The 47,612-nt window shown below is 65.8% G+C and carries 49 protein-coding genes and 1 tRNA gene (1 of these 50 only partly in view); 29 read left to right on the forward strand and 21 right to left on the reverse strand.

Annotation, left to right across the window (positions count from 1 at the left end; all coding sequences use genetic code 11):
- Together KA419_06990 and KA419_06995 are read right to left on the reverse strand one after the other, a co-directional pair.
- A protein-coding gene (locus KA419_06990; GenBank protein ID MBP7865680.1) for a histidinol-phosphatase crosses the window boundary here: on the reverse strand, positions 1 to 103 show its start. The gene continues 698 nt to the left of window position 1, outside the view; only the first 103 of its 801 coding nucleotides appear in the window; the start codon lies at positions 101 to 103; the stop codon falls past the left edge of the window.
- Positions 100 to 1,800 (reverse strand): bifunctional metallophosphatase/5'-nucleotidase, encoded by a 1,701-nt coding sequence (locus KA419_06995; protein ID MBP7865681.1) that lies wholly within the window; start codon positions 1,798 to 1,800, stop codon positions 100 to 102. The genes KA419_06990 and KA419_06995 overlap by 4 nt, the downstream gene beginning before the upstream one ends.
- Positions 1,801 to 1,946: 146 nt before the next feature.
- Between KA419_06995 and KA419_07000 the strand changes: the two genes are divergently transcribed.
- The gene (locus KA419_07000; protein MBP7865682.1) at positions 1,947 to 3,089 is read left to right on the forward strand and encodes a hypothetical protein; all 1,143 of its coding nucleotides are present in this window, start codon (positions 1,947 to 1,949) and stop codon (positions 3,087 to 3,089) included.
- A 226-nt stretch (positions 3,090 to 3,315) separates the two neighbouring features.
- On the forward strand, positions 3,316 to 4,419 hold the full coding sequence (locus tag KA419_07005) for a hypothetical protein (protein ID MBP7865683.1): 1,104 nt from the start codon (positions 3,316 to 3,318) through the stop codon (positions 4,417 to 4,419).
- Here the strand turns inward: KA419_07005 and rdgB are convergent.
- From rdgB to KA419_07050, 9 genes are all read right to left on the reverse strand, one after another.
- Positions 4,349 to 5,008, reverse strand: a complete 660-nt coding sequence (gene rdgB / locus KA419_07010; GenBank protein MBP7865684.1) for an RdgB/HAM1 family non-canonical purine NTP pyrophosphatase — start codon at positions 5,006 to 5,008, stop codon at positions 4,349 to 4,351. The two genes, KA419_07005 and rdgB, sit on opposite strands and share 71 nt — an antisense overlap.
- Positions 5,009 to 5,090: 82 nt before the next feature.
- Entirely contained in the window at positions 5,091 to 5,843 is a 753-nt protein-coding gene (gene rph, locus KA419_07015) for a ribonuclease PH (protein MBP7865685.1), read from the reverse strand.
- Positions 5,844 to 5,854: 11 nt separating this feature from the next.
- Positions 5,855 to 6,685 (reverse strand): glutamate racemase, encoded by an 831-nt coding sequence (locus KA419_07020; GenBank protein ID MBP7865686.1) that lies wholly within the window; start codon positions 6,683 to 6,685, stop codon positions 5,855 to 5,857.
- A 79-nt stretch (positions 6,686 to 6,764) separates the two neighbouring features.
- Complete coding sequence (locus KA419_07025) at positions 6,765 to 7,346, reverse strand: GerMN domain-containing protein (protein MBP7865687.1); 582 nt, start codon at positions 7,344 to 7,346, stop codon at positions 6,765 to 6,767.
- Between the two features lie 9 nt (positions 7,347 to 7,355).
- Positions 7,356 to 8,090, reverse strand: coding sequence for an N-acetylmuramoyl-L-alanine amidase (locus KA419_07030; GenBank protein MBP7865688.1), 735 nt, complete (start codon positions 8,088 to 8,090; stop codon positions 7,356 to 7,358).
- Between the two features lie 2 nt (positions 8,091 to 8,092).
- Entirely contained in the window at positions 8,093 to 8,575 is a 483-nt protein-coding gene (locus tag KA419_07035; GenBank protein MBP7865689.1) for a hypothetical protein, read from the reverse strand.
- A 1-nt stretch (position 8,576) separates the two neighbouring features.
- The gene (locus KA419_07040) at positions 8,577 to 10,070 is read right to left on the reverse strand and encodes a pyruvate carboxylase subunit B (GenBank protein MBP7865690.1); all 1,494 of its coding nucleotides are present in this window, start codon (positions 10,068 to 10,070) and stop codon (positions 8,577 to 8,579) included.
- Between the two features lie 11 nt (positions 10,071 to 10,081).
- The gene (locus KA419_07045; GenBank protein MBP7865691.1) at positions 10,082 to 10,414 is read right to left on the reverse strand and encodes a cupin domain-containing protein; all 333 of its coding nucleotides are present in this window, start codon (positions 10,412 to 10,414) and stop codon (positions 10,082 to 10,084) included.
- Positions 10,415 to 10,427: 13 nt separating this feature from the next.
- Complete coding sequence (locus KA419_07050; GenBank protein MBP7865692.1) at positions 10,428 to 11,978, reverse strand: acyl-CoA carboxylase subunit beta; 1,551 nt, start codon at positions 11,976 to 11,978, stop codon at positions 10,428 to 10,430.
- A gap of 317 nt (positions 11,979 to 12,295) precedes the next feature.
- Between KA419_07050 and KA419_07055 the strand changes: the two genes are divergently transcribed.
- Positions 12,296 to 12,535 (forward strand): DUF4160 domain-containing protein, encoded by a 240-nt coding sequence (locus tag KA419_07055; protein ID MBP7865693.1) that lies wholly within the window; start codon positions 12,296 to 12,298, stop codon positions 12,533 to 12,535.
- Positions 12,495 to 12,764 carry a DUF2442 domain-containing protein gene (locus KA419_07060; GenBank protein ID MBP7865694.1) on the forward strand — a complete coding sequence of 90 codons (270 nt, stop codon included), beginning with the start codon at positions 12,495 to 12,497 and terminating at the stop codon, positions 12,762 to 12,764. The genes KA419_07055 and KA419_07060 overlap by 41 nt, the downstream gene beginning before the upstream one ends.
- Positions 12,765 to 12,798: 34 nt before the next feature.
- Here the strand turns inward: KA419_07060 and KA419_07065 are convergent, their stop codons facing one another.
- Complete coding sequence (locus KA419_07065; protein ID MBP7865695.1) at positions 12,799 to 13,605, reverse strand: alpha/beta fold hydrolase; 807 nt, start codon at positions 13,603 to 13,605, stop codon at positions 12,799 to 12,801.
- Positions 13,606 to 13,835: 230 nt separating this feature from the next.
- Between KA419_07065 and KA419_07070 the strand changes: the two genes are divergently transcribed.
- Positions 13,836 to 14,963, forward strand: coding sequence for an ATP-binding protein (locus tag KA419_07070; GenBank protein MBP7865696.1), 1,128 nt, complete (start codon positions 13,836 to 13,838; stop codon positions 14,961 to 14,963).
- A 305-nt stretch (positions 14,964 to 15,268) separates the two neighbouring features.
- Here KA419_07070 and KA419_07075 read toward each other — a convergent pair whose 3' ends face one another.
- The 3 genes from KA419_07075 to KA419_07085 all read right to left on the reverse strand — a co-directional run bounded on the left by KA419_07075 (position 15,269) and on the right by KA419_07085 (position 17,780).
- Positions 15,269 to 15,709, reverse strand: a complete 441-nt coding sequence (locus KA419_07075) for a type II toxin-antitoxin system VapC family toxin (protein MBP7865697.1) — start codon at positions 15,707 to 15,709, stop codon at positions 15,269 to 15,271.
- 1 nt (position 15,710) lies between these two features.
- Positions 15,711 to 15,989 (reverse strand): type II toxin-antitoxin system prevent-host-death family antitoxin, encoded by a 279-nt coding sequence (locus tag KA419_07080; GenBank protein MBP7865698.1) that lies wholly within the window; start codon positions 15,987 to 15,989, stop codon positions 15,711 to 15,713.
- A 303-nt stretch (positions 15,990 to 16,292) separates the two neighbouring features.
- Complete coding sequence (locus tag KA419_07085) at positions 16,293 to 17,780, reverse strand: C10 family peptidase (protein MBP7865699.1); 1,488 nt, start codon at positions 17,778 to 17,780, stop codon at positions 16,293 to 16,295.
- A 313-nt stretch (positions 17,781 to 18,093) separates the two neighbouring features.
- Here KA419_07085 and KA419_07090 point away from each other — a divergent pair, with 313 nt between their 5' ends.
- The 4 genes from KA419_07090 to KA419_07105 all read left to right on the forward strand — a co-directional run bounded on the left by KA419_07090 (position 18,094) and on the right by KA419_07105 (position 21,284).
- Entirely contained in the window at positions 18,094 to 18,768 is a 675-nt protein-coding gene (locus tag KA419_07090; protein ID MBP7865700.1) for a hypothetical protein, read from the forward strand.
- A 37-nt stretch (positions 18,769 to 18,805) separates the two neighbouring features.
- Positions 18,806 to 19,483, forward strand: coding sequence for a matrixin family metalloprotease (locus KA419_07095; GenBank protein ID MBP7865701.1), 678 nt, complete (start codon positions 18,806 to 18,808; stop codon positions 19,481 to 19,483).
- 51 nt (positions 19,484 to 19,534) lie between these two features.
- Positions 19,535 to 20,488: a hypothetical protein gene (locus tag KA419_07100; GenBank protein MBP7865702.1), complete on the forward strand. Its 954-nt coding sequence runs from the start codon at positions 19,535 to 19,537 to the stop codon at positions 20,486 to 20,488.
- A gap of 232 nt (positions 20,489 to 20,720) precedes the next feature.
- Positions 20,721 to 21,284 (forward strand): NADH-quinone oxidoreductase subunit I, encoded by a 564-nt coding sequence (locus KA419_07105; protein MBP7865703.1) that lies wholly within the window; start codon positions 20,721 to 20,723, stop codon positions 21,282 to 21,284.
- Between the two features lie 127 nt (positions 21,285 to 21,411).
- Here the strand turns inward: KA419_07105 and KA419_07110 are convergent, their stop codons facing one another.
- Positions 21,412 to 23,592 (reverse strand): M3 family metallopeptidase, encoded by a 2,181-nt coding sequence (locus KA419_07110; protein ID MBP7865704.1) that lies wholly within the window; start codon positions 23,590 to 23,592, stop codon positions 21,412 to 21,414.
- Positions 23,593 to 24,637: 1,045 nt separating this feature from the next.
- Between KA419_07110 and KA419_07115 the strand changes: the two genes are divergently transcribed.
- The 15 genes from KA419_07115 to KA419_07185 all read left to right on the forward strand — a co-directional run bounded on the left by KA419_07115 (position 24,638) and on the right by KA419_07185 (position 35,615).
- Complete coding sequence (locus KA419_07115) at positions 24,638 to 25,735, forward strand: site-specific integrase (protein ID MBP7865705.1); 1,098 nt, start codon at positions 24,638 to 24,640, stop codon at positions 25,733 to 25,735.
- 57 nt (positions 25,736 to 25,792) lie between these two features.
- Complete coding sequence (locus KA419_07120; GenBank protein ID MBP7865706.1) at positions 25,793 to 26,530, forward strand: hypothetical protein; 738 nt, start codon at positions 25,793 to 25,795, stop codon at positions 26,528 to 26,530.
- Between the two features lie 71 nt (positions 26,531 to 26,601).
- The gene (locus KA419_07125; protein ID MBP7865707.1) at positions 26,602 to 26,820 is read left to right on the forward strand and encodes a hypothetical protein; all 219 of its coding nucleotides are present in this window, start codon (positions 26,602 to 26,604) and stop codon (positions 26,818 to 26,820) included.
- Positions 26,813 to 27,109 carry a hypothetical protein gene (locus KA419_07130; GenBank protein ID MBP7865708.1) on the forward strand — a complete coding sequence of 99 codons (297 nt, stop codon included), beginning with the start codon at positions 26,813 to 26,815 and terminating at the stop codon, positions 27,107 to 27,109. The genes KA419_07125 and KA419_07130 overlap by 8 nt, the downstream gene beginning before the upstream one ends.
- A 233-nt stretch (positions 27,110 to 27,342) precedes the next feature.
- Complete coding sequence (locus KA419_07135) at positions 27,343 to 28,350, forward strand: hypothetical protein (protein ID MBP7865709.1); 1,008 nt, start codon at positions 27,343 to 27,345, stop codon at positions 28,348 to 28,350.
- The gene (locus KA419_07140; protein ID MBP7865710.1) at positions 28,341 to 29,903 is read left to right on the forward strand and encodes a DUF3631 domain-containing protein; all 1,563 of its coding nucleotides are present in this window, start codon (positions 28,341 to 28,343) and stop codon (positions 29,901 to 29,903) included. Before KA419_07135 ends, KA419_07140 begins: the two co-directional genes overlap by 10 nt.
- On the forward strand, positions 29,900 to 30,271 hold the full coding sequence (locus KA419_07145; GenBank protein MBP7865711.1) for a hypothetical protein: 372 nt from the start codon (positions 29,900 to 29,902) through the stop codon (positions 30,269 to 30,271). Before KA419_07140 ends, KA419_07145 begins: the two co-directional genes overlap by 4 nt.
- A complete protein-coding gene (locus KA419_07150) occupies positions 30,268 to 31,659 on the forward strand; it encodes a ParB N-terminal domain-containing protein (GenBank protein MBP7865712.1) in 1,392 nt (463 codons plus the stop codon). Before KA419_07145 ends, KA419_07150 begins: the two co-directional genes overlap by 4 nt.
- Before the next feature lie 25 nt (positions 31,660 to 31,684).
- Positions 31,685 to 32,041 carry a hypothetical protein gene (locus KA419_07155; protein ID MBP7865713.1) on the forward strand — a complete coding sequence of 119 codons (357 nt, stop codon included), beginning with the start codon at positions 31,685 to 31,687 and terminating at the stop codon, positions 32,039 to 32,041.
- 9 nt (positions 32,042 to 32,050) lie between these two features.
- Positions 32,051 to 32,530: a hypothetical protein gene (locus tag KA419_07160; GenBank protein MBP7865714.1), complete on the forward strand. Its 480-nt coding sequence runs from the start codon at positions 32,051 to 32,053 to the stop codon at positions 32,528 to 32,530.
- Between the two features lie 40 nt (positions 32,531 to 32,570).
- Positions 32,571 to 33,311: a terminase family protein gene (locus KA419_07165; protein MBP7865715.1), complete on the forward strand. Its 741-nt coding sequence runs from the start codon at positions 32,571 to 32,573 to the stop codon at positions 33,309 to 33,311.
- Positions 33,312 to 33,321: 10 nt separating this feature from the next.
- On the forward strand, positions 33,322 to 33,945 hold the full coding sequence (locus tag KA419_07170; protein ID MBP7865716.1) for a hypothetical protein: 624 nt from the start codon (positions 33,322 to 33,324) through the stop codon (positions 33,943 to 33,945).
- 394 nt (positions 33,946 to 34,339) lie between these two features.
- Positions 34,340 to 34,603, forward strand: coding sequence for a helix-turn-helix domain-containing protein (locus tag KA419_07175; protein MBP7865717.1), 264 nt, complete (start codon positions 34,340 to 34,342; stop codon positions 34,601 to 34,603).
- A 20-nt stretch (positions 34,604 to 34,623) separates the two neighbouring features.
- The gene (locus KA419_07180; protein ID MBP7865718.1) at positions 34,624 to 34,854 is read left to right on the forward strand and encodes a hypothetical protein; all 231 of its coding nucleotides are present in this window, start codon (positions 34,624 to 34,626) and stop codon (positions 34,852 to 34,854) included.
- A gap of 101 nt (positions 34,855 to 34,955) precedes the next feature.
- Positions 34,956 to 35,615: a hypothetical protein gene (locus tag KA419_07185; protein MBP7865719.1), complete on the forward strand. Its 660-nt coding sequence runs from the start codon at positions 34,956 to 34,958 to the stop codon at positions 35,613 to 35,615.
- 542 nt (positions 35,616 to 36,157) lie between these two features.
- Here the strand turns inward: KA419_07185 and KA419_07190 are convergent.
- Positions 36,158 to 36,233 (reverse strand) — tRNA-Arg (locus KA419_07190).
- A gap of 506 nt (positions 36,234 to 36,739) precedes the next feature.
- On the opposite strand from KA419_07190, the gene KA419_07195 reads away from it, so the two are divergent.
- From KA419_07195 to guaA, 5 genes are all read left to right on the forward strand, one after another.
- Complete coding sequence (locus tag KA419_07195) at positions 36,740 to 38,482, forward strand: diguanylate cyclase (protein ID MBP7865720.1); 1,743 nt, start codon at positions 36,740 to 36,742, stop codon at positions 38,480 to 38,482.
- A gap of 10 nt (positions 38,483 to 38,492) precedes the next feature.
- Positions 38,493 to 39,485 (forward strand): hypothetical protein, encoded by a 993-nt coding sequence (locus tag KA419_07200; protein MBP7865721.1) that lies wholly within the window; start codon positions 38,493 to 38,495, stop codon positions 39,483 to 39,485.
- Between the two features lie 268 nt (positions 39,486 to 39,753).
- Positions 39,754 to 40,047, forward strand: coding sequence for a polyhydroxyalkanoic acid system family protein (locus KA419_07205; protein ID MBP7865722.1), 294 nt, complete (start codon positions 39,754 to 39,756; stop codon positions 40,045 to 40,047).
- Positions 40,048 to 40,323: 276 nt separating this feature from the next.
- Positions 40,324 to 41,796 (forward strand): sodium/proline symporter, encoded by a 1,473-nt coding sequence (locus KA419_07210; GenBank protein ID MBP7865723.1) that lies wholly within the window; start codon positions 40,324 to 40,326, stop codon positions 41,794 to 41,796.
- Positions 41,793 to 43,331 carry a glutamine-hydrolyzing GMP synthase gene (gene guaA, locus KA419_07215; protein ID MBP7865724.1) on the forward strand — a complete coding sequence of 513 codons (1,539 nt, stop codon included), beginning with the start codon at positions 41,793 to 41,795 and terminating at the stop codon, positions 43,329 to 43,331. The genes KA419_07210 and guaA overlap by 4 nt, the downstream gene beginning before the upstream one ends.
- A gap of 58 nt (positions 43,332 to 43,389) precedes the next feature.
- Here the strand turns inward: guaA and KA419_07220 are convergent, their stop codons facing one another.
- The 4 genes from KA419_07220 to KA419_07235 form a co-directional block, all read right to left on the reverse strand.
- Positions 43,390 to 44,391 carry a hypothetical protein gene (locus KA419_07220; protein MBP7865725.1) on the reverse strand — a complete coding sequence of 334 codons (1,002 nt, stop codon included), beginning with the start codon at positions 44,389 to 44,391 and terminating at the stop codon, positions 43,390 to 43,392.
- Positions 44,392 to 44,654: 263 nt separating this feature from the next.
- On the reverse strand, positions 44,655 to 45,083 hold the full coding sequence (ybeY, locus tag KA419_07225; GenBank protein MBP7865726.1) for an rRNA maturation RNase YbeY: 429 nt from the start codon (positions 45,081 to 45,083) through the stop codon (positions 44,655 to 44,657).
- On the reverse strand, positions 45,080 to 46,129 hold the full coding sequence (locus KA419_07230; GenBank protein ID MBP7865727.1) for a hypothetical protein: 1,050 nt from the start codon (positions 46,127 to 46,129) through the stop codon (positions 45,080 to 45,082). The genes ybeY and KA419_07230 overlap by 4 nt, the downstream gene beginning before the upstream one ends.
- Positions 46,126 to 47,352, reverse strand: coding sequence for an aminotransferase class I/II-fold pyridoxal phosphate-dependent enzyme (locus KA419_07235; GenBank protein MBP7865728.1), 1,227 nt, complete (start codon positions 47,350 to 47,352; stop codon positions 46,126 to 46,128). Before KA419_07235 ends, KA419_07230 begins: the two co-directional genes overlap by 4 nt.
- Positions 47,353 to 47,612: the final 260 nt, after the last annotated feature.

Here is a 47,612-nt window from a genome sequence, read left to right on the forward strand (position 1 = left end):
CCTTTTGCAGGGCCGCCTCGACGTACTCCTCCATGGCGCCCACGGCGTGGTTGCAGTAGGCCGTGTGGACGTGAAGGTCGCGCCGCCGGGGGTCCTCCGTCATCGGGGGCGATCCGGGATGACGAGCTTCGCGGGGACGCGGAGGAACCAGTTCCAGTCCGCCTCGGGACGGAGGGTCCCCTTCTTCTGGACGTACTCGATGAGCAGGTCGCGGACCTCCTGGGTGTCCCGGGAAACCAGCCGCCCGTTCTTGAACATGGCGTACCGCCCGCCCGCCCCGGCGGCCTGGTAGCTGTTGGTGGCCAGGGTGTACTCGGCCTCCGGGTCCACGGGCTTCCCGCCGATCTCCAGGTAGACCACGCGCTGCCCCGCCGGCCGCGTGGGGTCGATGGCGTAGCGCGCCCCCGCCAGGGTGTTGAAGCCGTAGCGGCGGAAATCCGGCTGCTGGCCGATGTTGAGGGTCTTGTTCGCGGCGTCCCACTCGAGGGTGTCGTAGATCTCGGCGGAGACTTCCAGGGCCTCCTTGACGTGCTTCCCCTTGAGGGCGATCACGGTGGTGGTGTTCTCGTAGGGGTACAGCGCGAAGAGGTGCGAGACGCGCACCGGCCCCCGGGCGATGCGGACGTAGTGGCCCGGCATGTAGGAGGCGAAGCTCAGCTGGGCGCCCGTGCGCTCCAGCACCATGGCGTGGATCAGGTCCAGGAGCGCGTTGTCGCCGGTGAAGACCCCCTCGGCGCTCAGGTCCGTCTCCGCCGTGGCGATGGGCTTGGCGATCCACTCCCGGACCTCCCGGTCATAGGGCGCGATCAGCGTCGCGATGGCGGGGTCCACGGGGATGGTGTCGTCGATGGCGGGGTTGAGCCCCGACTTCTCCGCCAGCCCCCACCGGCCCTTTTCCTTCCGGAAGACCAGGTCCACCCGGGTGACGTGCTGTCCCCAGCTGTGGCCCTGGGCGATGAGGACGTTCCCCACCAGCCGGGGCGGGACATTGTCGTGGGAGTGCCCGGTCAGCACCACGTCCACGCCGGGGACGGCGGTGGCCAGCTCCCAGGCGCGGTTCTCCGTTTCGGAACCGTTGGGCTTGCCGGTGGCGAGGTCGACCTCGAAGCCCTCGTGGGTGTTGACGACGACGGCGTCCACCTTTTCGACCTCCCGCAGGACCTTGACCCACTTCCGGGCGGCGTCGGGCGTCGGGTCGAAGACCAGGTCCCCCAGGTTTTCGGGCGTCTCCCAGTTGGGGATGTTGCTGGTGGTCAACCCCAGGACCCCGACGCGCACACCGTTGAATTCCTTCACGACGTAAGGTTTGAAAAAGGGTTCCTCGGAGCCCTTCCGGCGCGTGTTCGCGGAGAGAAAGGGGAAGGCCGCCTCGTCGCGGCACCTGAGCAGGGGTCCCAGGCCGAAGTTGAACTCGTGGTTCCCCACCGTGAACGCGTCGTACTTCAGGGTGTTCAGGACCAGGATCATCGGGTTCGGCTTCGAGGTGTTCCGGCGGAGGAAGTACCAGGCGAGGGGGCTGCCCTGGATGAGGTCGCCGTTGTCCAGCAGGAGGACGTGTCCGTTCTCGGCCCGCACCCGTCCGATGTAGCTCGCGACCCTCGCCAGGCCGACGTTTTGCTCCTTTTCCCGGAAGTAGTCCCAGGGCAGGACCCGACCGTGGATGTCGGTGGTCTGGACTACGGTCACCCGGACCTCCGCACCTTCCTTCCCGTCCGCGGGGACCCAGGCCAGGGCCGCGGCCAGGATCACGCAGAGCACGAACGGCAGCCTCCGGGGTGAGGCGATGAACGACCGAATCATGGGACCTCCTGGTGTGTTCCCCGGGAAGCCGGGGGGGTTCGAAATTTCCCTTATGGCACAAAACCCGCCCCCGATCAATCTTTCTTTGAACCTTCGCTCCCCGGGGGAGTTCAAATAGGCGTGAAACTGTTCTCCGGAGGCACGCCATGACCCGCACACCCGCTTTCCCGCGACCTCGCTGCGAAGCCCTCCCCTGCCCGCTCCCCCTGGCCCTGTTCACGGTTTCCGCGGTCTTCCTCCTGTTCGGGACGGTGCTCCGGGCGGCCCCGCCCCTGCTGAGCCAGGTGAAGGTCACGATCCTCCTGTCTCCCGAGGTGGCCCGGTCCGTCGGCGACGCGGACCCCGGCCGGTCCCTGCACCTCCAGACCCTGGCACTCCGGCTCGACAAGGGGTCCATCTGCTACCACGACAACGGAAGGGTCCGGGCGGTCGGCGAACGGGTCCCCGACGGCGGGGGGCGGTTCGAGCGTTACGTCATGCTGGACAGGGGGGACTACCTGCTGGAGTTCCTGGTGTACCTCCCGGGGTCGGACCGGTTCGCCTTCGAGGCGAGACACGTGTCGGTACCGAAGGCGCCCGCAAAGCCGGCCGACGTGGAGGTGAACATCACCGCCCTCGACCGCGAGGGCTTCCGGAAGCTCCGCCAGGACCTGGTCTTCGACGGGACCCAGGTGGAGAACGTCTTCTACGACCACATGCTCTGGTTCCGCGTGCGGAACCTCTCGTGCCGCCCCGAGGCGGAACGTGACGACCTGTTCGAGCGGGTCAAGCTGCTCACGGCCGACATCGAGTACTCGCCCTACGCCTACCGGCTCCTGGGGCGGGACCTCGACGACATCTACCGCGACCCCCCGGCCACCCCCGAGGACCTCAAGCGGGGGTACCGGAAGATCTTCACCTCCGTCATCGTGGACCGGATCTACGCCGTGGCCGTTCGGGCGGACAACGTCTGCCGCCTGGCGGCGCTGGCGGGGCAGGGCAAGCCCGACCGGGCGCGCTTCAAGGAACTGGAGCGCGAGGCCGGCCGCTTCCGGGACGTGGCCGACGACCTGCTGTCGCGGTGGAAGTGGGACAAGGCGTCCTTCCGGAAGGAGGTGGAGGCGATGAGCCTTCCCGAGCTGGCCCGCGAGGCGGCGGAGTGCGCCGAACAACTGGACCGCGCCGTGGTGAGGTTCTTCTTCCAGGCCTACGAGAAGTCGGCGGGGAAGACCGTCCCCACGGTGTCCCCCATCGTCTACGCGGAGCAGATCCAGCGGGTCTGCAAGCAGGCGGGAAACCTTTTGAAGTAGGCCGGCCCGCCCAGGGCTGGCCGCAGCGGTGCCGCGAACCGTGCGATCCGCTCGGCCGCGGGGTGGGGGGCGTTCGGGGCCCCGGCGCGCGGGCGCCTCCCCCCAGCCCCTGGTTTTAACCCTTGAAAACCGGGGGCGGGGGGGCTACAGTGGGGTTGCGAAGGCGAGTGCAACGGCCGGCGGCCCCCGGGCGCCCCGGGGATGCCGGCCGGCCTGGAGGCGATGGATGAGGACGGTTGCCGCAGAGGTCCCCACGGTGTCGTGGGTTTTCCGCCGGGTCGTCGTGACGGGCCTTTTCCTCGGGTGGGCGGTGGCGACCCTGACGGCCCAGGGGGGGGCTCCCGTTTCCGGGACGATCAAGGTCCCCGTCTGCGCGGCCACCCGGTCCGGCGATCCCGGCCTCGACCTGGCGGCGGGGGATTTCGACGTCCGCCTCGACGGCAAACCAATCGAGGTGGAGTCCTTCCTGGGGTCGGAGAGCCCCATGGCCATTCTCCTGGCCCTGGACGTCACGGGTGACCGCCTCGGCATCGAAACGGTCCGGGCGGAACTGGTTCGCTTCGTCGAGGTCCTGCCGCCCAACGTCCAGGTCCTCTTGATGACGCTCAACGACGGGGCCCGGATGATCCAGCCCAACACGGCGGACCGGGGGAAGCTCACCCAGGCGATCCGCAGCTGCGCCACCACCGGTCACCCGGGGTTTCTGGAGAGCGTGGAGGCCGTCGCCCGGTTCGCCGACAACCTCCTGAAGCGGAACCCCGTCCGGATCGCGACGCTGGTGGTCACGGACAGCAACGTGCGGCTGTACCGCCGCCAGTACACCACCGCCGACTTCTCGACGGCCGCGGAGGACCTTCGGGGGGCCCTCCGCGCCTTCGCCGCCCCGCTGTTCATCCTTCGGGTCCCGGTCCAGCCGGTGGAGACGCTGACGTCCGAACTCCCCGTCGGCACCCCGGGGTACAGCCAGGACCGCGGCTTTTCCAGCCGCCAGGAGGGCGTCATCCGGACGGAGCCGACGGTGGACGGGGCCCCCCAGCCGGCCATGACCAAGCGTTTCGCCAGCGAGGTCCCCAACCGGACGTACGAGGGGGTCCTCCACGACCTTGCCGAGCAGACCGGCGGGCGGGCCGAGTTCCCCCTCGACGAGAAGGGGATCTCGACGGCGCTGGCGTCCCTTCTCCGGAGGATCCACGCGGTCTACGTCCTCGAAGTCCGCCCGGGCTCCGCTCCGGGCGCCGAGGTGAAGCCGGACGTCCGGCTCAAACCCTCCGCCGGGAGGGGTGGGGACCTGCGGCTCTCGTTTCCTTCCCGCCTGAAGACGTCACCGTGAGGAGATAATCCCGGAGCCGGGCCAGGGCGCGGCCCCGGTGGCTGAGGGCGTTCTTGTCGGCGTCGGGGAGTTCGGCGTAGGTGAGCCCCGTGCCGTCCGCCTGGAAAACCGGGTCGTAGCCGAACCCGTTGCCCCCCCGGGGGGATTCCGTGATGACCCCCTCGCAGGTCCCCCGGGCGGCGAAAAGCTCCCGCCCGCCTTCCGCCAGCGAGACGGCACAGACGAAACGGGCCGTCCGGGCGGCTCCCGGGCGCGCCGCCAGCTCCGCGAGGAGCTTGGTGATCCGGTCGGCGTCCGAGGCCCCCGGGCCGGCGTAGCGCGCCGAGCGCACCCCGGGGGCGCCCCCTAAGGCGTCCACCTCCAGGCCGGAGTCGTCCCCCAGGGTCGGCAGGCCCGTGAGGTGCGAGTAGAACTCCGACTTCACCCGGGCGTTCGCGGCGAACGTGTCGCCGGGCTCCTCGCAGTCGGGCAACCCCGGGACGTCCGCGAGGCTGAGGAGGGACACGCCGGGCAGGGCGAGGATCTCCCGGATCTCCCGGACCTTGCCGGGGTTTTTCGAGGCGACGAGAAGCGATCCTCCAGGGTTCATGACCGTTCCTTTCGAAGCGAGGTAAACCGGGTCGGGGCCGGGTGCCGAAAGCCCTTCGGAGCGGCCGCGGCAGGGGACTTGCTCAGCGTGCCGGGGGAATCAGCGTGTCCAGGTCCAGCCGGCCGGAGAGGAAGGTGCGCTGGGCGTCCACGAGTCGGCGGATCCCCTGGCCGGCCGCGTCCAGCATCCGGCGGAGCTGCTGGTCGGTGAACGGGTTGTGCTCGGCGGTCCCCTGCACCTCGACGAACCGGCCGTCGCCCGTGGCCACCACGTTCATGTCCACCTCGGCGGCGGAGTCCTCTTCGTAGCAGAGGTCGAGAAGGACCTCCCCCGCCACCACGCCCACGCTCACCGCCGCCAGGAAGTCCCGCAGGGGGCTGCGGGGCAGGCGCCCTTCCCGGACCAGGCGGTCGATGGCCAGGGCGAGGGCCACGAAACCGCCGGTGACGGAGGCCGTCCGGGTGCCGCCGTCGGCCTGGAGGACGTCGCAGTCCACCACGACGGACCGTTCGCCGAGCAGGCCCAGGTCCGTGACCGCCCGGAGGGAGCGGCCGATCAGGCGCTGGATCTCGTGGGTGCGTCCCGAGGGGTGCCCGCGGGTGACCTCCCGGGCGCTCCGGGTGGACGTGGACCGGGGGAGCATGCCGTACTCCGCCGTCACCCACCCCGACCCGCTCCCCTTGAGGAACGGCGGGACCTTGTCCTCCAGCGACGCGGCGCACAGGACCCGGGTGTCGCCGGTCGAGATCAGGACGCACCCCTCGGGGTGCCGGACGAAATCCCCTTCCAGCCGGAGGGGGCGAAGCTCGAGGGGGCCCCGGTCGCCGCGGTGCATGGCGGCCCCCCTCAGCGCTCGGCCGGGGGCAGGTTCTGGAGGTCGATGGTCTGGACCTGCTCCACGCTGCGGGCGAGGAAGATCTCCGCCACCTTCCGGAACCGTGCCACCGAGTCGGTGACGTAGAATGCGTCCTCGGCGGGCTGGGCGGGGTCGGGCCTGCGCTCCAGGCCCAGGGCGATGAGGATCTGGCGGATCTCTCCCGCCAGCGCCTCCGCGGAGTCCACCAGGTTCACCCCGGGGCCCACCACGGAGGAGATCACCTTCTTGAGCATGGGATAGTGGGTGCAGCCGAGGATGAGGGTGTCGATGGAACGGTCCTTGAGGTCCTCCAGGTAAATCCGCGACACCTCGGCGGTCACCGGGTGGTCGAGCCAGCCGTCCTCCACCAGGGGGACGAGCAGGGGGCACGCCTTCGCGCAGACCTCGGCCGACGGCTCGAGCTGCAGGATCATCTCCTGGTAGCTCTCGCTGGCCACGGTGGACTCGGTGGCGATGACCCCGATCTTCCGGTTGCGGGACAGCTCCAGCGCCTTGCGGACGCCGCTGGGGATCACGCCGACGACGGGGACGTCGAACGTCTCCACCATGGCCTCCATGGCGTAGGAGGAGGCGGTGTTGCACGCCACCACCAGCAGCTTCACGCCGAGGGTGGTGAGGAACTGGCCGTTCTGGAGGGAGTACTTGACGATGGTCTCCGCCGACTTGGTACCGTAGGGGACGCGGGCCGTGTCGCCGAGGTAGAGGAATCGCTCCTCGGGGAGGCGGTGCTTGAGCTCGCGGTAAACGGTGAGCCCGCCGACGCCGGAGTCGAAGATCCCGATGGGCCGGTTGCGTTTCATGATGTCTCCTGATTTCCGGGTTTATCCGTGGTTGTCCGTGGCTGTCCGTGGTCGGGTTCAAGGCTCGGGCCGGCGGCCTTCAGTTCTGGGCCCCGTCCAGGTAAGCGCCCGAGAAGGCCAGCCCCTGGTCGAGGGAGATCCCCCCCGCCAGGGTCTCCCGGCGCCGGCCCTCCACCAGGATGTGAACGGTGTTGATCTCCGGCAGGCTGCCGGTGAGGGTGTTCACGATGGAGTAGAGCGTGGCGAGCTCCTCCGTCGTCCCGCCGGGGTGCTGGGTGCAGAGTTCCCGGCTGAAGTCGAGGATCGCCTGTTTCCCGACGAGGTAGACCTCGCGGACCACCACGTCCTTGGGCAGGGTCTCCAGGTTGCCGAAGCGGGACCCGCTCTTGAGTTCGTCGATGAGCTTGCGGACGAAGAGGCGGTTGTCCACGGGGGCCAGGATGCTGCGGGCCTCCAGGCGGAGGAGGGCGAACCCCTTCCCGGAGGGGGACCGGAAGTAGAGCTTCACGGACCGGTCCTTCACGTCGCCCGCGGCCAGGCCTCCCGCACCGGCGGCCCCGCTCTCGGACTTCTGCTTCTCCATCCAGTACACCGTCAGGATTCCCGCGAGCGAAACCACCAGCAGGGCGACCATTCCAACGATGATCCACTTGTGCCGCATCCGCCGTCCTCACTGCATGAAATCGGCGATGGCGTCCGCCAGGCGCCGGCAGAACTCGTCCTGCACCCGGGGGGTGAGGATGTCCTTCTCGTCTTCCGCGTTGCTCAGGAAACAGACTTCGACGGCCACCGCGGGGCAATTCAGCGCGGAGAGCAGGTAGAGCCGTTCCGCGGCGGGGGCGCCCGTGAACGGCTGGAACACGAGCCCGAGGCGTTGCTGGATGATCTCCGCCAGCCGCCGGCTGGGCTGGAGCCAGGCGAGCTGGGCGGCGGCCGAGGGCGCCAGGCGGATCTCCCGCCCGTCGATCATCCCCCGGATCACCTCGGTCCGGCTCTCCTCGGCCGGGGAGGGGCGGTAGTAGTAGACGACGAAGCCGCGGTCCTCCTTCCGCCGGGACCAGGCGCACTGGAGGCTGACGAGGAGGCCCGTCCGGGCGAGGTTGGCCTGGGCGGCCCGCTGGACCAGGGGGACCGCCGTGTCGGCGGAGCGGGTGAGGCGCACGTCGAGGCGGGTGGTGTAGGAGAGGATCTGGCGTAGCCGTTCCGCCATCTGGAGGGTGATGTCCTTCTCGACGGCGCTCGCGCCGCGGACCCCCGCGTCGTCCCCCCCGTGGCCGGGGTCGATGCAGACCACCCGCCCGCCCTGGGCCGGGAGCGTCACGGCGAGGAAGGCCCAGAGCGCCGCCGCGGAAAGGGCCCGGGTGAACGGGCCAAACGGCGGCACCCTGCCGGTCGAAGGGGACATCCTCACTCCTCGATGACCATGATGACCTGGCGCATCTCGACCTTGTCGCCCTCGTGGACGAACACCTTCTTGATGCGGCCCGACTTCTTGGCCTGGAGTTCGTTCTGCATCTTCATGGCTTCCAGGATCACCACCACCTCGCCGGACTTCACCACCTCGCCCTCCTTCTTCAGGAGCTTGATGATGAGCCCGGGCATGATGGCGGTGATGGCGCCGGCTTCCTCGCCGGCGGCGCCGGAAGACGCTTTCTTCCGGGTGCTCTCCACCTTGGGCTGTTCGAGGCCGAAGACCTCGTAAGGGTAGGAGATCCCGTCCACCACGGTGCTGTTGCCCTTGAACGCGACCGTGTGGGGGTTGCCCCCCACGGTGACGGTGTCGCCGCTCACACTCCAGGGGAACTCGCGGTCGTTGACCAGCACGGTGCTCTCCCGGAAATCCATTTCGTACGGGATGCCTTCCAGGACGATCTTGAACTTGTTGGCCATCTCACCACCCCCGTCTCATGAGTGCGCGCCCGGCCATTTTCCAGTCGGACCGGGCGGTGGCGGCCGCCGGCCGCGCAACGGCCTGCTTGGCCTTGTTCTGCTGCTGGATCAAGAGTTTGGCCGCCACGGCGGCGGCGATCTCCTCCTTCCCGCCGAGACCCTTGGAGATCCGCTCCAGGAAGGGGCGGGCCACCTGCGGGAAGAGGGCGTAGGAGAGCACGTCCTCGTCGGACCGGGCGAGGGCGCCGATCTCGGCCTTGGCCTTCTCCCACCCGGGGTCCAGCATCTCCGCCGGGCGGCAGGTGATGGGCTCCTCCTTCCCGATGGCCTTCTTGATGAGTTCGGGGTTGATGGGGGCGGGCGGGCGGCCGTAGAAGCCCCGGACGTACTGCTTCACCTCTTCCGGGATGACCTTGTAGCGCTCGCCCATGATGACGTTGAGGGTGGCCTGGGTGCCCACGATCTGGCTGGAGGGCGTGACCAGGGGCGGGAAGCCCATGTCCTCCCGGACCCGCGGGATCTCCTCCAGGACGGCGTGGTACTTGTCCAGGGCGCCCTGCTGGCGGAGTTGGTCCACCAGGTTCGACAGCATGCCGCCGGGGACCTGGAACTGCAGGACGTTCACGTCCACCGGGGCGATGTTCGCCTCGAAGCTGGCGTACTTCTTCCGGACCTCCCCCATGACGGCGGCGATGTCCGCCAGGGCGTTGAGGTTCAGCCCGGTGTCCCGGGCCGTCCCCTTCATCATGGTGACCATGGTTTCCGTGGGCGGCTGGGACGTGGACATGGACATGGAGGAGATCGCCGTGTCCACCACGTCGGCGCCCGCCTCGGCCGCCTTGAGCAGGGAGGCGATGCCCATGCCGCTGGTGGAGTGGGTGTGCACCTGGACGTGCAGCCCCAGGTCCTTCTTCAGGGCCGAGACCAGCTCGTAGGTGGCGTAGGGCGTCAGGAGCCCCGCCATGTCCTTGATGCAGAGGGAGTCGGCGCCCCGGTCCGCCAGGTCGCGGCCCAGCTTCACGAAGGCCTCGATGCTGTGGACGGGGGAGATGGTGTAGCTGATGGTGGCCTGGACGTGGGCGCCCTCGCGCTTGGCCACCTGCATGGCGAATTCCATGTTGCGGATGTCGTTGAGGGCGTCGAAGATGCGGAACACGTCGATGCCGTTGGCCGCGGCGGCCTTCACGAAGCGCTCCACGATGTCGTCGGGGTAGTGCTTGTACCCCACCAGGTTCTGCCCGCGGAGGAGCATCTGGGTGCGGCTGTTGTGGATCCGCAGGCGGAGCTTGCGGAGCCGGTCCCACGGGTCCTCGCCGAGGAAGCGCATGGCGCTGTCGAAGGTGGCGCCGCCCCACATCTCCAGGGACCAGAAGCCGATCTTGTCCAGCTTCTCCGCGATGGGGAAAAGGTCCTCGTTGCGCAGGCGCGTGGCCAACAGCGACTGGTGGGCGTCGCGCAGGAGGGTCTCGGTGATCATCAGGGGTTTGGTTTCCATCATCACCTCGCTCAGTCCATGTCCATCTGCGTGGCGAACATCTCCTTGGGCTTGATGAGGAGCACCACGGACTCCTGGTCGGAGTCGGGGCTGTGGGTGGTGTAGGCGCGCACCACCGTGCTCTCCCCCTCGTGCAGCACCAGGTCGGGGATGTTGCGGAAGCGGATGCGGATCTCGCCCTTGACCACCACGTACATCTCGTCCCGGGTGTGGTGGTGCATGGGGAATTCCCCCTTCACGAGGATCACGTAGACGGCGTGGTCGTCCACCGTCCCGAGTTCAAAGTGCCGGTAGGGCTCCTTGAGGAGACCGGCCAGTTCGAAGATGCTGTTTTTCGTCGGCATGATTCCTCCTTGCTCACAGGGGGATGTTCCCGTGCTTCCGGGGCGGGTTGGCGTCGCGCTTGTTCTGCAGGGCCTTGAGGGCCTGGATCAGCTTGGGCCTTGTCTCACGCGCCTCGATGACGTCGTCCAGGTAACCGTAGCCCGCCGCGACGTAGGGGTTCGCGAACTTGTCGCGGTACATCTTCGTGAACTCCGCCTTCTTGGCGGCGTGGTCCTTGGCGTCGGCGATCTCCTTCCGGAAGATGATGTTGACGGCGCCGTCGGGCCCCATGACCGCGATCTCGGCCGAGGGCCAGGCCACGTTCCAGTCGCCGCGGATGTGCTTGGAACTCATCACGTCGTAGGCGCCGCCGTAGGCCTTGCGCGTGATCACCGTGAGCTTCGGGACGGTGGCCTCGCAGAAGGCGTAGAGCAGCTTCGCCCCGTGGACGATGATGCCGCCGTGCTCCTGGTCCACGCCCGGGAGGAAGCCCGGGACGTCCTCGAAGACCACCAGCGGGATGTTGAAGGCGTCGCAGAAACGCACGAAGCGGGCGCCCTTGATGGAGGACTTGATGTCCAGCACCCCGGCCAGGACCATGGGCTGGTTGGCCACGACGCCCACCGGGAACCCGCCGACGCGGGCGAAGCCGATGATGAGGTTCTGGGCGTACATTTCCTGGATCTCGAAGAACTCGCCGTGGTCCACCACCTTGGTGATGACGTCCTTCATGTCGTAGGGCCGTTGGGGGTCGTCCGGGACGATGGCGTCCAGCTTCTCGTCCATGCGGGCCGGGTCGTCGTCGGTCTCGGCGAAGGGCGGGTCCTCGAGGTTGTTGGAGGGCATGAAGGAGAGGAGCTGCCGCACCATGTCCAGGGCCGCGTTGCCGTCCTCGGCCATGAGGTGGCAGACGCCGCTCTTGGTGCTGTGGGTTATGGCGCCGCCCAGTTCGTCCATGGAGACCTCCTCGTGGGTGACGGCCTTGACCACGTCGGGGCCCGTGATGAACATGTGGCTGTTCTTGTTCACCATGACGATGAAGTCGGTCAGCGCCGGGCTGTAGACCGCGCCGCCGGCGCAGGGGCCCATGATGACGCTGATCTGGGGCACCACGCCCGAGGAGAGGGTGTTGCGGAGGAAGATGTCGGCGTAGGCGCCCAGGCTCACCACGCCTTCCTGGATGCGGGCGCCGCCCGAGTCGTTGATGCCCACGACCGGGGCGCCGTTCTTGACGGCCAGGTCCATGATCTTGCAGATCTTGCGGCTGTGGGCCTCGCCCAGGGAGCCGCCGAAGACCGTGAAGTCCTGGCTGAAGACGTAGACGATCCGGCCGTTCACCGTGCCCCAGCCCGTCACGACGCTGTCGGAAAGGTAACGCTTCTCGTCGAGGCCGAAGTCGGTGCTGTGGTGGGTGACGAACATATCGATCTCGTTGAAGGAGCCGGGGTCCAGGAGCGCCTGGATGCGTTCCCGGGCCGTCATCTTGCCCTTGGCGTGCTGGGCGTCGATCCTGTCCTTGCCGCCCCCCTGCCGGGCCTGCTGCCGGAGCAGACGCAGTTTCTCGATGAGTGGATGGGTGGACATCAAACCTCCTCTATCGCGTCGGATTCAGCCCTGAAGGCCGATGGGTAGCGTGGTCGTGTGCGGTCGCGAACAACGCGGCATTATCGGCCAGGGGGACGGGGTTGTCAAGGGAAAAGCCCTTTGGAGTAAGGCAACTCGACGACAGGGTATTTGACTCCAGCCTGTCTATCCGGAAGTCAGGACGGCATCCAAAAGCTCCCATTCCGTTGGGTCAAGAATACGAAAGGGGATCATGGAAACGAGACGCGGACGTTCCGAAGAACATCCCCCCGCTTCAGTTTCCGAATGATATAATGGAGAAGGCGGAGGGAAGGTCGGTGAGCCCAACGGTATTCACGGCGGAGGGTTTTCGATTCTATTTCTTTTCTCGTGAAGAAACCCGGGTCCACGTTCACGTGCAGTCTGCCGGTGGCGAAGCGAAATTCTGGTTGGAGCCGCATCTGGAGCTGGCCGTCAACCACGGCATGTCGCCTCATGAACTCTCACTGGCCAGACGCTTGATCGAGGAGCATGAATATGAGATCCGCAATACTTGGAACGAACATTTCAAACGTTGAGGTCACCAACCTCTCACCGAACGGGTTCTGGCTTCTCATTGACGGGAGGGAACACTTCCTCCCCTTCGATGCGTTCCCCTGGTTCCGCGAAGCCCGAGTCTCCGAAATTTTCCGCGTCGAGCGGCCTGCCCCCCACCATCTCCGCTGGCCTGATCTCGACGTGGACCTCGACGTTGACTCGCTCGAGCACCCCGAGCGCTACCCCCTCATCTTCGGCACCCAGACCTGAAAAACTGTCCTCGGTGCCGGATTGCGTTTTCAAATCATTCCGGGTCCGGGCGGTTTTGGCCGAAGAACGCCCTCAGGTGCGCGGCCACCGCTTCGAGGGTGCCGGGGAGGAGCAGGTTGTGCCCCACACCGTCGAGGAGTTCCCACCGCGACCCGGGGAGGCCGGCGTGGACCTCGGCCGCCAGGGCGGGCGGGGTCAGGATATCCTCCCGCCCCGAGAGGATGAGGACCGGGCAACGCACCCGGCCGAGCCCGGCGCGCCCGTCCCAGGACATGCAGGCGTTCAGCGCGGCGAGGATGGCCGGCGCCGACTCCGTCCGGAGCTTCTCCTCCCGCCGCAGCGCCAGGACCTCCCGGTTGGCCGCGATGACCTCCGCCGAGATCACCCGGGGCAGGATCGCGTCGAAGAAGGCCCCGACGCCCCCGGTGCGCAAGGCCTCGGCGAAGCTGTCCGTCACGGCCTTCAGCTCGGGGTCCCCTGCCACGAAGACCGACATCAGGGCCAGCGCGCGGACCCGTTCCGGGTGGTCCATGGCCAGCTGAAGGGCCACGGCCGAGCCCATGGAAAAGCCGGCGAAGCGGGCCTCGGGGATCCCGAGCGCGGTCATCAGCGCCGACACGTCCTCGGCCATCTGCCGGATGGCGTAGGGCCCCGGGGGCTTGTCCGACGCCCCGTGCCCGCGCAGATCGGGCGCCACCACGCGGAAGGGAGGCGAAAGCGCATCGACGAGAGGGAGCCAGAAGGTACAGTCGTCCGAGAGACCGTGAAGCATCACCAGGGGCGGCCCCTTCCCATTATCGAGGATGTTCGTCCGGAGGCCGTTGACGAGGATGCTGCCCATGTTCTGAACTCTCCCTTCCCTCTCGCTGTTGTAGCCGACGAGATCGGAATACGTCGGCCATTTAGGATTTCATATCTTATCACACCGCTGCCTGTTTCGCCGCCATGGAAGGCGGCACCACTCGTTCCGGGATCGAAGGAATTTCGAATCTCGCAAAATGCACTATAACGAATTCGGTTAAAATGGTATAATCGCATATGTACGAATTCGGGTATTTCCCGGAGGTCATCTTGTTCCAACGGGTTTTGTCAGGACAAATCGCCGAATTCCTGGGGAGGCCCGGGACGGCCATTATCCTTTACGGTCCCCGTCAAGCCGGAAAAACAACACTGCTCGACCGTCTCCTGGCCGAGGTCCCCGGCACGCTCCGCTTCACCGGCGACGACCTGCACACGCAGACGCTGCTGTCACGTCATGAACTGGAACACCTCCGGCGGATCGTCGGGGACGCCTCCACACTTTTCATCGACGAAGCCCAGCGGATCGAGAACATCGGGCTGACCCTGAAGTTGCTGGTGGACCACTTGTCGTTGACCGTCATCGCGTCGGGCTCCGCGTCCTTCGACCTGGCGGGCAAGGTGAACGAGCCCCTGACGGGCCGGGCGAGCACCTTTCAGCTGTACCCCCTCGCCTGGGAGGAAATCGAGGCGTCCCACCGCCTTGCGGCTCCGGCCGCCGTCCTGGAAACCATGCTGCGTTACGGAATGTACCCGAGGGTGCACACCCTCGAAAGCGAACGGGAGAAGGAAGCGTACCTCTACGAGTACCTGAACTCTTACCTCTACCGCGACCTCCTGGTGTTCGAGCAGGTCCGCAAACCCCGGAAAGTCATCGATCTGCTCGTGCTCCTGGCATACCAGATCGGCCGCGAAGTGTCCATTTCCGAGCTGGCCGGAAACCTCGCCCTCAGCCGGACGACCGTCGAAGGCTACCTGGACGTCCTCGAGAAGATGTTCGTGCTGGTCAGCCTGAGGGGCTTTTCCCGGAACCTCCGGAAGGAGATCACCAAATCGTCGCGTTATTACTTCACGGACGTCGGTCTGCGGAACGCACTGATCCGGAATTTCAACCCCCTCGGGGTGCGCAACGACGCCGGTGAACTCTTCGAGAACTGGTTTGTCCTCGAGCGGCTCAAGCGGGCGGCCAACCGCCGGTTGTTCACCGGCTTCCACTTCTGGCGCACCCACGACCAGGCCGAGATCGACCTGGTGGAAGAGCGGGACGGCGCCCTCACCGGCTACGAATGCAAGTGGTCCCCCAGGGCCAGGGTCAAAGTCCCCCGCCAGTTGAGCGAACACTACCCGGAAGCGCTCTTCGTGCCCGTCACGAGCGAGAACTGGATGACCCATCTCGACTGAACGCGACCCGGCGACCGGCGTGAAGAAGAGAATTCCCTGAGGACTTCCCATCGGCCGCGATCCACCCGGGCCACGTACGAACTGGAGCAAACCAAGTGAATCTACCCGCCGAGCAAGCGCAGGAACAGGGCCAACAGAAAGGCCCGAATACCGGTGAACCGGTGAGTTTCGGCGTCTCCTCGAGGGAAATACCAGACGTTATCTGTTTGGTTGCAGGGCATTGAAAGTCAGTCTCGTCTGTGTGCCTTGTATTCTTCGTGATTTAAATGACGTTGTTCGTTGGCGTCAAGCATGCACCCTTTCGTTCAGGGGATCAGCCGGGCATCGAGGCCCGACGCCCGGGCGGCGCCCGCCTGGCGACGGTCGGCGGTGAGAAAGGGCAGGGTGGAACTGATTCGACGCTGGATCGCCAGGGCGGAGGCGATGTGGAGAGCGTCCACTGCTCGGGCCGATCCACCGAGCGCGATCTCTTCCGAAGCCTGGAGGATTTCAGACACGACCTGGACGATCTCCACCGACCTGGCGCCTTCCCGAATCCGGTCGGCCAGTTCCCTGTAGCTTTTCGGCGACAGTACCCCCTCCTCCCGCTTCCTCGCGAGAGCCGAAAAACACTCGGTCAACAGGATGGCGGACGAGAAGATTCTCCTTCCCCTGGCCCAGTCGATTGCTTCAGCCGTCCCGGTTTCCCGGACGAAGAGCTTCACGAAAAGGCTCGTATCGAAGTAGACCCAGTCCGGGTTCTCCACGTCATGCCTCCCGATCCTCGACCACCCGGGCCGAGAGTGAAATGCCCGGCAGGGCCCGGGCCGGCTTTTTCCAGTCCGTCGAAGCCGTGGCGCACCGGATGAGACCGGTTTCCTCCATCTCGACCATCAACGCCTCCGGGGAAGGCTCTTCCTTCGAGGCCGGACGGATGACGGCCACCGGGACGCCGCGGTCGGTAAGCAGAACCTCGTTCCCTTGCCGCACCATGCGGATGTACTTTGAAAATCTAATGTTGGCTTCTCTCAATCCCACGCGGACCATGATGTCGCCTCCGGATGAAGTAACATAACTACATTATATTCCGGGAAAATGTTTCCGCAACGGCTTTTCCCGGTGCCGGGCAGACCCTGCTTTTTCCTCTGGCGATTATGAATTCGAGTCCGCCACGTTTGATGCGGTCGCAAATAGTACCATCACCCTCTGGGTGAGGGTCAAACAAAGGACTTACAGACAATTTCCCGCTCGTTTTCCGACTTTTTGCGAGTTCATCACGGTTGATCCACCCCTTCCTTGGGTAAAAGAATCCAGCAGAAGTTCGGCGATCTCGCAGGACCTTCTCTGTCCTCACTCCACCGTCCCCCGCTGCAGCAGGGTGAGGTCCGCGACGTTGGTGCGGTCGTCCCGGTTGAGGTCGGCGACCGCGAGCGGGGCGGTGAAGCCCCCGGCGTCCCCCTGCCGGACGTTCCCGGCGAACCACGCGGCCAGCAGCATCACGTCCGCCGCGTCGCAGAGACCGTCGTGGTTCAGGTCGGCCCACGGGCGCGGGGCGATCCCCACGATGACCCCCTCGATGACCGTGAGGTCGTAGGGGAGCGTGAAAGGGACGAGGTACCAGCCGTCCTGGGAACCTCCCCAGCCGAAATTGAGGTGGTAGTAGCCATCGGAATTGCAGCCGTCGACCACGAGATTGTGGCCGCTGGTCCACGAGGGATTGACCACGGCCAGGTGGACCGGCATCGCGTTCTGGATGTCGCTGCGCATGCGCGCGTCCAGGCCGGGGCTCGCGGCGGTGAGGAGGGCGGCCCCGGTGAAGTTGAATTTCACATAGGCGTCGAAGGCCTGATCGACGCCGAAGGTCCCCGAGCCCTGGGAGGTGAAGACCTGCCGGCAGGCCGCCCCGCAGGCGAAGACGAGGTGTGCTGCTTCGGTCAGGGTGGCCGGGAGCCCGGCCCGCCAGTGGGTGGTCAGGCCGGCAAGGGCCTGGTTGAGGGCGGGGAAGGTCGGGAAATCCCGGGCGGCCGCGTCGTCGTCGAGGGTGTAGTTCCGCCCGGCGTAGGCGTGGGCGTAGTCGTCGGCGTCGGAAAAGGACACCCCGTTGACGCTGCGGTGGAAGTTGAGGATCTGGGCCATGGCCACGGCCGGGCACCCCGCGATGCTGCGGCTCCCCGTGACGGGATCCGTGGGGCAGCGGGCGTTGTAGGGCGCGTCCTGGCTCCAGCGGGTGGTCACCCACCCGGCCCGGTGTGACGGCCACTGCTCCAGGGGGGAGGGGGAATCCGTTTTGCCGTCGGCGGCGGCCCAGGCGGCATTGATCTTCGCCGTCTCGGCCCGGGGAAGCCGGCCCGCCGCCGCGACCCGGCGGGTAAGGTCGAGCCGGAGCAGATCGAGAAGCAGGCGGTTCACGAGGGGAGGGGATCCCGACCGCTCCGCCACGCGCGAGAGGTCCGACCAGTCCGACAGGTCCGACAAGTCCGACAAGTCCGACAGGTCCGACAGGTCCGACTGGTCCGACAGGTCCGACACGGCGAAAAGGCCTGAGTTACCCTCGAAGGCGTATGCCACGACCGGGGGCAGGGTTTCCTCCGCGCTGATCGCCACGAACCCCGCGGGTCGCAGCAGGAAAACCCGGGCGAGAAGGCGCCCCGCCCCGTCCGTCAACGGCAGCCACGCGTCATCGAGGGTGTGCGTCCCCGCCGGGTCGAAGCGCGCCAGGTGCCGCTCGGCCGCCTGCCGCGCCCGTTCCGGCGAGACCCCCGGACCGGCCCCGGTCCCGGCTTCGCCGGCAAGCAAGGTCCCGGTCAGCAGGATGCACAGCAAGTTCATCAGCCGCATTTCCACATCACCCTCCCGGTTTCCCCGCCGTTTGACCGGAGCGGACTCCGCCGCCGATTATACTGCGATTCCAGGGCGCCTGGGCCGTCCTTTTGGTCCTTCAGGCCCTTCAGGTCCTTTCGTCCTTTCCCTCGCTCATCGCCACCCGAAGCTGGTGGGGCGGGGCCATGCATCGGGGGAAAAGATCGCCTCTCCTCCCAGCGGCTCCCCGCGGAGGTTGGAAACCGTGTTTTCTTCTGGCCATCGTGGGGCACTTGGGCGAAAATACGCACACCGGGCGGTCTTTCCACCACCCGGGTAAAAGGAGAACGTCATGGACCCTCTCACCGTGCCTCTCCCCGAATCCTGGGCGTGCCGGGTGGACCTGCCCGGCTGGATCCTGTACTTCACCCGCCTGTCGCTGCGGGACGACTTCGACCCCGCCCGCCTGGACGCGGCGCTGAAGACCGTGGAGACGGAACTGCCCGGCCGCGCCCCGGGCGGGGACCTCTCCGCCCACCCCGTGCTGCGAGACCTCCGGGAACTGTTCAAGGCCGCCGGGACGAGCCCGTCCCGCTACCGCCCCTCGTCGGAGGCCCTGGCGCGCCGCGTGCTCAAGGGCGAGGGCCTGCCGCGGATCTCGCCGCTGGTGGACTTCAACAACTACCTTTCCGTGGCCACCCTCTGGCCCTGTTGCGTCATGAAGCCCGCGGCGGTGGCCTGGCCCCTCTTCTTCCGCCGCGGGCGCGCCGGCGAGCGCCTGAACGGCCTAAGGGGCCCCTTTGACCTGGAGGGGAAGCCCACCCTGGTGGACACCCTCGGCCCCTTCGGCACCCCCATCACCGACGACCACCGGGTCGTCCTGGAACCGGGGGACCGGGAGGCCCTCCTGGTGACCTACCTCCCGGTGGGTGACGCCACGGACCCGGGCGAGGCCTGCCGCTTCCACGCCGACCGGGTGGGCGGGATCGGCGTGAGCGAGGGCCGCGCCTTCGCCGCCCGCCCCTGACCGGCCGCTCACGGCCCGAAGGAGGGCGGGTCTGCCCATGATCGCCTTTCAGCGTATTCAGCGTGTTCTGTGGTTCGCCCTGGCGGCGGTTCTCGCCGGCTGCGGGGGCGGTCCCCCGCCGGGGCGAAAGGCCGCGCCGCCCCCCGCCCTGGCGGCGCCGAAACCGCCGCCCCGTCCCCCCGTCGTGGGCCTGATCCCCCTCGGCCCGGTGGAGCCGGACCTCCTCCCGCTGCTGGCGGAGGAACTCGGCCGCTTCTACGGGGCCCGGGTCATCCGGTACCAGAGTCTTTCGCTCCCGGAAGAGGCCTACTACCCCCCGCGGAACCGCTACCGGGCCGACATCCTCCTCGCGTGGCTCGACCGCAACCGCCCCCCCGGCTGCGACCACTTCCTGTGGGTCACCGCCGCGGACATCTCCTGCACCAAGGGGCCGTACGCCGACTGGGGCATCTTCGGTTTCGGGTACATGCCCGGGCCGTCCTGCGTGGTCTCCACCTTCCGTTTGAACCGAAACACCCGGTCGCCCGACCATTTCCGGGAGCGCCTGGTGAAGGTGGCCCTGCACGAGGTGGGCCACAACCTCGGCCTGGACCACTGCCCCGACAAGAACTGCCTCATGGTGGACGCCGAGGGCACCATGGCCGCCGTGGACCGTGAACACAAGGCCCTCTGTGCCGCGTGCCGGGCGAAGCTGGCGGATTCGGCGAACCGCTGAAGCCCGGCCCGGCCTCTGTGCTGTTGAATCGCCAATTTTCACGAGGTCGTCATGAAGTGGGAACGAACCCGTTCAGCCCTCCCCGCCGGCCCCTTCCCCTTCGAGGCGGCCGCCCTGGGCCTCAACGCCGTGGACCGGGTCCTCCACGCCGAGACCTACCCGCCGCGCGGGGGCAAGGTGGCCGTGAACCGGGTGGAGGTGCTGCCGGGCGGGCAAAGCGCCACGGCCATGGCCGCCTGCCGGGCCCTGGGGATGGCGCGGGTGCGCTACGCCGGGAAGGTGGGGGACGACGACTTCGGACGCCTCCAGCTGGAGAGCCTGGACCGGGCGGGCGTGGACCGGGCCTGGGTCCGGGTGGAGCCCGGCGTCCCCAGCCAGTGGGCGGACATCGTGGTGGACGCCGTCACGGGCGAGCGCACCATCTTCTGGCAGCGCTCGGACCGGCTGAACTTCCGCCCGGGCGAGTTGGCCGACGACGCGGTCCTGTGCGCCCCCGTCCTCCTGCTGGACGGTTACGACGGGGACAACGCCCTCCGGCTCGCCCGCGGGGCGAAGGCGCGGGGGATCCTCGTCGTCACCGACCTGGACCGGGTGTTCCCCTGGACCCCGGACCTGCTGGGCTTCGTCGACGTGTGCATCAGCTCCCGGGAATTCCCTTCGGAACTGACGGGAGAGCCGGACCTGGCAACGGCCCTCGAGGGGATGGCCCGCCGCTGCCCCGGCGTCGTCGGGGCGACCCTGGGCCCCGACGGGGTCGCGGTGTGGGCGGGGGGAAGCCTGCACGTCGTCCCCGCCTGCCCCGTCCGCGCGGTGGACACCACGGGCGCCGGGGACGTCTTCCACGGCGCCCTGGTCTTCGGCCTGGCCCGGGGCTGGCCCCTGGGCCGGACCCTCCGCTTCGCCAACGCCGCCGCGGCCCTCAACTGCACCGCCACCGGGGCACGGGGCAAGCTCGTGAGCGCCGCCGAGGCCCTCCGCTTCGCCGGGCTGGATGGGGAAGGCTGAAGTACCTTCAAAGTAAGATCTTTGTCAAAATGAGCAGAATTTGAGACCGCCTGTGATTTTATCTTGGAGAGTCCGGATGATCCGTGTCCATCCGTGTTCATCCGTGTTCATCCGTGGTTCCGCCCGATTCATACGGCCCGGGGGACATCCGCCCCGGGTTTGCGGTTGCACGCCGACCGTTTCGTGGTAAAATGCGCCCGTATTCGCCGCGGACCTCGGAGATGGGCGGACCATGCCGCAGAAACTGAACTTCTTCCAGCGCATCTACCTCACGGAGATCCTCCGCGGGCTCGTGATCACGTCGGGCCACTTCTTCCGCAACCTGTTCCTTCACGTCCTCCACCGCCTCGGGATCGCCCGAAAGCACAAGGCCATGGTGACCTACCAGTGGCCCGAGGAGCCGCGCCCGCCCTCCCGGCGGCTGCGGGCCCGCCACCGCATCATGAAGCGCGCGGACGGCTCCACCCGCTGCGTGGCCTGCATGATGTGCGAGACGGTCTGCCCCGCCCGCTGCATCTACATCGTGGCGGAGGAGCACCCCGACCCGCGCATCGAGAAGCGGCCGAAGCGCTTCGACATCAACCTGGGGATCTGCGTTTACTGCGGCTACTGCGTGGAAGCCTGCCCGGAGGACGCCATCCGGATGGACACCTACGACGTCCGGACCGCCGCCTACAGCCGGGAGGCGATGATCCTTCACCTCGAAGACCTCTCCAACCACGACAACGAGGACGGCTACCCGGCGGCGGTGGCCCCCCGCCGCTTCCCCGACCGCCCACTCCCCACCCGCCCCTGAACCCCTGGAACGCATACGCCAGGAGTGCGGCAGCCAGGAGTGCGGCAGCGAGTCCTCGAGCCGCTTTCGAAGCCCGACGATGAACCGCCTGCCCGAACGCACCCCTGCCTTCGGGCAGGCGTCGATCCTATTTCAGCCCGCGCTTCTCCAGGAGGGCGTCCACCTTCGGCTCGCGGCCCCGGAACCGCTTGAACAGCTCCATGGCGTCCACCGAGCCGCCGCTGGCCAGCAGCACCCGGAACGCCGCGGCGGTGGCCGGGTCGAAGAGGTTGTTCTTCTCCTTGAACGCCTGGTAGGCGTCGGTGTCCAGCACCGCGCTCCAGATGTAGCTGTAGTAGCCCGCCGAGTACTCGTCGGCGGAATGGAGGAAGTAGGTGGTCCGGTACCGGGAGAAGATCTCCGGCATGAGCCCCCACTTCGCCAGGCTTTTCTTCTCGAAAACCGTCGCGTCCGGTTCCGTCGGCTCGGTCAGGGTGTGCCAGTCCATGTCCAGGAACGAGGCGGCCAGGTACTCCACCGTGGCGAAACCCTGCCCGAAGCGGGAGGCGCTGCGGATCTTCCGCACCAGTTCCTCGGGGATGAGCTCGCCGGTCCGGTAATGGCGGGCGTAGAGCTTGAGCACCTCCGGCTCGAACATCCAGTTTTCCATGATCTGGCTGGGCAGTTCCACGAAATCCTGGGCGACGACGCCGCTGCCGTGGTAGCGGACGTGGGAGAAGAGGCCGTGGAGGGCGTGACCGAACTCGTGGAAGAGGGTTTCCACCTCGTCGGCGGTGAGCAGTGCCGGCGTGTCCCCCACCGGCCGGGAGAAGTTGCAGACGTTGTAAACGATGGGGGGCACGAAGCGGCCGCGGTCCACCCACTGGTCCTGGAGGCCCGAGCACCAGGCGCCGCCGCGCTTCCCCGGACGGGGGAAGAAGTCCAGGTAGAGGATGCCCAGGTGACGGCCGTCCTTTTCCTTCACCTCGAAGACCGTGACCTCGGGGTGGTAGACGGGGATGTCCTTGCGCGGGGTGAAGGTGATCCCGTAGAGCCGGTTGGCCAGGGCGAAGGCCCCGTCCCGCACCCGGTCCAGGGAAAAGTAGGGCCGGACCGTCTCGGGGTCGAGGTCGAACTTCGCCTTCAGTTCCCGGTTGGCGTAGAAGCGCCAGTCCCAGGGCTCCAGGCGGAAGCCGCCCTTCTCCGCGTCGATGGCGGCCTGGAGGTCGGCCGCCTCCCGCCGGGCCACCTTGAGCGCCGGCGCCCAGAGGGATTCCAGCAGGGCGTAGACGGCGGCCGGCTTTTTGGCCATGTAGTCGTCGAGGATGAAGTCCGCCCAGGTGGGGTACCCCAGCAGCCGGGCCTTCTCCACCCGGAGGGCCGCCAGCCGGGCGAAGACGGCCTTGTTGTCGGTGTCACCGCCGTGGTTGCACCGTTCGGTGTAAGCGGTGAGGATCTGCCGTCGCAGGTCCCGGTTCCCGGCGGATTCCAGGAAGGGCCAGAGGCTGGGCCCCTTGAGGGTGAAGACCCACTTGCCGGTCAGCCCGGCTTCTTTCGCAGCTTCCGCCGCGGCGGCCACCGGGCCCGGCGGCAGGCCGGCCAGGTCGGCTTCACGATCGACGACCAGCCGGAAGGCGTTGGTCTCCTTCAGCAGGTTGTCGCCAAACTTCACGGTCAGGCTGGACAGCTCGGCATTGACGGCCCGCAGGCGCTCCTTCCGGGCGGCGTCCAGGTTGGCCCCGCCCCGCACGAAGCGCCGGTAGGTCCGGTCCAGGAGCATCGTCTGCTCGGCGTCCAGCGTGAGCGTGCCCTTCCGGTCGTACACTGCCTTGACGCGCCTGAAGAGCCCCTCGTTCATGTAGATGTCGTCGGTGTGGCCGGCGAGCATCGGCTTGACCCTGGCCTCCACGGCCTGCAGCGCCTCGTGGGTCTCGGCGCCGGAGAGGAGGTAGAACACGGCGCCCACGCGGGCCAGGAAGCCGCCCGTGGCGTCCAGCGCCACGATGGTGTTGGCGAAGGTCGGCGGCTTCGGGTTGGCGACGATGGCCGCGATCTCCGCCTTCTGCCGCTTCATGCCCTCCTCGAACGCGGGGAGGAAGTGCTCGGTCCGGATGCGGTCGAAGGGCGGCGTGGCGAAGGGGGGGGTCTTCCACGCGTGGAAGAACGGGTTGCCCGCCGCGGCTTTCCCGTCCTCGGCCCGGGCTTTACCGGCCGCCTTGGCGGCCGGGGGGCCCGCCGCGCCAGGGTTTGCGGCGGGGGCCGCCGTCGCCACCGCGGCGGCCAGGATCAGGACCATCGTCAGGACCATCGTCGTCGTCGCTCTGCTCACCGTCGCCTCCTCGCGGAATCTGGGGCCCGGACCGGCCCTCGCCGTCCCGGGCGAACCGTATCATACGCCAAAGCGCCGGATTGTTCCTCATCCGAAGCACTCCGGGTCAAGAAAAAAGTTCATCCGGAACGGACCGGCATCGATCGGGAAACGCATCCCGCCAGAGAGGCGGGAGCCGCCCCGCATCGAGGGACACGACCGGAGCGGCATTGCGCAGGAAGCACGCCTCCATCACGCCGGAATGCACGCCGGCTGAAGCCGGCGCCACAACCCAAAGGGTGGCGCAAGCTTCAGCTTGCGCGCGGTCTTCCGCGGTGACCGGTCCTCAGCCGGGCCTGGGACTGAATCGCGCATGTGGCTTCACGCAAGGGCGCAGAGACGCAAAGCCTCGCAAAGCAGGCCGCTGGGCTCCCCGGGGCCCCCTGGATTTCTTGGGCTCGTCTGGTTCTCTGAGTTCTTCGGGATCCTTTGGATCCCTTGAACCTTTTGAACCCTTTGTATTCTGGGGGTTCCTTTGGTCCTTCTGGTCCTCTTGGCCCTTCTGGTCCTCTTGGCCCTTTTGGTCTTTTTGGTCCCTTTGGTCTTTTTGGTCCCTTTGGTCTTTTTGGTCCCTTTGGTCCTTTTGGTCCCTTTGGTCCTTTCGTCCCTTCCCCCCCCTAGACCGACGAAGCACCGATCCGAGACCAAAGCGGGAGTTCGAAGACTCACTCCCGCACTCCGGATTCATTGCAGGCAGGAAGAAGTCGGCTGCGGGGGAGCGCCGCCGTCAAAACGGAACCCCGGCGGTCATCTTCACCCGTGACGTGGCGGGATGACGTGACCCGGGAAAGGAAAAGGCCCATCGGGTCGATGGGCCTTGGATAAGTGGTACGCCTGGCGCGGATCGAACGCGCGACCCCTGGTTCCGGAGACCAATAGCCTGTTTGCAAATACCAAAAAATCAATAGTATAAAAACATTCAAAGCGATTTCTTGACGAATTCTTGACACTGCGTTTTTTTCGTGGTAGTTTCGTAGTGTGTGCTAAACCATTCAGGAGGAATGAAATGGCAACGATTTCAAAGCGAGTGGGCAAAAAGGGGGTTGTCCGATGGGCTGCCAAGATCCGGCGGAGGGGGTTCAAGGACATTGAGAGGGTCTTCCCGAGACGAGAGGAAGCGCTGGCTTGGGCCGATGAAGTCTCCGTCGCCATGCGAAACGGGACATACCGGGAAGGGGTTGCCGACCCGACGAAACTCCCGACCCTTGAGGAAGCTATCGGCCGCTATATTGTAGAAATGGTCCCGAAACTGTCCGAATCGAACCGGGTGCCGACGCTGGCCCGCCTGAAATTCTGGTCCGCCGAACTGGGGTCCGTCTCCGTCTCGAAGGTGACGCCGGGGATGGTGGAGACAGCCGTTAACAGGCTTCGTGAGAAAAAGCTGTCGGACACTTCGATTCATCATTACCTCAGGCTGTTGGGTCGGGTCTTCACTGTCTCCGCCCGGAGATGGGATATGCTCCCGGTTGACGCATCGCCGCTCCGCCGGGTTGACGTTCCGCCCTGTGAGGCGGGGCGGACCCGCTTCCTGACGCCGGATGAAATCGGACGTCTCCTCAAAGCGTGCAAAGAATCGAAATCGCCGTTCCTTGCCGACGTGGTTTCCCTGCTGCTGTTGACCGGGGCCCGCCGGGGGGAAATCTGTGGTTTGCGATGGGACGAACTCGAACTTGATCCCGGCCGGGAAAGGGTTGTCCTGAGCGCTTCCCGAACCAAGACAAAGCGCGCGCGGGTGCTTCCGTTGTTCGGTGAAAGCTTGGAAATCATCCGGCGACGGAGTGCCAAGAAGGAAAGCCCTGTGTACGTTTTTCCCATGGTGAAAGGGAAGACAAAGGGGAAACCGGTCTTCAGCTTGAAAACGGCCTGGGCCGTCGCGACGAAGCGCGCGGGGTTGACGGACCTCCGGATTCACGACCTCCGGCATTGTGCCGCTTCGCTTCTGTTGCAAGCGGGGACGGACCTTTCCGTGATCGGAAAACTGCTGGGCCATTCCACCGAAACAATGACCTCCAGGTACGCGCACCTTCGGGATGACATCATCCGGACCGCCGCTGAAAAAACCTTGGGGGCCGTGGTACCATTCCGGGAGGCCGCGACGAAGTAGAGACAGAGAACCGGCCGGGGTGGGACGATCCCGGCCGGTGGAAAGAGGGAAAAGAACGTGAACAAGAAGAGTATATCACAACCTGACGATTGGTTTGATATTGAAAGGCTTCGATTCGCATTATCCATGGAACATATGGTCGCCGCCGTGCATCCCGTGCTCCTGTTGGAAGACATGATCTGGGACGGGAAGGAATTCGTTCCTTTCTTCATGATATGCCCGATACCCGATGGAGAGAGCCTTAGAGAAGATATCCTTCAAGTCGGGGAAGCAGCCGAAAAACTGCTTTACGGGAAGTTGTCAAACCTGTTCAAGCGAGGATTCAAGGAGAAGCTTTCGGCCAAAGAAATTCATGCTCTGGCTGATGAGATCGTTTCCGAATTCCGGCAGGGGCGGTCGCTACTGGTCATTTCCGGCCGATCCCTTGACCACGAAAGAACATTTTGCCGACTCCGAAACCGCATCGAAGATCGATACACCTTCCAGGAACACGGCCGGGTGAAGGGTCGGGATTTCGACACCGACCTTGATGTCATTCCGGTAGAACAATTACAGGAAGCCGCTTTGGAAGCCGCGGAAGCTGAAACCCTGCGCGAATACTGTCTTGACGCTGCCGGGATTCCGCTTAAATGGCGTGGAACGCTGGCCGATTACATCCTTGAACCTCGCCGAGTACCTCTCGCGGAAATCGCCGAACGGGAAGGCGTTTCGGTTCAAGCTGTTTCGCAAAGGCTCCGCCGGTATCGGAGACTCCTGCTGAAAATTCTCAAAAAAATATCCATTCGCCGCGTTTAATTTTCGCCTGGCTGAAACCCCTTCCAAGTGAGGGAACGAAACGGTTCCCATCACGGAAGAAGGAGGTTTCAATGTATTTCCTCATGATTTGCACTTCGACGAAGGCCGGGGTCACGCTCCCGGTCGCCGTCTGCCGGGATGCGGAATTGGTCAAATCCGCTTTCAAGGCAACAATCCGGGAACTCGACCGCATAGCAGAGAAGAGCGGGGACGCCGGGATCCGCCTTGCTGCGAGGGGACAAGCGGACTCCGTCCGGTCGCACTCGGAAAGGCAGGCCGCCGATGAATGACGAACTCGTTCCGGTCCCTTCCCTGCTGGCTTGGGTCACGCTTGATGCCTTCGTGACGGAGTTTCCGAACCTGTTCACGAAGAAGCAACTTGAGCACTTCCTCTTCAAGAACACGCGGAGTTTCCGCGACCGTTGCGCACGGCGACCCGGGAAAAAGATCCTGCTGAACGTGGCCGAAGTAGGCCGTTGGTTGGCAGAGAGCGAACCCCGGGGGGCGCGCCGGAGTTACCGCCATCGGCTGGAACCGAATTCGCTGGCCCAAAGCATCCGGGGCCGCCGTGGGAGGTGACCGATGCCAGGAAAAAGACGCCCGGCACGGGGCCGGGCATGGGAAGCATTCACTCAACGAAAGTGTAACACGAGAAGCAATCAGGATCAAGCGCCGGAGATCGTCGAAGCGGACCGGCTTGACCGCCGGGAAGCGCGGGAGGAAGCCCGTCGCCGCCGGGACGAAGAGCGGGCCTGGTTAGCAGTCCGGCCGTGCTTTCGCTGGCTGATCCGCCAGGGGCAAAGGGGGCGGCAATGCATGAAGAAATAACCGCCCTTCTCCGCAAGCCGGGATCCGGCTGTCACGGTTCTATTCTCGCCGCCGCAAACCGGGCCGCCCGCCGGGGGCTCGCCATGGAAGATGCCTTCCGGATCATCCGCGACGGCATCCCGACGGGCAACCGGACCGTAACCGACGCGGAGATCACCGACGCCCTCCGGAAAGCCTACGCCGAAACCACCTGGACACCGACCGCCGCGCCGCGCCGCCAGGAGCCCACCGAACCGCCGGAAGCCGTCATGGCCCGCTACATCGCGCCGGTCCGGGAGATGGGCGAAGCCGCCCTTCTCCATGAGATTCAGGCCGGGTCCGATCCCTTGCCGGTTGATTCCGTCGAAATGGCCGGGGCGGTCCTGGGTGGGCTTTACGCGCCCGGGGAGTTGCTCTTCGCCGGGGACCGACTCGAACCCGGCCGACCGGGAATCAACATTCGGTCCGCCACCGACTGGGCCCGGTCCTTCCGCCAGGGGGCGAAGATTCCGCCCTTCGTCATCCCGAACCCGCTGACCGGCCGCCGGGGGGAGGCGAAGGACGGCCGCCCGTCTTTCCGCTGCGACGATACCGTTTCCGCCTTCCACTTCATGATTCTGGAATTCGACGGGGCCGCCCGCCGGGACCAATTGGCCTTCTACTTCCGGGTGATGGGAAACGGGTTGCCGGTCGCCGCCTTGATTGACAGCGGCAACAAGTCCGTTCACGCCTGGGTCCGGGTTGATTGTGACGACCGTGAGAAGTGGGAATCATGGGTGGAGCAAAACATTTTCCCGCGCTTCGTTCAATACGGGGCGGACCGCTCCTGTCGGAACGAGGCAAGGCTTTCCCGGATGCCGGGTCACATCCGGGACAACGGCCGTCTGCAACGACTGCTCTACCTGAACCCGGCCGCGCGCTTGGGAGACTGGGAACCGGAGCCGGAGCGGCAGAAAGACCGGGAGCCGGAGCGCCGCCGATCCGCCTGGGGGAGGGTGCGCGCATGGGAATGACCTTCGACGAAATCAAAGCCCTCGCCGCGACCCTCCAGGAAGACAACGTCGGGGCGGTCCTGCCGGGGCTCTTCAAGGAAATGCGCCTTGCCGGGTTGCTGGATGTCGAGATTGACCTTGTGCTGAAAGCGGCCGCCGAAGCCTCCGGGATCGGTTTGACTCCGCTTCGGAGCGATTGGCTGAAGTACCAGAAAACCCATGAACCGAAAGAGTCGGGAGTCGGGGGGATCCTGACCGACCCGGAGCCGTGGCCCGACCCTGTAGACGGGGCCGCCCTCCTGGGCCGAATCGAAGCGGCCCTTCGTCGGCACGTCATCCTCGAAGAACCCGCTTTCGTCGCCTGTGCCCTCTGGGGTCCGATGACCTACGCGCCGGACTCCTTCGAGGCGATGGCCCTCCTGATCGTCACGTCGCCGCTGCTTCGATGCGGGAAGACAACCCTCCTCGCCGCAATGTCGAAGATCGTGAACCGGCCGCTTCCTGCCGGGAACGTGTCCGCCGCCGCGATTTATCGGGTCATCGAGGACTTCACGCCGACGCTGATAATCGACGAGTGCGACTCTTTCCTTGAAGCGAACGAGGAAGCGCGGGGGATCCTGAACTCCGGATTCACCCGGGCGGCCGCCTGCGTCATCCGATGCGAGGGAGACGACAAGAAACCGAAGGTCTTTTCCACCTGGGCACCGAAGATCCTCGCCGGGATCGGCCGCCGCGCCCAGACTCTCATGGACCGTGGGATCATCGTCGAAATGAAGCGCAAGCTACGGTCCGAGAAGGTCGCCCGGCTCCGGGGCCGCGAAGCGGACTTCCAGGAGATCCGCCGGATGTGCCGCCGATGGGCGGATGACAACGCCGAACGGTTGGCAGGGGTTGACCCGGCCATCCCGGAGAGCCTGAACGACCGGGAAGCGGACCTGTGGGGCCCGCTTTTCCAGATCGCCGCCATCGCCGGGGGGCCGTGGCCGGAACGCTGTCAGAAGGCCGCCCTTGCTCTGTGCAACCGGGCCGAAGGAGAAGAAGCGCCGTTCAAGCAACAGATCCTCGCCGACTGCCGGGACGCCTTCGACGGGCATTCCATTCTTGCATCGGCCGATCTCCTCCGGTTGCTGAATGCCGACGATTCCAAGCCCTGGGCGACCTACTGCAAGGACAAACCGCTTCACGCCCGCGCCCTGGCGAACCTCCTCCGGTCTTTCAAGATCCGATCCCGCTCAAGCCGACCCGAAGACGTTGAAGGGACAAGGAAGGGATACCACAAAGAAGATTTCGTTGACGCATGGAAGCGGTTCTTGCCCGAGGAGAGTGTTTCTCAACGGCAACCCGCATCAAATCCGGAACAAGCGGCACAATCTTTAACAACAACAACTTACAACGAAACCAATCCGGCACAAGAGAGGGGAGTGTGTCGGATGGAAACCAGTGGTAACTCATTGAAAAATCACAATGTGCCGGATGTGCCGGATAAAAAGCAGGGAGACGGGAAGAAAGACAAGGTTCCGACGCCGTCAAGGAAACTCCTGTTCGATGAGATCGCCTTCGAGGTGGGGTCATGAGAGGCGAGACCTTCGATGCAAAGAAGCCGACCGGGCCGATCTCCTTCGACCTCCTGGAAGAAATCGAGCCGGTTATGGACGCGGACCCGGACCGCCTGCGGGCCCTCTTCGAGGAAGGCCGGGGGTCGCCGGAGCCGGAAGACCGCCACCTGATCGCCGGGTTGCGCCTGGCTGCCGAACGGTCCGAAACGGACCCGTTGCCGGAGATCCTCCGCCGCATCTTCGGGGTTGACCCGGAAAGCGGCCTGGGGTTGCGGACCCGTTACTATTCCCACCGTCGCCGCTGCCCGGTCTGCCAGGGGCGGTCCCGGAAGCCCTGCCCGGTCGGGGACGGGCTGCTTGAACGGTATTACGGGAGGAAACCATGAAAAATGAGACTAGTCTAAAAAACCGGGATTCAATCCAGGAATACCCGATTGACCGCATCGTCCCGTCTCCGGAAAACACGAAGCTGTATTGTCCCGTGTCGAAGGAGAGCGTTTCGGAGCTCGCCCGGGACATCGCCCGGAACGGGGTCCGGGAGCCTCTGGTCATCACGCTTGATGGCTTCATCCTCTCCGGGCACCGTCGCCACGCGGCCGCCCGGCTCGCCGGTCTGAATGCCGTTCCCGTCCGCATAGACCCTATTTCCCGGGTGGAAGAGCCGGAGCGATTCCGCGAAGAGTTGGCGCGCTACAACTGGCAACAGAGGACGAAGACGCCGGTCGAGGAGATCCGGGAAGCAGCCGCGATTTCCGGCGACACCGATTTCGGCGGGGAAGACGATGTCTTCACCGAAGGGGAGAGTTGCAACAGGGACTTCATTCCGCTTGAGATCGGGGGCGAGCGCCGCCGGTCCAAGATCACGAATGCTGGAATTCCCTTCCTGAACGGAGCTATCGGCGTTCTGAACGAGTTGATCGGACACCGTCCATTGACCTTGAGGATGATTCATTACCGGCTGTTGAACAACCCGCCCTTGCGCCACGCCAGGAAACCCGGCTCCGTTTACCGCAACGACCGGAACAGCTATCAGGCACTTTCCCGGCTCCTGACCGCCGCTCGCCTGGAAGGCCGCATCCCGTTCGAGTGCATCGCCGACGAAACGCGGCCGTTTTCGTCATGGGACGTGTTTCAGTCCGTGGGGGCGTTTGTGACTCAAGAGGTGAATTTCTTTCTGGAAGGTTACCGCCGGGACTTGCTCCGTTCGCAACCCGACCATGTCGAGGTATTGGGCGAGAAGAACACGATCCGGAGCGTGATCGGGCCGGTATGCAAGAAGTACGGAATCCCGATGACGCTGGGCCGGGGCTACTGCTCCATCCCGCCGCTTCACGACATCGCGGAACGCTTCAGGGAGAGCGGCAAAGCGCGCCTTGTCCTGGTGTTCGTCAACGACTTCGACCCGGAAGGGGAAGACATCCCGCAAGCGACCGCCCGAACCCTGAGGGATGATTTCGGGTTGGGTGACCGGATCGAATGCGTGAAGGCCGCGTTGACGAAGGAACAAGTCCACAGGCTGAACCTTCAGCCGAATACCGAGGCGAAGGTGACCAGTTCAAGGTTCAAACGGTTTGCGAAGGAAAACGGCCGCTTTGCCTATGAACTCGAAGCGCTGCATCCGGAAGCGCTGCAAGACCTGCTTGAAGACACGGTCCGGCAAGTCATCGACCTTGAAGGCTTGAACAAAGAGATCGACCGGCAACGACGGGAGCGGGAGTGCCTGAAGCCGATGAAGGCCGCCGCCCGTGAAGCGCTTCTGGACGTCATGGAGTGAACCGATGAACATGAAGGAGACCGCAATGAGCGAAACGAAACTTAACTTCTTCCTCCGCCGATGGTCCGACAAGACCACGGCCGAACTCGAAGACCACGTCCGCCGGGAGGACCGCCGGACCGCCCGATACCGCGCCGCCGCCCTGCTCCTGATGGAACGGCCGGAAGCCGACCTGAGGGTGTTCTGCGAACTGGAGCGGGAGCCTGTATTCAGGGGCCGACGGGGGCGCTATGACTCACGCCGCGAATGGTGGGGAACCCTCCGCGCCTTCCGGAGGTACCCGCCTGAGGAGCTCGCAAAGATTGCCGGATCCTTCCCGCGCCGGAGCATCATGGCCCGGGCTGCGCTGTTTCTTCTCCGGGCCCGGGTTGCCACGAACTGAGGTGAACCCATGTCGCGACCTTGTACGATCTGCACTCACCCGAACCGGGCGGAGATCGAAGCCGCCATCCTGGCGAACAAGCCGGTCCTTCGCATTGTGGCGGATTGTGGCGGGACGGAGGGGAGCATCCGGCGGCATCGTGACGACTGCATGAAGGAGGCCGTGACGGCCGCCAGGGAGGCCCAGGAGGAAGAGCGGATCACCGCCGGGATGACCACCTTGGAGCAATGCCGGGCCCTTCAGGAAGCGACCCTGGGGATCCTGAACGATGCCCGGGAAAGTGATCCCGTCCTGGCGTTGCGGGCCATCGACTCCGCGCGGAAGAACCTGGAACTGCTCTCGAAGCTCCTGGGCGACATCGACGAAAGCCCGCGAGTGAACATCATCGTGATGCCGGAGTGGGTGACCTTGCGGGAGCGGATCCTTTGCGCCCTGGAGCCCTTCCCGGAAGCGCGGGCCGCCCTCGCCCGGACCGTCGAAGGTGGGTGAGATGAACACGCGGAGCCTTCCCGCGTCGGTCCTGGCCGCCATGGCCCGGGACTTGCGCCACGTCTTCGACCCGGCCGCCTGGGCCCGTGACGCCCTGGGCTTCGAGTCGGACCCGTGGCAAGCGGGCTTCCTCCGGGCCGGGGAGTCCCGGGTGATCCTGAACACGTCCCGGCAAGTCGGGAAGAGCACCGTCTGTGCCCTGCTTGCCTGCCATCAAGCGATATTCCGGGCCCGGTCGGAAATCATCGTCATCTCGCCTTCCCTTCGACAGTCCGGCGAACTGTTCCGGAAGCTGGTCCGTTTCCTGGGCTCCCTGGGCACGGGGGCGCCGCTCGAAGAGAACCGGACCACCTACGTCCTGCCGAACGGGTCGCGGATCCTGAGCCTTCCGGGGAGTGAAGACACGGTCCGGGGCTTCTCCGGGGTGAACCTGATCCTGATGGACGAAGCCGCGCGGATTGACGATGACCTTCTTTCGGCCGTCACGCCCATGGTGGCGACCTCCGGGGGCCGGATCGTCCTGCTCTCCACTCCGGCCGGCCGCCGGGGAGTGTTCCACAAGCTGTGGACCGATGGGGAGGGTTGGCGCAAGGTCCGCGTCCCGGCCGCTGAATGCCCGAGGATCCCGCCGGGCTTCCTCGCCGCCGAACGTCTGGCGCTTGGGGAAACCCTGTTCCGCCAAGAATACGCCTGCGAATTCGTCGATGACCTGACCGCCGTCTTCAGCATGGACGCAATCCACGCTTGCCGGGACGATTCGATTCAACCGCTGCACTTCTGAGGAGGCCGCCGTGACTGACTTCATTCTGAGTGTTGACCTGGGGTGCATGGGGGACTTCACCGCCCTGTCGGTCTGCGAGATCGTCCGGCCGGGGGGGCCGCGCCGCGAACTGAGCGAGGAAGAGACGCCGAAGGTCTACCACTTCCGGCACCTTCACCGGATGAAGCGCGGGACCACCTACCCGGAGATCGTCGCCCTCATCGCCCGGATGATGGACTCGCCCGAACTCCGGGGCCGGACCGATCTCGTGGTTGACCAAACCGGCGTCGGGCTTCCCGTGGTTCAAGACCTCCGCCGGGTCGGGCTGAACCCGAAGGGGATCGTCATCACCGCCGGGAACGAAGCCGCCGACGGGGCCGACGGCTCTTGTCACGTCCCGAAATCCTACCTCGTGTCGAGTGTCCAATTGGTCATGGGATACGGTCGGTTGAAGTGGGCCGCCCGGCTGGAACACGCCGAACTCCTGGAAGGCGAGCTCCGGGACTTTCAGATGAGGGTTACCGCGACGGGCCGGGAGACCTTCAACGCCCGGGAGGGGGCGAACGATGACCTTGTGTTGTCGGTCGCGATGGCGGTATGGTATGGGGAGAACCGGATGCGGGAGATTTTCATGTGGGTTCCGCCCGGCTGGTGAAGTTCAAGCCACTTGAATTCAATGAATTGCATAATAGAGAGAATGTTTTACAACCTAACACAAACCCGCTCCCATGGCTCAGCTACGCATATCTTCAATGAAATGAGCGCATTGCGACTGTTAAAACACGTCTAGTTGACATAATGTTTCTTATCGGACACGACTTTTTATCTCACTCAAAACAAAGCAATTGCGTTTCTTCAGTCGAATTATGCGAGTTTTCGGATCGGCTTATATCAGCGTTTTGGCACGGAATATGCATACGAAAAACGCTATTGAAACGAATGAAACATATACGATAAAATACGGAACCAAGGAGGTGATTATGCAAGAGGAGACGAAGAGACGCGGGAGACCGCCGAAGGATCGGGCCGGAGCGGGACGGGAGCGGGAGATGCAAGCGAAGAACGAAGCACTCCTTGCCAAGATCAACGAGATGCGCGCGGAGGTGGACGAAGTCCGGACGATGTCGGTTGAGGAAGCCGCTGCCCGCCTGGGGGTGTCAACCGCCCTGGTCCGGGCGGAGATCGCCGCCGGTCGCCTGAGCTACTGCCCGATGGGCCGCCTGATCCGGATCACCGTCAAGGATCTCCGAGAGTACCTCGACAGGATCCGGACCCGCCGCCCGATCCCGGAAGCCGATCAAGAACCGGAATGAGACACACAGGAGGTGAAACCATGATCTGGACCGCAGAGAGCAACATCAAGCCGCCGACCTTCACCGACGAACCGGGGTCCGCCCGGTTGCGCGCGCTGGAACTGAAGCAGGGGCCCGAGGGGCTCGCCGTGACCGACCCGAAGACCGGGGAGGTGATCGGCCGCGAGACCTTCCGGGCCCATCACTCCCTGGCGGAAGGCCGGACCGCCGACCGGGACGCCCTGGCCGCCGCCGGATACCTCACGACCTGACCACCTGGGCGAAGAAGTGGGAAGAGTCCGGCGCTCTACCGGTCTTTTCCTGTTCCGAAACCGAAAAAGTTGTAAAATAGATTTACAACACGGAGGCGTTTATGAACAAGCTAGCAGGTATATTTCTAACATTCCTTGCTTTATCGTGGGGGTTTTCTGAGGATAAACCAAAGCCTGATAGATGGCGTGGGATGGTGCTGGATGAATCAACCAAGCAAGATGTATTAAAAGCGTTCGGCGAACCGAAAAAGAGGGAGATGAACAAGATCACCCGGACACCGATCGATCGAATCCTTATTCCGGAGCATAACAAGAAGATTTTTGAGTACTGGACTTATGAACCGAAAGGCGATAAGCAGTTGCGAAATTTCGTCTTCTGTTTTTTCAAGGAAAAGCTGGCCCTCATCTCGATCGGTTTTCATTCGAAGCAAGGGCTCAACCCGAACGTGTTACCGACTACTTATGGACTTGAGTTCTGGCCTGAGATTCCCGGTATTGCCCAAGCATTGATGCCCACCAAAATGGAGCGGGATGGTGGTCGAATATATCCCCAAACATATCCCAGTATTTATTGGTTGGTGGCGAAGGCAGAGCGATCCTATGTAATGGCAGGGGTCAATAACTTCAGCTGGGTTCCCAAAAGCGCCTTTAATATCACAGATTCAGCCATGTCGTTTCCTGGCGAGGTGTGGGCCGTTGTTCTGATGAGCCGGACCCTGGAAGCTGCAAGTCAACCCGGTGCTGCGGATGTGTTGAAATAAGCTAACACGGACACGGGAGAATCCCTGCGCTGACGGAGGGTTTTTCTTCTCCGGGTGTCCGGGACCACCCGGCCGACCGCACAGGATGGCCCAGGAGCCGCGCGCGGGAGGGGGGCCGCTACCCTACCATAGGCCGATTGGGGATCGTTCATCCTGGGGCAGCGTGGGCATTTTCTCCACCAATTCAAAAAATCTTGACGCTTGCCTTTGACGATCTTGAACCGGATTCCGCCATGCGAGCCGATTCACACGATTCTTTGAAACCAAAAAACCTTGACGCCGGGTACAAATCAGGGGAATTCGGGGTCACCTGTGGTCTGCGTCCGCCCACGAATAACCCGACCAAAACGGAGCCGAGCACTAACCCGCATGGATACGGGATAAACAGAAAAAGCGACGCCCAAAAAAACTTGACGATTTCTTGACAGTGGGAAGAAAAAACAGGGAATTTTTCGCCGAAATTGGCAAGAATACCGGGTAAAACAGTTCTCAATGGAAGGAAAAGAAAAGAGCCGCATCTGATTGATACGGCTCTTTTTGTCTGGTACGCCTGGCGCGAGTCGAACGCGCGACCCCTGGTTCCGGAGACCAGTGCTCTATCCACTGAGCTACAGGCGCCGAAAAACGAACCCTATCACAGGTGGGGGCGGAGGTCAAGGGGAAAGGTGCGGGTACGCCGGTGCGGGTACGCCGGGCGAGCCGAGCCCGGCGGATGGGGTGAGGGGTGGAAGGGGTCGGCGGGACGTTTGCGCGAGGTGCGGCCGGGGGGGGTGTCGCGCGCCTCGGCTCGGCGCGCGTACGCCGGTGCGGGTACGCCGGGCAAGCCGAGCCCGGCGGATGGGGGTGAGGGGTGGAAGGGGTCGGCGGGACGTTTGCGCGAGGTGCGGCCGGGGGAATGTCGCGCGCCTCGGCTCGGCGCGCGTACGCTCGGCGCGCGTACGCTCGGCGCGCGTACGCTCGGCGCGCGTACGGGGTTGCTTTTTCCTTGACTTCGGGGCGGTCCTCGCGTACGTTGAGGCCGCGAGAACCGGGAAACGTGAGCGGGGGGGACCCGCTCGTCCGGCCGGAACCGCCCCCCGGGGGCCGGGGGGTGATAACCCGTGTGTTCCCAGGGTGCCGACGACATGATCAGACGCTGCCTGACCCGTACCGCCGCCGAGCCGGAGGCCCCCGCCGAGGGGAGCTGCATGGCCGACGCCCTCTGCCGGGCCCTCTCGGCCATCACCGGCACCCTGGACTTCCAGGAGCTGGTGGAGCGGATCCTCCGAAACCTCCGGGTGGTGGTCCCCAACGACTCCGCCAACATCATGCTGGTGGAGGGGGGCACCCTCCAGTCCCTCATCCACTTCCCCTACGACCGGAACGAGCGCGTGAACTGGATCAAGCAGTTCCGGGGCGACGACCTCACCACCCTCCGCTGGATGACCGAGAACCAGGCCCCCCTGGTCATCGCCCACACCGACATCTACGAGGGGTGGGTCAAGAACGACGAGACCGCCTGGATCAAGTCCTACGCCGGGGCCCCCCTCATTGCCAAGGGCGCGGTGATGGGCTTCCTGAGCGTCAACAGCAGCACGCCCGGCTTCTACTCCGAGGCCGACGGCACCAACCTGCAGGCGTTCGCCGACCAGGCGGCGGTGGCCCTGGAGAACGCCCGGCTCTACGACCTCGCCCAGCAGGAACTGGCGGAGCGCAAAAGGGCCGAGGCCGCCCTCAAGGAGTACCAGGAGCACCTGGAGGAACTGGTCCACGAGCGGACGGCGGAACTCGAGTCCGCCAACGAGCGCCTCCAGTCCGAGATCGTGGTCCGGCTTCGCGCGGAGAACGCCGAGCGGGCGGCCCGGCGCTTCGCCGAGGCGCTCCGGGACGCGGGCCTCGTCCTGTCCTCCAGCCTGGAGTTCGACCGGGTGGTGGACCAGGTCCTGGAGCAGATCGGCCGGGTGATCCCCTACGACGCCGCGGGGATCTTCGTGGTGGAGGACGAGCAGGTCCGACTGATCCGGGCCCGTCCCGCCCCGGAGCCGGCGGCCGGGGAGGCGGGCGCCCCCGGCGGGGCGCTGCCCCGGGAGACCCCCTCCCACCTCGGGGAGATGGTCCGGACCCTCGGCCCCGCCGCCATCACGGACACCGCCGCCGCCGGGCTGCCGGACGGGGCCTTCGCGCCCTTCGCCGGGACGCGGTCCTGGGTCGGCGCGCCGGTGATGGCCAAGGGGCGGGTGATCGCCTGCCTCTCCCTCCACAAGTTCGCCGGGGAGCCCTACGAGCCCGCCCAGGCGGAACAGCTGCTGGCCTTCGCGGGCCACGCCGCCCTGGCCCTCGAGAACGCCCGGCTCTTCGCGGAAGTCCGCCTCCTGGCCGTCACCGACCCCCTGACCCGGCTGTACAACCGGCGCCAGTTCTTCGTCCTGGCCCAGCACGAGTTCCAGCGCTGCCGGCGCTCGCGCAAGCCCATCTCCCTGCTCATGTCGGACATCGACCACTTCAAACGGGTCAACGACACGTGGGGGCACGTGGCGGGGGACGTGGTCCTCAAGGCCGTGGCGAGCCGCTTCCGGAACTCGCTGCGGGCCAACGACGTCATCGGGCGCTACGGCGGCGAGGAGTTCGCCATCCTGCTGCCCGAGACCGACACCGCCGCGGCCGCCCAGGTGGCCGACAGCATCCGGCTCGTGGTCGCCGCGGCGGCGGTCGAGACCGAGGCGGACTCGATCCCCGTGACGGTGAGTCTCGGGGTGGCGGGGCGGGCGGGCGAGGCGGAGGAGTCCCTGGAGAGCGTGCTCCGCCGGGCGGACCAGGCCCTGTACCACGCCAAGGCCGGCGGACGCAACCGGGTCTGTCGGGCGGACGAAGAATCCTTGCAGAGCTGAGTGAACGAACATGAAACCCGAGATCATCGTCACCGTCGGTCCCGCTTCCGAGTCCACCCCGGTCCTGAGGGCGATGCTGGACGCCGGGGCCGACACCTTCCGCGTCAACCTCGCCCACGCCGACCCGTCCTGGCTGAGCGATTTCTTCTCCCGTTTCAAGGGACTCCGGAGGAGCGCAACCCCCGTCCCGGTGATCGCCGACCTGCCGGGGCGCAAGCTCCGCACGGGCGACCTCCTGATGGAGTTGGACCTGCTGCCGGGGGAGCGCGTCCGTCTCGGGACCCAGCCGGGGGCGACGATGTGGGACAAGGTGATCCCCTGGGAACCGCCGGACCCGTGCCCCCCCCTGGGGCCGGGGCGGGTCCTCTCGCTGCGGGACGGGCGGATCATCCTGGAGGTGGAGGAGGTCCCGGAGCCGCCGCGGAAGGGCTACGTCTGCCGGGTGATCAAGGGGGGGCGGGCGGTCAACCGGATGGGCATCTCCTTCGAGGGCGCCTCCGCCGCCCTGTTCGGCCTGCTCCCCGACCGCTTGCGGATTGCGGTGGGGGAGGGGGTCACCCGCCTTCTGCTGTCGTTCTGCGAGGGGCCCGAGGACATCTCCGGGACCGTCTCCGCCTGCCAGCGCCTGGGGGCGAGCACGGTGGAGCCGATCCCCAAGATCGAGACCGCGGAGGCCCTGCGGAACCTCGACCTCTTCCTCCCTTCCGTGCGGACCGTGTGCGTCGCGCGGGGAGACCTGGGGACGCACCTGCCGCCGCACGAACTCGGGAAGGCGGAGACGGCCGTCCTGGAGAAGGCGCGAAAGGCCGGGCGGCGGGTCCTGGTGGCGGGGGAGGTGCTCATGGGGTGCCTCCACCTGGGGAGGCCGTCCCGGGCGGAGGCGGTGGCGGTGCGGTACGCGCTGGAGAACGGGGCGGCGGGGTTCATCCTGTCGGACGAGACGGCGGTGGGGCCGGACCCGGCCCAGGCCGTGAAGGCCCTGTGCGCGCTGGTGAAAGCTTGAGGCACCCGCAACAAGTCGCGAAAAGGAGACATCCCGCGAATAACGACCATGGGCGCGAATTCCCGACACTCATGATTGATGAGCCCGTAAAAAGTCGCGAAAGGGAGATTTCCCGCGAATAACACGAATATACGCGAATTTATAACACGAATAATATCTAGCAGTTTTTGAATTCTGATTCGCGTTTATTCGCGTGATTCGCGGGCAAAATGCGACTTTTTGCGTGGATGCGTCGGAGAGGGGTTGAATCCAAATCAGGAGGGAACGCATGAGCGCGATCGAGGTGAGCCGGGCACACCGGCTGGGGTTCGAGGAGGCCGGCCGCCGGGTGCGTGCCATGCTGGCGGACCTGCAGGCGCGATCCAGCACCTTCGAGGAAGTGACCGTGACCTGGAGCGCGGACGGCCGGGACTGCACCTTTGCGGGGCAGGGGGTCTCGGGGACCATCCGCGTCGAAGCGGAGTCGGTGACCGTGACGCTGACGCTGGAGGGGATGATGTCCATGTTCCGCTCCGTCGCCCGGGACAAGATCGACGAGAAACTGGCGCTGCACCTGATGTGAGGGGGTCCGGCCCCTCTCCGGATCGCCCGGCCGGGCTTCCTTGAAGCACCCGCAACACGTCGCGAAAGGGAGATTTCCCGCGAATCACGCGAATCGTCGCGAATCGGAACTGACGGCCCCGTAAAAAGGCCGGGCCTATCGAACCACAAAGAACGCAAAGACACGAATTGCTGAATACCTGGCCTGCCCCTTCTCCCGTCTTGACTTCCGGACGCTTCCCATGCATAATGAGCCTCCGTTCTTTCACCGTGCCGACATTCACGCGAGGGGGAGGGTATGATCAACAACCCGTGGGTCATTGCGGAGCTGATCCTTTACTTCGGCGGCATGCTGGCCATCGGCTGGTACTACTCCCGCAAGGAGATGACCCGGGCCGACTACCACCTCGGCGGCAAGAAGCTCCCGGGCTGGATCCTGGCCCTGAGCGAACGCTCCACCGGCGAGTCCGCCTGGCTGATCCTGGGCCTGCCGGGCCTGGCCTACACCATGGGGCTCGCCGCCGTGTGGGTGGCGGCGGGCTGCGTCGTCGGGATCACCCTGGCCTGGCTCTTCCTGGCCCGCGAATTCCGCCGGGAAGCCGACACGTACGGGACCATCACCTACATCGACTACTTCGCCGCGAAATACCCGCGGCGGGCGCTCTACATCCGCTGGTACGCCAGCATCATCATCATCTTCTTCTACGTCCTCTACGTGGCCGCCCAGTTCAAGGGCGGCGGGAAGGCCCTCCTCAAGACCTTCGACCTCCCGGCGGCGTGGGGGCTGCTGATCACGGCTGTGGTGGTGATGGCCTACGCCAGCGCCGGCGGCTTCTTCTCCGTGGTCTGGACGGACGCCGTGCAGGCCATCCTGATGATCCTGACCTTCATCGTGACCCCCCTGGTCATGTTGTGGATGGTCCTGAACCAGGGGATCTCCGTCACCGGCGCCCTGGCCGCCGCCAGTGTCCCGGGAAAGATCGCCATGGACTCCTGGACCGGCGGGATGGTCGGCCTGGCCATGGGAACCTTCCTCTTCCTGGAGTTCTCCTGGGTCTTCGGCTACCTGGGCGGGCAGCCCCAGCTCTCCACCCGCTGGATGGCCATGAAGGACGACAAGTCGGTGAAGACGGGGATGTGGGTCGCCATCCTCTGGACCCTCTTCGCCTACCTGGGGGCGCTGGCCATCGGCTGGCTGGCCCTGGCGCTGTACGGCCCGAAAGCCGTGGCCGACCCCGAGCTGATCCTTCCCCACGCCCTCCTGAAGTCGGTTGCACCGTGGCTGTCGGGCATCCTGCTGGTGGGGGCCATCGCCGCCATCATGTCCACGGCTTCCTCCCTGCTCCTCATCACCACCTCCGCCGTGACCGAGGACCTCTACCACAAGGCCCTGAAGCGCGAGGGGTCCGACCGGACCCTGGTCCGCCTCTCCCGGCTGACGCTGCTGGGGGTGGGGGCCGTCGCCCTCCTCATCTCCCACTTCTCCGGCGAGGACATCTACAGCGTGGTGAGCTGGGTCTGGGCGGGGATCGGCTGCTCCTTCTCGCCGGCCGTCCTGTGCGCCTTCTTCTGGAAGCGCACCAGCAGCGCCGGCATTCTGGCCTCCATGGTCGCCGGCTTCCTGGCCACCGTGATCTCCATGACGACGGGGTTCGACAAGCAGGTCACCTCCCGTTTCTCCACGTTCGGGGTGGCGATGGTCGCCATCCTCCTGTTTTCGCTGGTCTTCCCGGACCGGGAAAAGGCCGGCGCCCGCGAGGTCCGCTCATGAAAACGCACGACGAGATCGCCGTCCTGGACTTCGGCTCCCAGTACACCCAGCTCATTGCCCGCCGGGTGCGGGAGCTGAAGGTCTTCTGCGAGATCTTCCCCTGCACGGTGGACCCCGCGACGCTCGCGGGGCGCCGCCTCAAGGGCGTCATCCTGTCGGGCGGCCCGCAGTCCGTTCTGGAGCCGGGGAGCCCCCGGTGCGACCGGCGGTTCTTCGCGATGGGCCTGCCGGTCCTGGGCATTTGTTACGGCATGCAGTTGATGGCGCTGGAAACCGGCGGCGCCGTCGGGCGGGGGGAACGCCGCGAGTACGGCAAGGCCCGAATGCAGGTGGAGGCCCCCGGCAGCCCCTTGTTCCGAAAGGTGCCCGGGCAGTCGGTGGTCTGGATGAGCCACGGAGACGACGTCAGCCGGCTGCCGGAGGGCTTCGTCCCCACGGCCCGCAGCGCCGCGACCCTGGCGGCGTTCGAGAACGCCGGGAAGTCCTTTTTCGGGCTCCAGTTCCACCCGGAGGTGGTGCACACGCAGAAGGGGAAGCAGGTCCTCCGGAACTTCCTCTTCGAGATCTGCCGCTGCAGGGCGTCCTGGTCCATGTCCGCCTACATTCGCTCGGAGGTGGAGCGCATCCGCGCCCTGGCCGGCGACGCCCCGGTGCTGTGCGGCCTCAGCGGGGGTGTGGACTCCACCGTGGCCGCCACCCTCGTCCACCGGGCGGTGGGCAACCGCCAGACCTGCATCTTCGTGGACAACGGCCTGCTCCGGAAGGACGAGGCCCGGCAGGTCATGGAGAAGTTCCGGCAGCTCGACCTCAACGTCCGGGCGGTGGACGCCTCGGCGCGCTTCCTGAAGGCGCTGGCCGGCGTCACGGAGCCCGAGCGCAAGCGCAAGATCATCGGGCGGCTCTTCATCGAGGTCTTCGAGGAGGAGGCCCGCAGGCTCGGCCCCGTGGAGTTCCTCGTCCAGGGGACCCTGTACCCGGACGTCATCGAGTCGGTTTCGGTGAAAGGCCCGTCGGCGGTCATCAAGAGCCACCACAACGTCGGCGGCCTCCCCGAGAAGATGAAGCTGAAGCTGATCGAGCCCCTGCGGGAGCTGTTCAAGGACGAGGTCCGGCGGCTGGGGACGTCGCTGGGGATCCCCGAGCTCTTCACGGCCCGGCAGCCCTTCCCCGGCCCCGGCCTGGCGGTGCGGGTCCTGGGGGACGTGACGCCGGAGCGCCTGGAGATCCTCCGGAACGCCGACGCGGTGGTGGGGGAGGAGATCCGGGCCGCCGGGCTCTACCGGCGAGTCTGGCAGTCCTTCGCCGTGCTGCTCCCCGTGCGCAGCGTGGGCGTCATGGGCGACGAGCGGACCTACGACTACACTCTCGCCGTCCGGGCCGTGCACAGCGACGACGGCATGACCGCCGACTGGGCCCGCCTTCCCTTCCGGGTCCTGGAGCGGATCTCCTCCCGGATCGTCAACGAGGTGAAGGGGGTCAACCGGGTGGTTTACGACCTCACGTCCAAGCCGCCCGGCACCATCGAGTGGGAGTGAAACAAAACGCCGTTCCCCGGGGGGAACGGCGTTTTTCGTTTTGACGGCTGCCGAGGGGTTACTGGATTCCCAGCTCCTCCTTGGCCTTGGCGATCTCGGCGTTGACCTTGGCGTTGTCGTTGAGCAGCTGCTGGAGGAATTTCTTCGCCTTGTCGGACACCGTGGGGACGTTCAGCGCGGCGGCCTTGGCGAAGTAGGGGCCCACCAGGTCCATCTTCTGCTGCTTGTTGTAGATGAGGCCGATGTAGTAGTAGGCGGCGGCGTCCTTGGGCTGGACCTTGATCTCCTTGGTGAACAGGTCGACGGCCGTGTCGAACTTCTCGGCCTTGTAGTGGGCGTAACCGACGTAGCCCAGGCAGGGGCTGAGCACCTGGGTGAGGTACTGGTTCCAGTCCGCGTTGGCGGGGAAGCCGGCGGGCTTGTCCATGGAAGCGGGGAAGCCGGCCTTCTCGAAGGCGCCGACGGTCTTGAGGCCGTACTCCTCGGCCTTGGGCAGGTCGTTCTTCGCCTTGCAGTAATCGAAGATGGTGAAGTAAAGGTCGATCTTCAGCTTGACGTTGTCGGACTTCTCGAGTTCCGCGAAGAACTTGTCCATGCGGGCCTGGTCGTTACCCTTGAAGGCGGCCAGGGAGATGTACATGGCCAGTTCGGCGGAAGGTTTCGCCTCGTAGATCTTCTCGGCGGCCGCCAGGTAGTTGGGGAAGTCTTCCTTGGCGTAGTAGGCCTGGGCCAGCTCCCACGCGGCGTCGTTCCTGGCCTTGTCCGCGCACTTGCCCACCAGCTCGATGACCTTGTCCATCTTCTTTTCCTGGTTGAGCTTGGTCAGGTACTGGCGGAATTCGTAAATCATGTAGGGGTAATACTCGGAATCCGGATACTTCTGGAAGAACTCGAGGAAAAGCCGCTCCTTCTCCGCGACGTCCGTGGTTTCCTTGGCTTTCTTGTAGTACGAGTACTCGACGATCTTGCCTTCCTGGGCGGGCAGGTAGGCCGGGGCCATGAGGGCGACGGCGACGAGGACCGCCGAGACGAAAAGGAAAGCGGTGCGAGTCTTTTTCATTAGAAACCTCCCTTGGCAAGTTCCTCCGAAGAGGGGCGAAATCACGTTGCGGTCGGCGGAAATATACACAGCCGTCCCGGCGTTTGCAATACCTTTTTATCCCGGCGGCCATTTTCCCGACGCCGGGAGCGGGCCTTCAAGGCGTTAGGATGACGGGCCCCGGGAAAAGTTTCGCGGGTCTTTCCGCAAAAATCCGCCGAATCGAACGGGAAGACCCCAACCCGGATAAACGGGGAAAGGAACCACGACAGGAGAGAGTCGTTCTACGGGGTCGGCAGCTTTTCCAGGAGCGCCGCCTGGCGACGGAGCATCTCGCCCCGGTCGGCCTCGTGGTCCATGCCGGCGAGGTGGAGCAGCCCGTGGACGTGGAGCATGCGAAGTTCGGCCTCGAAGGCGGCGCCGAAGTCCCGGGCGTTCTCGGCGGCCACCTCCGGGGCGATGAAGACCTCCCCCAGGTAGACGCGCCCGTCGTCGTCGCCCGTGCCGTCCGGGAAGGAGAGGACGTCCGTGGGCCGGTCCTTGTGGCGGAAGTCCCGGTTCAGCTGGCGGATCTTGCGACGGCCGCAGTAGATGACGGTGACCGAGTGATTCCCGAAGCCCAGTTCCGCCATCGCCGCCCGGACGAGCCCCCGCAGGGCGGGGAGCGGCAGCGCGACCTTCCGCTGCAGGTTCCGCAGGTAGACGCGGTTCATGGTCCCTCCACGTTAAAGTCGGTCGTGACGCTTTGCTCCATCCCGCCGCCCGCCTCGGTCACGGTGACCTTCAGGGTGTAGTTGCCGGCTTCGAGGGTGTCCAGGGGGATTCTCCTCACGACGACGACCCGCCTCGGCGCCTCCTGGTGAAACGGGGTGCCGGCCGGATCGACGGCGGACCAGACCGCCTCGCCCCCCCGCCGGACCTCGTACCGGACGGCGTACCCCGCCGCGGGCCCCCCGGGGCCGGGGAGGATCTGGAAGTAGGCCGTGAGCCCCTCGGTGCGGCGGAAAGTCCCCGACACGCCCGGGATGAGCTTGAGGTCGCCGAGCAGGAACGGGTTGTAGGGGTTCGCGGCGGGGTCCACCTTGTCCACGCGGGTGCCCGGGAGGATCACCGACAGGGCGAAGCGCCCCGTCCCCGGGCGGGGGACGCGCACCCCGGCATCGACGAGGCTCAGGTTCCCGGACACGGGGTCCTGGGCCGCCAGGCTGATCTTGTAGTTGCCCGGCGGCAGGAACACGAACTTCTGGTAGACGGAGCGCTCCTTGTCCCGCCGCTGGAACTCGGTCACGGGGTAGACGGAGACCAGTTGGTCCTCGAACTCCTGGACCTTCCGTTCGTCCAGGGTGCGGATGGCCCCGTACACCAGCAGTTCCGCCCGGAAGCCCTCCTCCGTCCGCACGTAGTTGAGGTCCGCGTTGCCCGCCTCCAGGGAAACCAGGACGACCCCCTCCTGGTCCGTCAGGAGGAACGGCCAGGTTTTCACCCGCACCGGGACCGTCCCCCGAACCCGCCGGTCCTGCACGGCTTCACGGAGTTCGCTCCGGGTGATCCGCGTCGGCCCCAGGGCGGTCCGGACGCGCATCATCCCGTCCAGGAAAAGGTCTCGGGCCGCCGGGGCCGGGCGGCTCGCGGCGGGGGCGGCCGGGCCCGGCGGGGGGACGTCCGCCGCGGCGGTCGCGGCGGGCGTCAGCGTGCAGGCCAGCCCGGCCAGGGCCAGGAACCGGAAGAAGCGAAGGGGACGGGGCGGGGAAACCGTCATGCCAGGTTCTTCATGAAACGGTCCAGCTTGTCGTAGGCGGACTCCAGGGTCGCCATGTCCGGCAGCGTCACCACCCGGAAGTGGCGGGTCCCCGGTTTCTGCCCGAACCCGCTGCCGTGGACCACCAGCACGTGGCACTCGTGGAGGATGCGGAGGGTGAACTCCTTGTCCTCCATCGGGATGTGAAGCCGGGGGAAGGCGTAGAACGCCCCTTCGGGCTTGACGCAGGAGATCCCGGGGATGGCGTTCAGCCGCTCGATGGTGTAGTCGCGCCGCTGGGTCAGCCGGGCGTTCACGTCGGCCAGGTGGCTCTGGTCCCCCTCCAGGGCGGGCCGGATGGCGAACTGGAGCGGGTGGTTGGCGCAGAGCCGGGCGCGCACGAACTTGTGGATGGCCTCGTTGAAGTCGCCCATGATCTCCTCGGGGCCGCTGACGACGGCCCACCCGATGCGCCACCCCGGGACCAGGTAGGACTTCGACAGGCCGTTGAAGGTCACGAAGCCCACGTCGTCGGCCAGGGACGCGGTGGAGAGGTGCTCCTGCCCGTCGAAGACCATCTTGTCGTAGATCTCGTCGGAAAAGATCGGGAGGTGGTTCCGGCGGGCGAGTTCGATGACCTGGAGCAGGGCTTCCCGGCGGTAGAGGGCGCCCGTGGGGTTGTTGGGGTTGATCAGGCAGATGGCCTTCGTGCGGTCGTCGATCTTCGCCGCCATGTCCGCCACGTCGGGGCGCCAGTCGTGGTCCTCGTCCAGGAGATAGTGCCGGGACTCGGCCTGGAGTTTCTCCATGACGGCGGTGTAGAGGGGGTAGCCGGGGCTCGGGAGCAGCACGTTGTCGCCGGGGTTCACCAGGGCCGTGAGGCAGAGTTCGATGGCCTCGCTGGCGCCCGTGGACACGAAGATGGACCGGATGTCGCGGATCCCCTTCCGGTTTGCCTCCCGGCGGATCGCCTCCACGGCCTCGTCGGTGCCGTTCGAGCCCGAGTAGCCGTTGTGCTGGTCCAGCATGGCCTGGTGGCAGGCCTCGATCATGTGCAGGGGCGTCCGGAAGTCGTACTTGAGGGGGTCGCCGATGTTCAGGGGGAGGATCTTGTGCCCCTGGCGCCGCACCTTCTCGGCTTCCACCGCGATGTCGCGGATGGCGTACTCCACGTTCCGGGTCCGTTCGGCAGGGATGATGGCCCGCGGCGAGATGCCGCACTGGTCGCAGGAACCGTTTGACATGACGTTTCACTCCCGTGATGAAGATCCGGCGGGGACCGGCGACACCCCCGGGGCGGGGCCTTCACCGTTCCCTTCGGTGCCGGGCGGGTTGAGGGTAACATTTCCGTCGGGCCTTTTCAAGGGCCACCTGGCGGGGCCCAGCGGTTTCGCATCATGAGGACAAGCAGGGCCAAAAGGGGCGCGGTGAGAGGTTTTGAAGCGTTTCAGAGACAGCCGGCATTCTTGTGCGAGGGGGGTGATAGAGCAAAAGCGGCGGTAAA

The organism is Acidobacteriota bacterium, from assembly GCA_018001935.1.
In the GTDB taxonomy this organism is placed as follows: Bacteria; Acidobacteriota; JAAYUB01; order JAAYUB01; family JAAYUB01; genus JAGNHB01.

Excerpts from the sequence above, each read along its gene's own strand:
- rdgB (MBP7865684.1), bottom strand. The coding sequence starts at position 5,008 with ATGAACCCTGGAGGATCGCTTCTCGTCGCCTCGAAAAACCCCGGCAAG.
- KA419_07065 (MBP7865695.1), bottom strand. The coding sequence starts at position 13,605 with ATGGGCAGCATCCTCGTCAACGGCCTCCGGACGAACATCCTCGATAAT.
- guaA (MBP7865724.1), top strand. The coding sequence starts at position 41,793 with ATGAAAACGCACGACGAGATCGCCGTCCTGGACTTCGGCTCCCAGTAC.
- KA419_07165 (MBP7865715.1), top strand. The coding sequence starts at position 32,571 with ATGGCCCGGGACTTGCGCCACGTCTTCGACCCGGCCGCCTGGGCCCGT.
- KA419_07195 (MBP7865720.1), top strand. The coding sequence starts at position 36,740 with ATGATCAGACGCTGCCTGACCCGTACCGCCGCCGAGCCGGAGGCCCCC.
- KA419_07020 (MBP7865686.1), bottom strand. The coding sequence starts at position 6,685 with ATGAAACGCAACCGGCCCATCGGGATCTTCGACTCCGGCGTCGGCGGG.
- KA419_07030 (MBP7865688.1), bottom strand. The coding sequence starts at position 8,090 with ATGTCCCCTTCGACCGGCAGGGTGCCGCCGTTTGGCCCGTTCACCCGG.
- KA419_07200 (MBP7865721.1), top strand. The coding sequence starts at position 38,493 with ATGAAACCCGAGATCATCGTCACCGTCGGTCCCGCTTCCGAGTCCACC.
- KA419_07005 (MBP7865683.1), top strand. The coding sequence starts at position 3,316 with ATGAGGACGGTTGCCGCAGAGGTCCCCACGGTGTCGTGGGTTTTCCGC.
- KA419_07105 (MBP7865703.1), top strand. The coding sequence starts at position 20,721 with ATGCCGCAGAAACTGAACTTCTTCCAGCGCATCTACCTCACGGAGATC.
- KA419_07185 (MBP7865719.1), top strand. The coding sequence starts at position 34,956 with ATGAACAAGCTAGCAGGTATATTTCTAACATTCCTTGCTTTATCGTGG.
- KA419_07175 (MBP7865717.1), top strand. The coding sequence starts at position 34,340 with ATGCAAGCGAAGAACGAAGCACTCCTTGCCAAGATCAACGAGATGCGC.
- KA419_07035 (MBP7865689.1), bottom strand. The coding sequence starts at position 8,575 with ATGGCCAACAAGTTCAAGATCGTCCTGGAAGGCATCCCGTACGAAATG.
- rph (MBP7865685.1), bottom strand. The coding sequence starts at position 5,843 with ATGCACCGCGGCGACCGGGGCCCCCTCGAGCTTCGCCCCCTCCGGCTG.
- KA419_07060 (MBP7865694.1), top strand. The coding sequence starts at position 12,495 with ATGAGATCCGCAATACTTGGAACGAACATTTCAAACGTTGAGGTCACC.
- KA419_07135 (MBP7865709.1), top strand. The coding sequence starts at position 27,343 with ATGCATGAAGAAATAACCGCCCTTCTCCGCAAGCCGGGATCCGGCTGT.
- KA419_07090 (MBP7865700.1), top strand. The coding sequence starts at position 18,094 with ATGGACCCTCTCACCGTGCCTCTCCCCGAATCCTGGGCGTGCCGGGTG.
- KA419_07095 (MBP7865701.1), top strand. The coding sequence starts at position 18,806 with ATGATCGCCTTTCAGCGTATTCAGCGTGTTCTGTGGTTCGCCCTGGCG.
- KA419_07080 (MBP7865698.1), bottom strand. The coding sequence starts at position 15,989 with ATGGTCCGCGTGGGATTGAGAGAAGCCAACATTAGATTTTCAAAGTAC.
- KA419_07040 (MBP7865690.1), bottom strand. The coding sequence starts at position 10,070 with ATGGAAACCAAACCCCTGATGATCACCGAGACCCTCCTGCGCGACGCC.
- KA419_07025 (MBP7865687.1), bottom strand. The coding sequence starts at position 7,346 with ATGCGGCACAAGTGGATCATCGTTGGAATGGTCGCCCTGCTGGTGGTT.
- KA419_07045 (MBP7865691.1), bottom strand. The coding sequence starts at position 10,414 with ATGCCGACGAAAAACAGCATCTTCGAACTGGCCGGTCTCCTCAAGGAG.
- KA419_07205 (MBP7865722.1), top strand. The coding sequence starts at position 39,754 with ATGAGCGCGATCGAGGTGAGCCGGGCACACCGGCTGGGGTTCGAGGAG.
- KA419_07130 (MBP7865708.1), top strand. The coding sequence starts at position 26,813 with ATGAATGACGAACTCGTTCCGGTCCCTTCCCTGCTGGCTTGGGTCACG.
- KA419_07050 (MBP7865692.1), bottom strand. The coding sequence starts at position 11,978 with ATGTCCACCCATCCACTCATCGAGAAACTGCGTCTGCTCCGGCAGCAG.
- KA419_07100 (MBP7865702.1), top strand. The coding sequence starts at position 19,535 with ATGAAGTGGGAACGAACCCGTTCAGCCCTCCCCGCCGGCCCCTTCCCC.
- KA419_07180 (MBP7865718.1), top strand. The coding sequence starts at position 34,624 with ATGATCTGGACCGCAGAGAGCAACATCAAGCCGCCGACCTTCACCGAC.
- KA419_07140 (MBP7865710.1), top strand. The coding sequence starts at position 28,341 with ATGGGAATGACCTTCGACGAAATCAAAGCCCTCGCCGCGACCCTCCAG.
- KA419_07145 (MBP7865711.1), top strand. The coding sequence starts at position 29,900 with ATGAGAGGCGAGACCTTCGATGCAAAGAAGCCGACCGGGCCGATCTCC.
- KA419_07115 (MBP7865705.1), top strand. The coding sequence starts at position 24,638 with ATGGCAACGATTTCAAAGCGAGTGGGCAAAAAGGGGGTTGTCCGATGG.
- KA419_07210 (MBP7865723.1), top strand. The coding sequence starts at position 40,324 with ATGATCAACAACCCGTGGGTCATTGCGGAGCTGATCCTTTACTTCGGC.
- KA419_07000 (MBP7865682.1), top strand. The coding sequence starts at position 1,947 with ATGACCCGCACACCCGCTTTCCCGCGACCTCGCTGCGAAGCCCTCCCC.
- KA419_07220 (MBP7865725.1), bottom strand. The coding sequence starts at position 44,391 with ATGAAAAAGACTCGCACCGCTTTCCTTTTCGTCTCGGCGGTCCTCGTC.
- KA419_06995 (MBP7865681.1), bottom strand. The coding sequence starts at position 1,800 with ATGATTCGGTCGTTCATCGCCTCACCCCGGAGGCTGCCGTTCGTGCTC.
- ybeY (MBP7865726.1), bottom strand. The coding sequence starts at position 45,083 with ATGAACCGCGTCTACCTGCGGAACCTGCAGCGGAAGGTCGCGCTGCCG.
- KA419_07235 (MBP7865728.1), bottom strand. The coding sequence starts at position 47,352 with ATGTCAAACGGTTCCTGCGACCAGTGCGGCATCTCGCCGCGGGCCATC.
- KA419_07230 (MBP7865727.1), bottom strand. The coding sequence starts at position 46,129 with ATGACGGTTTCCCCGCCCCGTCCCCTTCGCTTCTTCCGGTTCCTGGCC.
- KA419_07155 (MBP7865713.1), top strand. The coding sequence starts at position 31,685 with ATGAGCGAAACGAAACTTAACTTCTTCCTCCGCCGATGGTCCGACAAG.
- KA419_07125 (MBP7865707.1), top strand. The coding sequence starts at position 26,602 with ATGTATTTCCTCATGATTTGCACTTCGACGAAGGCCGGGGTCACGCTC.
- KA419_07160 (MBP7865714.1), top strand. The coding sequence starts at position 32,051 with ATGTCGCGACCTTGTACGATCTGCACTCACCCGAACCGGGCGGAGATC.
- KA419_07085 (MBP7865699.1), bottom strand. The coding sequence starts at position 17,780 with ATGCGGCTGATGAACTTGCTGTGCATCCTGCTGACCGGGACCTTGCTT.
- KA419_07150 (MBP7865712.1), top strand. The coding sequence starts at position 30,268 with ATGAAAAATGAGACTAGTCTAAAAAACCGGGATTCAATCCAGGAATAC.